Source organism: Embleya sp. NPDC005971 (assembly GCF_040629175.1).
Taxonomy (GTDB): Bacteria; Actinomycetota; Actinomycetes; order Streptomycetales; family Streptomycetaceae; genus Embleya.
In genome coordinates this window covers 57,672-115,342 of the sequence record NZ_JBEXUX010000025.1, presented here as the reverse complement: position 1 = coordinate 115,342, position 57,671 = coordinate 57,672, and the positions used below count along the sequence as shown (strand labels likewise).

Sequence of the window (57,671 nt, the reverse complement as noted above, 5' to 3'; positions counted from 1 at the left end):
GGTCGAACCACTCCTGGGGGCCGGCCAGGCGCGGGTCGCTCTTCCACTGCGGCCTGCCGACCAGGTCGGCGAGCGCCGCGAACATGTGCGGGCGGGCGCACTGGATCAGGAAGTAGCCGTCGAAGGCCCGGAACGAGTGGTTGATCAGCGGTGCCAGGCCGGGGTCCTTCAGGCCCATCGACCAGTAGCTGATGCCCGCGTCGTTCAGCGCGACCATGGCGTCGAACATGGAGATGTCCACGTACTGGCCGACGCCGGTCGCGTCCCGGTGGCGCAGCGCGGCGAGCACGCCGATCACCGCGAACAGGGCCGAGCCCGAGTCGCCCAGCGCGCCCAGCGGGGACACCACGGGCGCGGTGTTCGGGTCGCGCTTGAAGTCGTACAGACCGGCCATGCCCTCGGCGACCGGGGCGTACGCGGGCCAGGACGCGTACGGCGACTCGGTGGTGTTGCCGAAGCCGGAGACCGAGAGGTAGATCGCACGCGGGTTGACGGCGGCGATGTCCGCGAAGCCCAGGCCCAGCCGGCCGGCCGTACCCGGCTTGAAGTTCTCGCAGACGATGTCCGCCTTCTCGGCCAGGCGCAGCACGATCTCGCGGCCCTCGGGGTGCTTGAGGTCGACCGTGACGCTGCGCTTGCCGAGGTTGTTGCGCAGGAAGGTGACGCCGACGCGGCGGCCGAGCGGGTCGGTCATCATCGGCAGTGCGGCGCGCCCGGATTCACCGACCACGGGCGACTCGATCTTGATGACCTCCGCGCCCAGGCGGGCGAGCATCTGCGTCGCGTAGGGGAGCGCCTGCATCTGTTCGATGGCCAGGACCCGGATCCCGTCGAGCGGCTTTCCGAAGCGTTGCAGGTCGGCGCCTGCCACCTCTCCCACGCGCATGGTCACTCACTCCCTGTTGTGCGGTCGTACGTGTGCCGCGCGGTCGACCGGCCGGCCGAACCTGCTGCAGCCGTGATGCCCGGGACCCGGCGAAGCGCCTGCCGGGCGCCTCGTACGAGTGCCCAATAGTCGCGAGACAGGCACCTCGTCACCATAGCTGACGGACAGTCAGATGAGCATGGGTCGAGTCCCGTGCCGCTCGTCACGCGCCCGGATCCGGGGGTCGCGCGGCGTTTCCGGTGGAGGTGCGCGAGGGGCGGAGGCGCTATTGTTGGTTGAGCCATGCAGTTAATGCGTGGCGAGCGACAAGGGGGCGGTCATCGACACCGCGACGACACCGTGTGACGAGCCGACAGCCGGCCGCGCACCGGACGAACTCGGACGCGAACTCGCGCGTCTCATGCGGCTCACGGCCGCCGCCAAGGGGCGCAGTCGCGCAGAGAGCGGCCCCGTGCCGGACGGGGGAGACCGGCTGCTCCTGGCCTACCTCGTGATGGAAGGGCCGCGCCGCGTCACCGATCTGGCCGTGATGACCTTCCTGGACGTGTCCACGGTCAGCCGACAGATCGCCTCGCTGGTCCAGCGCGGCCTCGTCGAGCGCCGCCCCGACCCCAGCGACGGTCGCGGCACCCTGCTCGCGGCAACCGAGGCCGGGGCCCAGGCGTTCGAGATCTACCGCGCCCGCCGCCAGGCCGAACTGGACCGGGTCACCCGCGACTGGTCCGCCGACGAACGCGAAACGCTCGTCCACCTCCTCGGTCGCTTCAACGACGACCTCGAACGAGACCAGGCACCCACGCGCGACGCCGCGCCCGGTGCACCGGAAGGCCGTACCGCATGACCGACACGAAACCGCAGGCCGCACCCGACCAGGCGGCGAGCGAAAGCGGCCTGAGTCACCGCCAGATCATGACGATCCTGTACGGCTTGATGGCCGGCATGTTCCTGGCCGCGCTCGACCAGACGATCGTCTCGACCGCGATCCGCACCATCTCCGACGACCTGCACGGCCTCAGCCGGCAGGCGTGGGCCACCACCGCCTACCTGATCACCTCGACGATCGCCACGCCGCTGTACGGCAAGCTGTCCGACCTGTACGGCCGGCGCCCGTTCTACCTCGCCGCCATCACGATCTTCGTGGTCGGCTCCGCCGCGTGCACGTTCTCCACGTCGATGTACGAACTCGCCGGCTTCCGCGCCCTCCAGGGTCTGGGCGCGGGCGGTCTGCTGTCGCTCGCGTTCGCGATCATCGGCGACATCGTGCCGCCTCGCGAACGCGCCCGCTACCAGGGCTACTTCCTCGCCGTGTTCGGCACCTCCAGCGTGCTCGGCCCGCTCGTCGGCGGCTTCTTCGCCGGCCAGGGCGAGATCCTGGGCATCGCGGGTTGGCGCTGGGTGTTCCTGGTCAACGTGCCGGTCGGCGTGGTGGCCCTGCTCGTGGTCGGCAAGGTGCTGCACATCCCGCACACCCGCCGCCCGCACCGGATCGACTGGTTCGGCGCGGCCACCCTGACCCTGGGCGTCGTACCGCTGCTGATCGTCGCCGAACAGGGCCGCGAGTGGGGGTGGGGCTCGGGCGCCTCGATCGCCTGCTACCTGATCGGCTCGATCGGCGTGCTCACCTGGATCCTGGTCGAGCACCGGATGGGCGAGGACGCGCTGATCCCGATGCGCCTGTTCGCCGACCGCATCTTCAGCCTCGCGTCGCTGATCGGCCTGATCTTCGGGATGGCGATGTTCGGCGGGTTCCTGCTGATCCCGCAGTACTTCCAGATCGTCAAGGGCGCCGGCCCGACCGAGGCCGGCCTGCTGATGATCCCGGTCATGGTCGGCATGATGGGCTCCTCGATCCTGTCCGGCCAGATCACCTCCAAGACCGGCCGGTACAAGATCTTCCCGATCCTGGGCACCGGCATCGCCACGATCGCGATGGGCCTGTTCGCGTTCTTCGTCGACGCCGAGACCTCGCTCGTGACCACGAGCCTGTTCATGGTCCTGCTCGGCGTCGGCCTCGGCCAGTGCATGCAGACGCTGATCCTGGTCGTACAAAACGCGGTTCCGCCGAAGGACATGGGCGTGGCCACCTCCGCCGCGACCTTCTTCCGGCAGATGGGCGCCACCGCCGGCACCGCGGTGTTCCTGTCCGTGCTCTTCAGCAACGTCTCCGGGGAGATCGCCAAGGCGTTCACCCGGGACGTGCGCACCCCCGCGTTCCAGTCCGCGCTGGCCGATCCCGCCGTGCTCGCCGACCCCGCCAACGGGCCGGTGATCGATCTGGTCCGGAACCCGAACCCGGGCGGCGCGCAGGGCTCCGGCGTGCTCAGCGACTCCTCCTTCATCCAGCACCTGGACCCGCGCCTGGCCGCACCCTTCAAGGAGGGCTTCTCCGAGGCGATGCAGTTGGTCTTCCTGATCGCCGCGTGCGTGATGGCGGTGGCGTTCGTACTGGTCTTCTTCATCAAGGAGGTACCGCTGCGCACCATGTCCGGCCTCCAGGCCAAGGCCGCCGCCGAGGCGGCGGAACTGGCCGACGCACAGGCGGCCACCGCCGCCTCGGAGCAGGCCGAACCGTCGCAGCAGCCCGCCACCGCCGGCCCGGTATCCGCCGCGCCCCCATCGTCGGAACAGGACGCCCGACGTGCCGTCGGCCGCCGCCGGCCCGAACGAGACTGACCGCGCCCGACCCCGGTCGCACCGGCCGGACGGGGCCATCCGCCCCGTCCGGCCGGCCCGAACACCCGCACCACGAGCCGAGCGCCGCACACCGGATCAGACCCGGTGCGCCCCACGCCGCACGACCACCCGCCACGCCCACACCGCCGCGCCCAGGTTCACCGCGGCCAGCGCCACGAACGTCACCACGGCCGCGTGCGCCGACGCGGCGGCACCCGGACCGGTCGCGGACAAGAACGCGGTCCCGTACGTGGCCACCCCCAACACCGCGCCGACCTGCATCAGCGTGACCAACACCCCGCTCGCGTCGCCCGCGTGCTCGGCCCGCACCCGACCCAGCGCGCCCGCCATCAGCGGCCCGATCACCGCGCCCTGGCCCAGACCCATCGCGGCCAAGCCGCACGCCAGCGCCACGCCGCCGTCGCGGCCGCCGTGCACCGAGGCGGCCATGCCGACGTACGACACGGACACCAGCGCGAAGCCCAGGTACGCCACGTGCGTCCGGATCCGCTCCGGCAACCGCCCCCACCCCAGCCCGGAAATCGCGAACCCGATCGCACACGGCACATAGGTCAGCCCGGCCCGCAGCGGACTGTCGCCGAGACCGGACTGAAGGTGCAGCGCCAGGGTGAACAGGAACCCGCTGTAACTCGCGATCCCGATCAGCAGCGCGATCCCGCCGGACAACAACCCGGGCGAACGCAACACCGCCCCCGGCACCAACGGCGAACCACCACGTGCCGCCACCGCCCGCTCGACCAGCGCGAACGCACCCATCCCGAGGACCCCCGCCGCGAGCACCAGCCAACCCCACACCGGCCAACCCTGCTCGTGCCCCATCACCAGCGGCACCACCAACGCGAGCATCGCCGGCGCCAACACCAGCACGCCCGGCACGTCCAACCGACCCCAACCCGTGCGCGTCCCAGGATCCGGCCCGTCCCCGCCCAACGCCCGCCACCCGACCACCAGCAACAACACGCCCAGCGGCACATTGACCAGGAACACCGGCCGCCACCCGGTGCCCAGCAGATCCGCGCTCACCAGCACCCCGCCCAGGATCTGCCCGACGACCGCACCACCCGCGATCGCCGTCTGGTAGAGGCCCATCGCCGCGGTCCGCCGCCGCCCCTCGAACCGGCGCTGGATCAACGTCAACACCTGCGGCACCAACAACGCGGCACCGGCGCCCTGAAGACCCCGGAACACCACCAACTCACCCGTGGACCCGGCCAGTCCACACGCCAGCGAGGCCAGCGTGAACAACCCGAGCCCACCCAGGTACGTCCGGCCGTACCCGAAGATCGAGCCCAATCGCGAACCGGTGATCAACAACATCGCGTAGGCGATCGTGTACCCCGCGATGATCCACTGCAGCCCGGCCCCCGACGCATGCAGGTCCGAACGCATCACCGGCGCCGCGACGTTGACGATCGACGCGTCCAACACCGCCATGAACTGGCCGGCCACCAGCACCACCAGCAGCACCGTGCTCGCGGCCCCGCGCCGGGCCGCCCCCCGTTCCCGCTCCGTCTCCTCGCCCGCGCCCCCGAGAGCGGTGGTCACCCGCTCCACGTCCCCCTCGCGCCGGGCGTCGCTGCCCGACATCAGATCCGTATCGTTCATGGAGACGACTGTGATCGGCCCCGGGTACCCGGACCAGTAGCCTGGTTATCCGGGTATAACCAGGCACCTGGCAATCGCCTGCACCGGGACACAGGATGGACCGATGACCGGCAGCCCACGCACCGACGCCGTTCCCGAACAGCACGACCGCCACCGGGCCGACCTCGACCCGAGCGACACCCACCGAGCGGACCCGCCCGCCCTCAAGCGCGCCGTGCCGCAATACGTGGGCCCCACCCGCGCCGCCTCGCGGGCCGAACTCGGCGCGTTCCTGCGCAGCCGCCGGGAGCGCATCACCCCGGACCAGGTCGGCCTCCCGGTCGGCCGCCGCCGGCGCACCCCGGGCCTGCGCCGCGAAGAGGTCGCCCAACTCTCCGGCGTGGGCGTCACCTGGTACACCTGGCTCGAACAGGGCCGCCCGATCAACGTCAGCGCGCAGGTGATCGGCGGCATCGCCCGCACGCTGCGCCTGGACGGCGTCGAGCTGGAGCACGTCAAGCGGTTGGCCTGCGTACCGAGCACGGCGACGCTGCGCAGCGAGAACGCGGTGGACGTCGACACCCAAACCCTGCTCGACGACTTCGCCACGCTGCCCGCGGTCGTGATGAACGGCCGCTACGACGTGCTGGCCTACAACGACCTGTACGCCAAGGTCTTCCCGGCCCTGGTCGCCGCTCCCCGAGCCCGGCGCAACCTGATCTGGGAGCTGTTCACCCGACCCGCGTGCTGCAACCCGTTCCACGAGTGGCGCCAGGAGTGCCAGGGCCTGGTCGGCGTGCTGCGCGGCACCTACGCCCGCAACATCGGCGATCCGGTCTGGGTCGCGTTCATCGACGAACTGGTCGAGGCCAGCCCCGAGTTCGCCAAGGCATGGGCGGCCCACCCGATTTCGCTCACCCGCACCCGGGTCAAGTACTTCCGCCACCTGGACGTCGGCGTGCTGCACGTGCGCGCCATCCCGACCGATCTGACCGCCGCCCCCGGCCAGCGCCTCAGCGTCTACATACCGCAGAGCGAGGAGACCCGCGCCCGCCTGGCCCGGCTCACCGCACCGGACTTCGTCCCCGGCACGCCCCACGCGCACCCGGGACCGTGAGTGGGCGAACGCACCCGGAGAAACGCCGAAGGGCCAGCGGATCGTGACGATCCGCCGGCCCTTCGATACCTCTGGTGCGCGATACTGGGATTGAACCAGTGACCTCTTCCGTGTCAGGGAAGCGCTCTCCCGCTGAGCTAATCGCGCGGGCGCCGTGCGTGAACCGTGTGGTGCACGTACTGCGTGTTTCGGTGGTGCGACGTGCGCGATACTGGGATTGAACCAGTGACCTCTTCCGTGTCAGGGAAGCGCTCTCCCGCTGAGCTAATCGCGCGGGAAGTTCACCTTCGGCACGGAGCCTCGGGGTCTCTTGGAGGTGGAGACGGGATTTGAACCCGTGTAGACGGCTTTGCAGGCCGTTGCCTCGCCTCTCGGCCACTCCACCAAGTGAAGGAACCATAGTGGGTACCCACTACTTTCCTCTACTTCTTCCGAGCGGACGACGAGATTCGAACTCGCGACCCTCACCTTGGCAAGGTGATGCTCTACCAACTGAGCCACGTCCGCCTGTCGACCCGAGCTGCGTTTCCGCGTCCCGGCGACGTTGAGAACTTTAGCGGATCCGAGGGCCATCACAAAAACCGATTCCCCGCAGACCCCGCCGGGCGACCCGCGCAACCTGCGAAAACGACCGAGGCCGGCTCGAACCACCAGGGTTCGAACCGGCCTTCGGCGTGGTTCGCCGGGCCGCGCCGAGGGACCTCGGCACGCCCCTCGACCGGGGCTCGCCGCCGTCTCCGCGGGCCCGGACGGGTCTTCGGCTCAGCTTCGGCGCTCGCCCGAGGGGGCGGGTTCGGCGGCCGGGGCGGTCGGGGTGTGGGCCGGGTCCGGGGCGGCCTCGGCGTCGTCGGCGTCCTCGGCCTCCTTGGCGGGCGACGCCGGCTGGGCCGGGGCCTGGGCCGGGACCTGGGGGAGTTCGGCCTCCACTCGGGATTCGGCCGGAGTTCGGACTTCGTTCTCGACCGCGTCCTTGCCTTCGCCGGGCTCGGCGTGCCCGCTTTCCTCCTCGACCGCAGGCTCGGCGGCCGGCTCGGCAGGGGACGGGGTGGCGGCCTCGGCAGCGGGCTCGGCGGACTCCGCGACCTCGGCAGGCTTGGCCAGGGACACCGATTCGTGCGCTTCGGCCCGTACGGGCGCGGCATCCGCCGTGGCGACACCGGCGGTCGGCGCGGCGGTGGGCCGCGGCGGCGGAACCCTCCCGGGCTGCGGGGCCGGCGTCCCGTCGACCGGCAGCACGGTGGTCGCATCGGCAACCACCGGAGCCTCATGATCGGCCGGAGCCGGAGCCGGAGCCGGAGCCGGAGCCGGAGCCGGAGCGGCAGCCGGTGCCGGAGCCACAGCCCCGTCGGCACCCGCCGCGCCCGAGTCCACCGCGGTCGGCGCCTGCGGCACCGGCGGAGCCCCCGGCGTGCCCGGAGCCTGCGGCACCGGCGGCGCGAAGTACTGCGCGGTCGGGGCCTGCGCCGGATAGGCCGCCCACGGCGCGGGCGCGCCACCGGGGAAGCCGACCGGCATCCCGGGCATCCCCGGCATCCCGCCCGCAACCCCGGCGGGCACCAGCCCCGAGGCGAAGGCCAGCGCCTCGCGCTCGTGCTGGAACGCGGTGATCCTGCGGACCACCAGGATCGCCGCGACCGCCGCCAGGATCAGCACCAGGTCCGCGACCCCGGACAGCACGTCGATGGTCCGCAGCCGGTCGGCGTCGGACAGCACGATGTCCTCGTCGAGCGGGTAGGACAGCCGGCTCGCGAAGAACAACACACCCGAGGCCACCAGCAGCACCCACCAGGCCCACAACAGCGGCAACCGGCCGGGGGTACGCCCGCCGCGCTCGGCGGTGCGCGGATCGCTCGCGCGCCACACGTCGTGCAGGATCAGCTTGGGAAACCACAGGCTGACCACCGGCACCAGCCAGCCGCCGATCGCCCACCCGGTGGACAGATGTTGCTTCGAGGGGCCGAACAGGTCCACGTTGGCGCGCGCCCGGTACATCCAGACGATGAACAGCACGGCCGTCGCGATCATCGACAGGACCAGGAACACCGTCGCCGCCGCCACGAGCGAATCCGAGTCCTCGGCCTTGGTGCGCAGCGCGTCCGTCATGCCGAGCTCACCGGCGTCGGCGATCTGCCGCAGCACGTCCGCACGGTGGAAGAACGCCGCCGCGCACAGCGCCGCGAACACCGCGGACAGCGGCAGCAGGACGTACAACGTCACGGCGAGCCCACGCAGTGCCCGAAACGGCTGCGGCAGCCAACCCGGGTACGGCGAGGCCGGATACGCCCCGGGCATGCCGTACGGGGCCTGCGGGGCGAACTGCGCCGGTGCGTGCGGGGCGAACTGTCCCGGCGCGTGCGGATAGGCACCCGGGTACGCGCCGGTCGGCGCGGGCGCCGGTGCGGGTGCGGCGTACGGATCCGACGCCGCGGGAGTGGCGGGAGGCGCGGCGGGCCCGGCGACCACGGGGGTCGACCCGGTGCCGGCCTGCTGCGGTGCGGCGGCGGCCGGGACGGCGCCGCAGTACGAACAGCGGTCGGCCCGCGTAGACCAGGTGTCGCAGGCGGAACAGTGCACGGATGAACGTCCTTCGATCGCGTGGTGCTGTGGAGACTTCGGGGGCCGGGGCGAACCGACCGGGGGAGTGCGGTCACCGGACTCGGGGCTGCCGGATCCCTACCCACCGTGCCGCATCATGCCGTGCCGGACCGGCACACGGGAACGCGGAATCGGCTCGGGGCGGTTCCGGGCGCGTCGGGTGCGTGGGAACAGGCGAACGAAGCCGCCGATGCCGGGCCGCTCGGGACGTCGGGACGCCCTTCTACAATGGACGATCTGATCCGCGCGCCGATCCGCCACAGGTGCCGCGGTCGCGACCCCGGAACGAACCAGTGAGTCAGCCACCTCCTCTCGCCCATCTCGGCGGGCGCTTGGCCACCGGCCTGCGTGACGTCACCCGTGACCCGGCCGCCCTGGACTCGCACGGGTTCTGGGCCGTCGTCGCCGACTTCGAAGGCGACCTGTTGTGCGCACGCTTCGACCAGGTGCGCCCGGCCCCGCTGCCCGCCGCGCCGTGGACCGGACCGCCCACCCACGCCTGGACCGACTCGCTCGGCGCCGACGCCTACCGCGCCGGGGTGCGCCGGATCCGCGAACACATCGCCGCCGGCGACGTGTACCAGGTCAACCTGTGCCGCCTGCTCAGCGCACCGCTGCCCGAGGACGCCGACATCCTCGGCCTGGCCGGCCGCCTCGCCCACGGCAACCCCGCCCCGTACGCGGGGGTGATCCGGCTGCCCGCGCACGACGTCCACGTCGCGTGCGCGTCGCCCGAGCTCTACCTGCAGCGCGCCGGCGACCGGGTCTGGTCCGGCCCGATCAAGGGCACCGGTCGCACCGAGGCCGACCTGCTGCCCAAGGACCACGCCGAGAACGTGATGATCGTGGACCTGGTCCGCAACGACCTCGGTCGGGCGAGCGCGATCGGCTCGGTCACCGTGCCCGACCTGTGCGTGGTCGAGAAGCACCCCGGGCTGGTCCACCTGGTCTCCACCGTCGCCGGCACCCTGGCGCCGGGCGTGGGCTGGCCCGAACTGTTCGCCGCGACCTTCCCGCCCGGCTCGGTCAGCGGAGCGCCCAAGAGCAGCGCGCTGCGGATCATCGACGAACTCGAACCCGTCCCGCGCGGCCCGTACTGCGGTGCGATCGGCTGGGTCGACGCGGACCGCCGCGAGGGCTCGCTCGCGGTGGGCATACGCAGCTTCTTCATCCGCGACGGCAGGCTGTGCTTCGGCACCGGCGCGGGCATCACCTACGACTCCGACCCGCAGCGCGAGTGGGAGGAGACCGAACTCAAGGCCCACCGTCTGCTCGCGGTGGCGGGGCGGGACTATGCGTCGGGACCCGGACCCGAGCATGTCGGGCAGGACGCGCAGCACTCGGTTGTCCCGGAGATCCCGGACAACGCATCGCATGCCTCGGAGGGCGCATGAGCAGAATCTGGCTGAACGATCGCCTCGTCGACGACGAGCAAGCGGTGATTCGGGTGGACGACCACGGTCTGACCGTCGGCGACGGCGTCTTCGAGACGATGCGGGCGGCCGACGGGCGGGCTTTCGCCACGACCCGACACCTGGATCGGTTGGCCCGTTCCGCGCGTGGTCTCGGGCTTCCCGCCCCCGACCTCGACGCGATCCGCCACGCGTGCGCCGAGGTGCTGGCGGCCAACCCGCTGCCCGGCGTCGGCCGACTGCGAATCACCTACACGGGCGGTCGCTCGCCGCTGGGCTCCGAGCGCGGCAACGCCGCGCCGACGCTGGTGGTGGCCCTCGGCGCGGCCAAGCCCCGAAGCGAGAGCACGGCCGTGGTCACCGTCCCGTGGACCCGGAACCAGCACGCGCCGACCACCGGGCTCAAGACCACGAGCTACGCCGACAATGTGGTGATGCTCGGCTATGCCGCCGAACGCGGCGCGAGCGAGGCGCTGTTCGCGAACACGGCCGGCAACCTGTGCGAGGGCACCGGCTCGAACGTGTTCGCCGTACTCGACGGCCGGTTGCTCACCCCGCCGCTGTCGGCCGGCTGCCTGGCCGGGATCACCCGCGCGCTGGTGCTGGAATGGGTCGGCGCCGAGGAGGTCGACCTGCCCCTGGCCGCGCTCGCCGAAGCCGAGGAGCTGTTCCTGACCTCGTCGCTGCGTGACATCCAGGCCGTGCATCGGATCGACGGGCACACTCCGACCGCCCCCGGCCCGCTCACCCGCAAGGCCAAGGAGATCTTCGCGGCGCGCTCCGCCGAGGACATCGACCCGTGATCCCGACGTACCGGCGGTCCCGGCGCGCCGACGCCGCGGGGACCTCGTTCGCGGCGGCTTGATCACGCGTGGCCCGGGCCCGATTGGCCGGGGCCACGCGCGGGCAGCACTGCCGGTAACGGGGCATTGCGCCCGGGAAGGCGGGGGCCACCCGATGACCACCACTGTGCGACCGGCCGGACCGGGCCGGGACGGCGTGTACTCGATCTGCGCCAACGGCCGATCCGTCGGCGGCGTGCATCTGACTCCGCTGGGCCCGTGGGGTCCCGGCATCGGCTGGATCCTGCACATCCAGGTGTTGCCGTCGCGCCGCCGCCGCGGCCATGCCTGCGTGGCGATGCTCGCCGCCGAGGAGATCATGCGCGGCCTGCGCTGCACCCGGATGGCGGCGGCCGTCCCCGAGGGCAACCGGGCGGCGACCGGCCTCGTCCGGGCCCTGGGGTACACCTCCGACAGCAGCCGCCTCGCGGCCCCCGTGCGCACCACCGGCATGCCGCCCGGCGTACGCATGATGGACGCCGACGAACGCGACGCGTGGTGCGTGGGGGAGCTGCACCGGTACGCGGCGGATCTGCGTGCGGCGGGCTGGGCCGACGCCGCCGCGGAGAGCCGGGCCCGGGCCCGGCTGCCCGACCGCACCGCGCCCGCGCCGTACACGCTGGGCGAGGGGGCGGTGGTGTGGGTCGTCGACGGCGTGATCCTGGCGCTGACCGCGCCGACCCCGGCGGACGCGGCGACCCTGCTCCGCGCGGCCGGCCACGTGACGGCGGCGCAGGGCCTGCACGAGATGGCCATCGAACTCCTCGACGACACCCACGCGAAGGTCTGTACGGCGGCGGGATTCGCGCCGCGCACGCGTTATTGGGGGAAACCCATCCTGTGAGGGTCGGGTACATCCCTGATCCTGGGTGTACTCCACGGGGAGGAGATGCATCGGTCGGTGTCCTCCCCGAGTACTGATCCGACCGCCGATCGTGGCGTCCGGAGGCGGAGGAGACGACGATGGGGGTGGAGGAAGTACCAGGTCCGACAAGACCGACACCGATGCTTCGAACGTCCTGCAGGTTTCGAATGCTTCGTACGAGGAGGAGGCCGAGCGCATGTCCGGCGCAGATGTGGTGACCGGCGCCCTGTGCATGGCGCTGACGGGTCTCGGCCTGGTCATCGCGGTACAGAAGGCACGCCAACGACGTTTCCTGAACGCGACCCGGTGGACCGCCGCGGCGCTGTTCCCGATCGGGCTGTACCTGACCGGCCTGGCCACGCTGGGCCGCCGGGTGGGCAGTGCCGCCGCCGACTGGGCGACCGACCTGGCCTTCGGGATCAAGGCATGGGGCGGCGTGGCGATCCTCGCGTTCGCCGTGATGTTGCTGATGATCACCCGCATGATCGGCCGCAAGCACCCGGAGCCGACCGGTACGGCGACCTCGACCTCCGCGGATCTGTCCGCGCTGCTGGGCGGATCCGACGCGGGTGGCGAGCTGCCGCAGAGTCGGCAGCAACGGCAACCGAAGCAGCCGAAGCCGGCCCCGGCGCCCCGCTCCCGTCGCGCCGCGCGCGGTGCGGTGGACGACGAGTTCGCGGAGATCGAGGAACTGCTGCGCAAGCGCGGGATCTGAAGTCGGGGAATCCCGATTTGCGGATTACCGCCGGTTGCCGGTGGTTACCGAGAGGCGGCGTAAACACGCGCTGTGTACAACAGGGCACGCGGCGGGATGGTGAATGTGAACGCATTCCCATGCCGGAAAATGTGTTCGACTGTGCGCTTTCTTTGCGGCATGTGCGGATCGTGTACATATTCGGATCGACCGATCGCGCGGCGTGTTCGATTCACTCGTCCGGCGGTCGCGACGCGCACGGGGCGGGTGTGGCGCCCGGGGCCGAAAAGCACTCCGCCGCCCCCACCGTGTGGACGGTGGGTGCGGCGGAGTGCTGACGTACGTACCCGGCGCTGCGGACAGGGGCGTGCCCGCGGTTCCGGGAGCTCAGTTCTCGGCGAGAATCTGCGACAGTTCCCGGTCGAGATCGAAGAAGCGATGCTCGTTGCCGGGGGTGACGGCAGCGTTCGTACGCTTCAGGAACGACTCCAGCGCCCGCGCGGGCGCTTCGAGCAGGGCTTCACCCTCGGGCGAACTGAGGGCGATGCAGACGATGCTCTGTCCGTGGCTCCGGGAGGGCCACACACGAACGTCGCCGGTGCCGGAGGGCTGACGCAGCCCGTCGGCGAGAAGGTCGCGGGCGAAGACCCAGTCGACCGTCTCATCGGCACCCGTGTGGAAGGTCGCATGCACGGCGTACGGGTCCGACGAGTCGTATCGCAGCCCCGCAGGGACTGGCAATGAGGACTCGCTCGAGACGACGAGGCGCAGGTGCAGCTCACAGCTGACCGTGGTGTTCATAAGCGCCATGGCCTTTCGCTCAGTGTGCGCTCGGGGATTCGCACGTCGGCGTTCGCAACATCCCACCTGCGGACCTCTTGTAAACGTCTCTGCCCGATATACGGGCGTCTGGGTACTCCTTAAGAGCGATGCGGAGGTGTAACGTTCGCCCGCATGATTTCCGGAAGGGAACAGGCGTTCAGTTCATACCGTCATGCCCGGGCCGGGACCACACGGCACCGCCGGGCCCGCATGGAACCCTGTGCCCCCTTGTAGCGTTGTCAAGCAAGGCCGAGGCATGGTCGGCTCCGACCACAGGCCACACGGAGGTGCCCGGTGAACGACGGCCGGTACGACGAGAGAGGAAGACCAGGGATGGACACGGGGGCCGCGGACAACAGCGCGCACGCCACAAGAGAGCCCACCCTCGACCAGGGCGCCCCGAGCGGCCCGGCCGGCAAGCAGGCGAAACCATTCGGCTCCCGCGCACCCGCCTTCATCAAGCGCTCCAAGCCGTTGCACATGACCTGGCAGATCGGCGTCGCCGTGATCGGCTTCGCGATCATCGTCGGCGGCATCATCATGCTTCCGCTGCCCGGTCCCGGCTGGGCGGTCATCTTCCTCGGCCTGGCCGTCCTGGGCACCGAATTCGTCTGGGCCCAGCGCACCCTCCTGTGGACCAAGGACAAGGTCACCAAGGCCGCCAACCGCGCCCTCGACCCCAAGACCCGCCGGCGCAACATGATCATGCTCGCGATCGGCCTCATCCTGATCGGCGCCGCGGTGGCCCTGTACCTGTGGAAATACGGCCTGGCCCTCCCCTTCTGACCACCCCACCGCCCACACCCGGGGGTGCGCACAACCGCCCCCACACATGCGGTAATGTTCTCCCTGCGCCCGGGCGATTAGCTCAGCGGGAGAGCGCTTCGTTCACACCGAAGAGGTCACTGGTTCGATCCCAGTATCGCCCACCCAGGTCACAGCCCCGGATCATGAAAATGATCCGGGGCTTTGTCGTGCTGCCGGTGGCGAAGTGCCTGCTGCTCGATGCGGCGGGGCTGTCGGGGCTGTCGTGTGGAATGGCCCAGGGACGTTTCGCTCGGCAGCTTCGAAGGAGACAACATGGCCGTGTTCGACGACTTCGGTCGTCCGCTCGTTGCCGGCTTCATCGTCGAACCCACACCGGGACACGCGGAGCCCCACCACTACGACGTAGTGCTCGCCTCGGCGGGCGGAGGCAAGGGCGTGCCCCGGAATCGGGACTACACCCAGGCACTCGAAATACTGCTCCGCCGACTCGGCGGCCTGCACGGCCGGCTGCTCGATGCCGCGGTCGACAGCCGGAACACCGCGCTCCGGAAACTCCCCTTGGCGGAGCGCCGTGTGCTCTTGCCGGCCTGGCACGCCGTCGACCTGTACACCGTCAAGGACTTCAAGGAGCTGCGGCTTTCTCTGACGGGTTCGCAAAAGAACATCGGAGCGAAGCCGCGTTCGAAGGGGGGCAACGAGCGTCGACGTCTTCGACTTACCGTGAACGTCCCGGCTGCCGGAGACGCCGGGCGACTTGAGCAACTGCTCACTCGGCCGGAAACGGTCGAGATCCCGGACACCGACGAAGCAGGGATCGACGAAGTAGGGACCGATGCGGGAGCCGGGGCCGCCGGTGAGCCCGATCGTGCACCGTACCGATCGGGGATGCCCGATGCGCGCAACCGCAAGTCGGGTCGAGGGCAGGGGCGTTCAGCGGACAGTGCCGCGAATCGAGCCGTCGAGATGCGGGCGATGGCACTCGCCGAAGCCCACTACCGCGCCGAGGGCTGGGCCGTGAGCGTGGTCGCGAACACCAGCAGTTGGGACCTCACCTGTCGCAAGGACGGTGTCGAAAAGCACGTCGAGGTCAAGGGTCTGACCGGCACCCCCGAGGGCGTCCACCTGACCGCCAACGAGGTCCGGCACGCGCTCACCTATTCGAACCCCGCGCTCTTCGTCGTTCACGGGATCGTGGTGCATCGCTGCGGTGACGAGGTCACCGCCGACGGTGGTAGCGAACTGTGGTGGGATCCGTGGGTCATTGCTCTCGACCGAGCTACTGCGACTCAGTACCACTACGCCCTGGACGGCCCCACGTAGGCACGGTCGATCGGCCGGTTCGCTATGGCCGGGCACCGTGGCGTCGGCGGAGTCGGGGTGGCGGATTCCGGAGGATGCGGCGGGGTGGGCGACGCCGGCACTCACGACTGTGTGGCAACACGTCGCGCGGCAGGGGCGGTTGATGACGCGGCTGTTGCCGGAGCGCATCGGGGGCGGGGGCGGTTCCGTGCTGTTGCCGGCGACGTTGATCGAGGGAAGCTCATCGTGAACTCGGGCCCGGCGGCGGGGTGGGTTCGGTGGGCTTCGGGTTGGCTTCGAGCGCTCGGTCGGGCTGGGTTGGGCTTGAACGGTGGTGGGGTTGTTCGGTTTCGGAGGTCGGGCCGGCCGAGTGGGTCTCGGATGCCGGTCGGGTTGTCGAGTGGCTTCGAGTGTCGGGCGGGTCGGGGGATTTGTGGGTTGGGCGGGCTGTTTGGTTTGGGTGTTGCCACTCCTGGGGGTGCGCCGAAAGTGTGGTGTGTGAGTGGGGAAGTCGACACGGGGATGAGGTTACTTTTTGGCGGATCGGGGCTCTGAGATGGGTGTTTTTCGGGCTGTATCACGTCGGGCGCGTGGGGGTGGGGCTGACCCGATGTTCCGCCGGATGGGGGATCGCGCGATGATCTCCCGGTGACCGATACCTGTCTACCGATCCGCTGCGAGTGTGCGGGGGTACACCAGTGACCGGCGCCGGAACCGGCCTGTTGTTCTCTCCGTGGTTGTGGCTGGTGATGCCGCTGATCGTTTCCATCGACGCCGTGCTGCCGATCGTGCCCGGGGACGAACTCGTGATGGCCGCGGCGGCGGTGGCCGACGGTGACCTTCGGTACATCGTCCTGGTTTTGTTGACCGCCGGGATCGGCGCCTTCATCGGGGACCAGTGTGCCTACGCGGTGGGCCGCGCACGGCTGCGTCGCGGGGGCGACGCCGTGTTGGGGCCGCGTCGGCAGAAGGCGATGGATCTGGCCCGCGGCGCACTGGCCAAGGGCGGGATGTCCGCGCTGATCGCGGCCCGCTTCCTGCCCGGAGGTCGGACCGCGGTGAACATGCTCGCCGGCCGACTGGGCTACCCGCGCCCGCAGTTCCGCGCGGCGACGCTGGTCGGGGCGACCATCTCGGTGTCGTACGCGATGACGATCGGCACGCTGGCCGGGCACATCGTCGAGGACAGCCCGCTGCTGGTGGCGCTCGGCGGGATGGCGTTGGGCGCCTCGGTACCGCTGATCGTGGGAGTGCCGGCACGTGTCGTCCGCGAGGTGCGCCGTCGGCGTCACGCCGGCGAGGCGCCGGCGACCGTCGAGGTCTGAACAGGCGGCACAACGACGGTGGGGCGCGGGATCGATGCCGATCCCGCGCCCCACTCGCCTTCTCGAACCGCTAGCCGGCCCCACGCTCCGTCAGCATCGACCGCATCAGGTCGATCTCCGAGCTCTGGCCCACCACCATCGTGTTGGCCAGGTCCCGGACCTGCTGGACCTGCGCGCGCGCGACGCCCTCGCGGGCCATCGCCACACCGGCCTCGTGGTGGGTGATCATGAGCTGGAGGAACATCACCTCGGCGTCCTTGCCGTGCAACGTCGCCAGCTTGTCCAACTGCGCCTGCGTGGCCATGCCCGGCATGAGCTGGGTGTCCGCGCCCGCCGACGGCGTGCCGTGCCCGGAGTGGCCCGGCATCGAACCCGGCGTCATCCACTGCATCACCGGCCGGGTCGAGCCGAGGGTCAGGCCCCACAGCTGGAGCCAGGACGCCATCCGGCCGATCTGCTCCTGCTGGGTCAGCGCGATGTCGTACGCGAGCTTGCGGGTCGCGTCGTCCTGGGTCAGATCGCGGACCATCATCGCCATCTGCACGGCCTGGGCGTGGTGCGTGCGCATGTCGCGCGCGAACCCGGCGTCGACGGAATCGTCGGCCGGCGGATTCGGCACCGCGGCCGGCGCCGGGCCGAGCGCGCGGGTGGGCGCGGTCGCCGCGGCCGGCTCGGCCGAGTCGTCGGACGAACAGGCCGCCAGCGCCGGTACCGCGAGCAGCCCGGTCGCCACGATCAGCGCGACGCGTGCGCGGGGCCTCACGAGGTGGGCTTCCCGACGCCGCCCGTGCACGGCGAACCGGGCTCCGGGGTCTGCTTGCCTTCCTTGTACTCCTTGATGAACTGGTCCAGCCGCGGGTCGCTCGCGTTGTCGAGCTTGAGCTGGAGGCCCCACGCCGAGGCGACGACCGGCTTGTCCAGGCCGTCGTACGGGCTGAGCATCATGTACGTCTTGCCCTTGACCTTGGACTTCAGGACTTCCAACTGGTCCGCGGGCAGATTCGACTGGTAGGTGATCCACACCGTGCCGTGCTCCAGCGAGTGCACGCCGTTGCGGTTCGGCACCGGGGAGTCGTAGATCCCGCAGTTCTGCCAGACCGGGTCGTGCTCGCCGCCGACCGGCGGGCTCTGCTTGTAGGTGACTTCCTTGGGCTTGGAGATGTGCCCCTGGGACGCCGTGTACGCGCTCACCCCGACTATGTCGCTCTTGACGCTGGGGTCGGGCTTGACGTCGGCGATGACGTTGTTGGCGCCGCCCGGCTTGTCGCCCTCGTCGTCGGACGACATGACCACGGCGGTCAGCCCCGCCACCAGGGCGAGGACCGCGAGGCCCGAGGCGGCGAAGATGATCGCCGAGCGGCGCTTGGCGGCCTTGCGCTCCTGCTCGCGCTGAGCGGCCACCCGCTCACGCGTCGCCGCCATTCGGGCGGATTTCTGCGCCTTGCTCTGCTTCTTCGAGGTGTTGGGGGACTGTTGCCCCATGGCTCCGCCTTATTCCGATTCCGGGATTCGTCTGTGGGCCGTGCGAGGGTGTGCCGCGCGGATCACGTACGACTGACGCAGAGCACCGTCAGATCGGAGGCGTCCTCGGCGGGCCTGGGCGCGAGTGCGATGCCGACGGCGTCCGGTTCGGCCAACCACGGCGGGAGCATCGAGCTGGGCGCGGGGGCGACCACCGGCGGCAGCGGTGGAACGGTGGCGGGCACGCACGCGTGCGAGCGGTCACCGCATCGCCCCGACCCGTCGCCCTTGTCGTCCGGCCCGCTGCTGTCCCGGTCCTGGTGCGCGGTGTGATGAAAGGGACACACCGTCGGGATCGTCGCGGTCGAGGGCACCGACTCGGCGTGGATCGGAAAGGCGCTGCCGAGCAGCGCGGCGCACGCCAGTACAGCCCCGGCCAACAGCCGGATCACCGGCCGCAGCGGGACTGCCAGCGAGGCCATCCGTTGCGTCACGGGCCCTATTCTCACCCGAACGAGTGACCCTGTGGGAAGTCGGGGCAGGATCTTTCGTCGTCGTGAGGGCAACGTGATGGCGACCCGGCGGCGACACGGCCGTACGCGAGTCCGCCTCGACCCCCGAGCCGCACCCGCCGGGCCCGGGCCGGGTGCCGGCCGGGACCGGGGCAAACCGAGGCGAGGTTCCCGCCGGCGGCTCGATAGCATCGGTGTGCGAGCGATGCACCCAGCGCCGCCCAGCATCCACCAGCCACATGTCAGGAGACGAACGGTGTCCCAAGCCCGAGTGACCATCAGCCGCGACCCGGACCGGGACGAGCGGGTGGTGACCACGGGCACTACGGCTGCCGAGCTCTTCGAAGGCGACCGCTCGGTGGTCGCCGCGCGCGTGGCCGGCCGGCTCGTGGACCTGGCGTACGTCGTGCTCGACGGCGACGAGATCGAGCCGGTCGAGATCGGCTCCCCGGACGGCCTGAACATCCTGCGCCACTCCGCCGCGCACGTGCTGGCGCAGGCGGTCCAGGAGCTGTTCCCCGAGGCCAAGCTGGGCATCGGCCCGCCGATCAAGGACGGCTTCTACTACGACTTCGACGTCGAGACGCCGTTCCACCCCGACGATCTCAAGCGCATCGAGAAGAAGATGCAGGAGATCATCAAGCAGGGTCAGCGCTTCGCCCGCCGGGTCACCACCGACGAGGAGGCGTGCGCCGAGCTGGCCGACGAGCCGTACAAGCTGGAGCTGATCGGCCTCAAGGGCGCCGCCGCCGAGGCCGCCGAGGGCGCTTCCGCCGAGGTCGGCGCCGGTGAGCTGACCATCTACGACAACCTGAACGCGAAGACCGGCGAGCTGTGCTGGAAGGACCTCTGCCGAGGCCCGCACCTGCCCACCACCCGCAACATTCCCGCGTTCAAGCTGATGCGCTCGGCCGCCGCCTACTGGCGCGGCAGCGAGAAGAACAAGCAGCTCCAGCGCATCTACGGCACCGCGTGGCCGAGCAAGGACGAGCTCAAGGCGTACACGACCTTCCTGGAGGAGGCCGAGAAGCGCGACCACCGCAAGCTCGGCGCCGAGCTGGACCTGTTCTCCATCCCGGAGGAGATCGGCTCGGGCCTGGCCGTCTTCCACCCCAAGGGCGGCATCATCCGCCGCACCATGGAGGACTACTCGCGGCGTCGGCACGAGGAGGCCGGCTACGAGTTCGTCTACACGCCGCACGCCACCAAGGGCAAGCTCTTCGAGGTCTCCGGCCACCTGGACTGGTACGCCGACGGCATGTACCCGCCGATGGAGCTGGACGAGGGCCAGAGCTACTACCTCAAGCCGATGAACTGCCCGATGCACAACCTGATCTACCGGGCCCGGGGGCGCTCGTACCGGGAGTTCCCGCTGCGCCTGTTCGAGTTCGGCACGGTCTACCGCTACGAGAAGTCCGGCGTGGTGCACGGCCTCACCCGCGCCCGCGGCTTCACCCAGGACGACGCGCACATCTACTGCACGCGCGAGCAGATGTCGGGCGAGCTGGACTCGCTGCTGACCTTCGTGCTGAACCTGCTGCGCGACTACGGGCTCGACGACTTCTACCTGGAGCTGTCCACCAGGAACCCGGAGAAGTCGATCGGCACCGAGGAGAACTGGACCGAGGCCACCGAAACGCTGCGCCAGGCCGCGCAGAAGCAGGGCCTGGAGCTCGTCGACGACCCGGGCGGCGCCGCGTTCTACGGCCCGAAGATCTCGGTCCAGGCCAAGGACGCGATCGGGCGCACCTGGCAGATGTCGACCATCCAGGTCGACTTCAACCTGCCGGAGCGCTTCGACCTGGAGTACACCGCCTCCGACGGCTCCCGGCAGCAGCCGGTGATGATCCACCGTGCGCTGTTCGGCTCGATCGAGCGCTTCTTCGCGGTCCTGCTGGAGCACTACGCGGGCAAGATGCCGCCGTGGCTCGCGCCGGTCCAGGTGGTCGGCATCCCGATCACCGAGGAGCACGTCCCGTACCTGCGCGAGGTCGCGGCCAAGCTCAAGTCGCACGGGATCCGGGTCGAGATCGACGACTCGGCGGACCGCATGCAGAAGAAGATCCGCAACGCCAACAAGTTCAAGATCCCGTACATGCTGCTCGCGGGCGACGAGGACGTACAGGCCGGCGCGGTCAGCTTCCGCTACCGCAACGGCGAGCAGAACAACGGCGTCGCGGTCGACGACGCGGTGGCCGAGATCGTCAAGGCCGTCCAGGACCGCATCCAGATCTGACCGGCAATTCCTGCAGTGGGGGCGTACCGACGGGATCGGTACGCCCCCACTTCGCGCGAGGGGCCAGGTTGTCGTGGCTTCCCTTTAGGCTTGATCCCTCGGTATCGACGACGGCGTGAGGTGACGGACGTGGGCCAGGCCCTCGACCAGTTCGAGCAGTTCGAGGCGCTGACACCCGGAGCACACGCAGTGCCCGCAGCCGGACAATCCGTCACGGTACGAGGTCGTCGCTGGGTCGTCACGGACGTCGCCCGCTCCTCCGTCGCCTCCGACGAGGCGACCAATATCGCCGAAGCCGTCCCCCAGCACCTCGTCACCCTCGTCGCGATCGACGAGGACGCGGGCGACGAGGAATTGCGCGTCGTCTGGGAACTGGAATACGGCGCGGTCGCACACGACCGGCATCGGCTGCCGAACCCGACCGAGGGGTTCGACGACGCCGACCGCCTCGACGCTTTCCTCGACGCCGTGCGGTGGGGCGCGGTGGCATCCGCCGACCACACCGCGCTGCAAGCGCCGTTCCGTTCCGGGATCAAGATCGAGGACTATCAACTCGATCCGGTCGTGCGCGCTCTGCGCATGCCGCGGACCAACCTGCTCATCGCCGACGACGTCGGCCTCGGCAAGACCATCGAGGCCGGCCTGGTGATGCAGGAGCTGATACTGCGTCACCGTGCGCGGACCATGCTCATTGTGTGCCCGGCGAGCCTGACGCTCCAGTGGCGCGACGAGATGCGGGACAAGTTCGGGATGGACTTTCGCATCCTCGATCGTGCGCTGCTGACCCGTCTGCGGCGCGACCGCGGGTTGTACACGAATCCCTGGACGCACTACCCGCGGCTGATCGTAAGCATCGACTGGCTCAAGCGCGAGCGGCCCCGGCGGATGTTGCGCGAGATCCTGCCGGCCGTGCCGCGCTATCCGCGGACCTTCGATCTGCTCGTGGTCGACGAGGTGCACACCTGCGCACCGACCGGGACCGGCAGGTATGCGGTCGACTCCCAACGCACCGAAGCCATGCGTGAGTTGGTGCCACACGTCGAACACCGCCTGTTCCTGTCCGCGACCCCCCACAACGGCTACACGGAGTCGTTCACCGCGTTGCTGGAATTGCTCGACGAGAACCGCTTTATGCGCACGGTCGTCCCCAGCGAGGACGCGCTCCGTCGCGTGATGGTGCGTCGGATGAAGAGCGAATTGCCGAAGACGTGGAACGGCAAGAGCGTGTTCCCGGAACGCGTCCCGGCGACCCTTGAGGTCGCGTACGGGGAGGACACCCGGGAACTGCACGCCATGCTCACCGAGTACATCGCGAGCAGGCGTGCCGTCGGACGCGGGCCCGCCGGCGGAGCCGCCATCGACTTCGTGACGACGCTGCTGAAGAAACGGTTGCTGTCCTCGCCCCTTGCGTTCTCGAACACGGTCGCACAGCACCTGGCCACCATGACGGCCAAGTCGAGCGCTGATGAGCATGATCTGGTGGAACACGTGCGCACGGCGGGCCGGAAGGTCCTCGTGCCGCTGGTGGAACGGCTGGAGGAGACCGCCGAGGACGATGCGGCGTACGACGAGGCCGAAGAACAGGCCCTGGTCGCCGCGCAGCGGTTGAGCGTGCCGCTCACCGAGACCGAGCGGACCTTGTTGACCGAGCTGAACACGCGCGCGGCCAAGGTCAGGAATCGCCCCGACGCCAAGTTCGCCGCGTTCCGTGCCTGGCTCGATCCCATCGTGTGCCCTGACGGACCCGACGGCGCGTGGACCAACGAACGCGTCATCGTCTTCAGTGAATACCGCGACACCCAGCACTGGTTGTACGAGCGCCTGATCGGTGCCGGTGTGCCGCCCGACCGTATCCAGCGTCTGTACGGTGGCCAGGACCAGATGGAGCGCGAACACATCAAGACCGTCTTCCAGGAGTCTCCGGAACTCGACGGTCTTCGTATCCTCCTCGCCACCGACGCGGCCAGTGAGGGCATCAACCTGCAAGCGCACTGTCACCGGGTCCTGCACTGGGAAATCCCGTGGAACCCGAACCGCCTCGAACAACGCAACGGCCGCGTCGACCGCCATGGTCAGACCGCCGAGCAGGTCGACGTCCTGCACTTCGTCCCCGAAGGTTGGCGTGAGGCCGGTCGGGACATCGACCCGGACTCGGACTTCGAGGCGGGAACGATCGAGGACGAGATGCACTTCCTCGCGGTCGCGGTACGCAAGGTCGAACGCATTCGCCAGGACCTCGGCAGCGCGGGTGAGGTGATCGCGTCGCAGGTGCAGCAGAAGATGCTCGGCCGGCGTACCGACTGGACCACGGCCGACCGGGAGATGCACACGCGGGCGGAGCGAGCCGCGTTCAAGTTCGATCGTGATCTGACGCGCGACCTGCAACGCATCGCCGACGATGTCGCGGGCACGCGAACTCGCCTCGGGCTCACGCCCGAGGCGATCGAGCGGGTGGTTCGCACCGGACTGCGACTCGCCCATCGCAAGGACCTCGAACCAGCCCCCGGCCCGGCCGATTTGCGCGCGAAGTGCTTCCGGCTGCCGCAACTGCCCGGGGTGTGGGCACAGGCCCGCAACGAGAGACTGCGCCACCCGTTGACCAACCGGGAACGCGTGGTCACCTTCGACCAGGACGCCGCAGCGGGACGCACCGACATCGTGCTGCTGCACCTGGGACACCGACTCGTCCAGATGTGCCTGCGGCTGCTGCGCGCCGAGTTGTGGTCCACCGGGGGTGCGGCCAAGCTGCATCGCGTCACGGCGCGGATTGTGCCCGGTGACATTCTGCGGACTCCCGCCGTGATCGTGCACGGTCGGGTCGTCGTCACCGGCAACGGCGGAACTCGTTTGCACGAGGAGGTCGCGGCGGCCGGTGGCACGATCGAGGGTGGTCGCTTTGTCGCGGCCCGGCAGGAAGCCGTGCAGCAGTGGCTGGCCGCAGCGGGTGAAGAACGCCCCGACGAGGAGGTGTTGGACCAACTCGTCGAGGTATGGCCCGCGATCGAGGAACCGCTTTCCCGAGCGTGGCACGCCTATGGCAGCCATCGAGTGCGCTCGATGGAAGCCCTCCTCGCCAAGAGGTGCGAGGAAGAGGTCGCCGGCATCACCGAGGTGATCGGCGAACTGGAGCGCTCGATTCGAGCGACCCTCGACGACCGGACGCAGTGGGAGCAGGCATCGCTGTTCGAACCGGAACGTCAGCAGATGAGCCGCAACCGCGACGCGTTGGTGGACCGGCTCGACGCGATCCCGCAACTGCTCGAACGCGAGATCGCCGCGTTGAGCGCGCGATACGCCGATCCCGTACCGCGACGCTTCCCGGCCTCCGTGACCTTCCTGGTCCCGTCCGCACTCGCCCGAGGTGACCACTGATGCCGCCCGCCACACGACGTTCTCGGACCGGTGCCGGCACGCAGACGCCGGTCGAGCAACACGCCGAATGGCTCAATCTGCTGCGCCCCGACGGTCCGTTCATCACGGTGCCGGTATTGACCGAGGTTTTCGGTCAGGGACCCGACCAGGTGCCCACCGAGCGACGCGCGCGGTTGCGACAGGCATGGGCGGAGGTCACCGCCGACCCGGACACGCTCAACGCGTCGTGGCAGACGCACGTATTGACCGAGGTGCTGGGCTATCGGGGCGGGCTCCTGGCCGAAGGAGCCGCGCTGCCGACGCTGCTCGGTGGTGGGACACCTTATGCGGCGGGTGGCGACGTGTTGCGGCCGGACGCCGCCGTCATGGGGCGTGGCAGCGCGGGTGATCGCGAGCCGCGCCTGCTGGTGTATCGGCGCCCGTGGCTGGAGAACCTGCGCAAGGGGCGGGGTAAGCGGTCGAGTGCGGTCGAACAGGCCGCGGAGACGTGCCGGCGGCACCGTATTCCCGTCGCGTTGCTGAGCAACGGGCGGGACTGGGTCCTGGTTCACGCGCGCGAGAGTGAACCCACCACGGTCGCCGTGTTCGACGCGGATCTATGGCTGGAGGAACTGCCGCTGCTGCGGGGGTTCGCGACGCTGCTGACCGCCACCCGGGTAGCGGCTCCGCCGACCGATGCCGAAGGACGGCACTCGGCGAGCCTGGCCGCGTTGTTCGCGCGCAGCGCCGAGGCCCAGGCCGAGGTGACCAACACCTTGGGTCGGCAGGTTCGGGACGCCGTCGAGGTGTTCGTGCTGGAGATCTCCCGGCTCGATCGGGAGAGCGATGGCGAGGTTCTGGCCGGTGTCGATCCTCGGGAGGTCTACCGGGCGGCACTGACCGTGATGATGCGGCTCGTCTTCCTGCTCTACGCGGAGGAACGACGGTTGCTTCCGGTGGACGACGCGCTCTACCGCAACAACTACGCCGTGACGACGTTGTTCGATCAACTCGGCGAGCAGCAGGAGCGGTACGGCGAAGAGATCGGCGACCGGCGCAGCGCCGCGTGGTCGCGCCAACTCGCCCTGTTCGGCGCGGTGCACGGTGGCTCACGGCATCCGGACCTGCGTATCCCGGCCTACGGTGGCTCGTTGTTCGATCCGAAGCGGTATCGCTGGCTGGCGAAGGCCGCGGTGACGGATCGCGTCGTGTTCAAGATCCTGGACGCGTTGCTGATGCTGCGCCGCGGCACGAAGGGCGCCGAGCGGCTGTCGTACAAGGGCCTCGATGTCGAGCAGATCGGACATGTCTACGAGGGCCTGCTCGAATACTCGTGCAAGCGGGTCGGTGAGCCGTATCTCGGGATCGTCTTCGGAAAGCACACCGCGGAGATCGCGCTCGCGGACCTGGAGCGGTGGGCGGCCGAGGGCACGCTCGACGCGGAGTTGAAGTTCCGGACGGACGCGACGGCCAAGCAGGTCGAGAAGGCCCGCGCCAAGCGGCCGGACCTTTCGCAGTCCGCGTATCTGGACGCGGCGTGTGGCGGGGATCAGGACTTGGTGGCACGGGTGTTGCCCTGGTTCGGGCTGCTGCGGCACGACCTTCGGGGCGAGCCGGCGGTCTACGCGGCGGGCTCGGTGATCCTTGCCCGGGTGGGGGACCGGCGTTCGAGTGGCACGCACTACACGCCTCGGGTCTTGGCGGAGGAGGTTGTTCAGCACACGCTCGCGCCGCTGTGTTACGCGCCTGGCCCCGCCGAAGGCGCGGAGTCCGGTGTGTGGCGAGCGAAGACGGCCGACGAGTTGTTGCGGTTGAACATCGTGGACCCGGCAATGGGGTCGGGGGCATTCCTGGTCGCGGCGGCTCGGTATGTCGCGGCGCGGGTGGTCGAAGCGTGGATTCGGGACGGGATCCCGGAGGATGTCGCGTCGTATGCCGGAACCGAGGACCGGGACGAGTTGGATCTCGCGGCGCTGCGGATGGTGGCGGACCGGTGTATTCACGGTGTGGACCGGGACGAGATGGCCGTCGAGTTGGCCAAGCTGTCGTTGTGGATCGTGACATTGGCCAAGAACCGGCCGTTCACGTTTGTGGATCACGCGCTGCGGAGTGGTGATTCGTTGGTGGGGGTGCTGACGGCGGAGCAGGTGAAGGCGTTTCACCTGAAGCCCGAGGAAGGGCGGCAGATCAACACCGAGATCGCCCGGACGTTGGAGCTGACCGACGAATTGCTCTCACGAGCTGCGCAGTTGCGGCGCGAGATCGAGGAGATGCCGGACCTGGACATCCGCGACTTCCGCTTGAAGGCGGACAAGTTGGCCAGGGCCGATGAGATGACGGATCAACTTCGGTTGGCGGCGGACGCGGTGGTGGGCGCGGCGCTGTCGAGTGAGGTGTTGAGCGAGGACGAAATCGAGGCGCGGACCGGTGAGGTCAATCGAGGCGGAACCCGGGCGGCGTTCCGTGCTGCTTCGAAGGGGGCGAAGGAGGACGCGTACGACGATCGACTGATGGCGATTGCGCCGCTGATCGAGCGGGCGATGGACGGGGACCGGGACGCACACGTCGAGGCTCGGGCGATCGTGGATGGCTGGTTGCGCGGGGACAAGCGCGCGGAGCCGATTCGGCCGCTGCATTGGCCGTTGGAGTTCCCGGAGTTGCTGGGCGTGGGTGGGCGGTCGTTCGATGCGGTGGTGGGGAATCCGCCGTTTGTGGGTGGGCAGCGGCTTACCGGAAGCGTTGGAACGGACTATCGAGAGTACCTGGTAAATCGCGTTGGCGGGGGAGTACGAGGCAGTGCAGATTTGTGTGCATATTTCCTCTTGCGCAACCTTGAGTTGGCGCGCGGGCGGCGAATGGGAATCATCGCGACGAACACCATTGCGCAGGGTGATACCCGTGAAGTGGGATTGGACCAGGCGACAGGAGTTGGGTGGTCGGTATATCGTGCCGTCAAGTCTCGGAACTGGCCAGGAACCGCTGCCGTTCAAGTGTCGCTGCTCTGGCTTGGTCAACCTGGTGGCAATGAAGATTTGGTGCTTGAGGATGTGCCGGTGCGGGGCATCACATCGGGGCTGGATGCACAGTCGCGAGTCTCAGGGAGACCACATCGGTTGGCAAATAATGCTAGAGAGGCGTTTCAAGGGTCAATCATCCTGGGCAAGGGATTTGTGCTCGAACCAGCCGAAGCTGAATTTCTGATCTCGCAAGATTCTCGAAACAAGGAAGTTCTCTTTCCATATCTCAACGGCGAAGATCTGAACTCTCGGTCAGACTGCTCGGCAAGTCGATGGGTCATCAACTTTCACGACTGGCCAGAGGAGCGAGCACGGGAATATCCTGCTGTATTCGAAATTGTAGAAAAGAAGGTAAAGCCGATTCGGCTTCAAGTCACTCACAGCGCTAAGGCGCGCCAGCGTTGGTGGGAGTATGAACGCCCGCGCCCTGAGCTTTATGAAGCCATTGAGGGCGCGGATCTGGTGTTGGTAATCGCTCAAACCAGCAGTACACAGATTCCCGTTCTCGTGCCGAATCGGCAAGTCTTCGATCAAAAACTTGTCGTGTTCCCATCGCGATCGACTGCGGCTTTGCGAACCTCGGATTTTCAATATCTGTGGACTGTTCGGAATGGCTCGACGATGAAGAAGGATACAGTATTCACTCCATCTGATTGTTGTGAAACTCTGCCACTACCGACGGGTGATTATGAGATAATGGAGAAGCTGGCTGAGAAACTGTTTGAGTTCAGAAAATCTATTATGGATGAACGGTCGATTGGATTGACTCGCCTATACAACTTGCTGCATGGTGAAAGTATCGTAAGCGATGATATTTCTCGCCTCCGTGAGATCCATGCAGAGATTAACTCTGCTGTTGCAGCAGCGTATGGATGGTCTGATCTCGACATGGAGCATGCACGGCGCGAATTTGAACGAGGTCCACGCTGGTCTGTCGCGCCCACTACTCAACGCGAAGCGCTGGACCGGCTTCTTGAACTAAATCATCTGCGTTTCCGTGAGGAAGTTGCCAATGGCCTCCATTCTGGATCGGTGAAAAAGAAGCGCAAGCCGACGAAGAAGGCAAGCGTGCAAGTCTCCGTTGCAGAGGCGCCCGGCGAAGACTTGCTCTTTTGATTTCTACTCGTTGGTACAGGCGACTCCACCCAGCACGCATCGGATGACTTTGCCTGTGGCGCCCTGCGCGTCAACGCGAAGGCCGGTCGTCATCAACCGCACCATCGTCAATCCCCGCCCCTCTTCAGCGAGTTCGTCGGTAGCCTGTGGAGCTGGCACGCGCGGATCGCAGTCGTATACCGCGATCTCGACACTCGCGCCGGACAGACGACGCATCATCACCGTGCAGCGTTGGTCGCACGCATGCTGGATGACGTTCGTGACCAGCTCCGTCACGACCAACTGGGCGAGGTCGACCAGTGGCGAGAGGTTCCACAGGTCCAGCTGCGCACCGATGATCCGGCGGATCGGTGCGAGGGAAGCCGGCTCTGCGGTCAAGGGCAGAGTGCAGAGCTGTGGGTCGGACGTGATCGCATTCACTGGGGCTCCGGGGTCACGCTCGTCACTTTTCGGAGCCGAGCAGATACTTTCGGCTCCCTTGGCTAGATCGTGCACCTGGGAACCAAGCGAGCGCAACTTCCCTCAGAAGAGAATTCTCTCCATCGCGAATCCTGAGACATCGCTCTACGTGAGCGGTATGATCCGCAACGCGATGGAGGAGGGGCGATGTCAGATGGCAGGCCGACAGTGCGTCAGCGCAGGCTCGGATTGGAACTTCGGCAGTTGCGGCACGGGCTTGGCTGGACGCTGAGCCGGGCCGCCGAGCGGCTTGACATGCGACTGTCGTCATTGAGCAAGATCGAAACCGGTCGACAGCGCGTGCGGACGCGGGAGTTGCCTGCCTTCTTCGATGCGTACGGCCTGGTCGATCCCGCGCGACGTGAAGCGATCACGCATCTCGCCCGGGAAGCCCTGAAACGCAACTGGTGGCAAGGATTCGAAGGAGTTGTCTCTGATCCGTACGCGGACTATCTGTCCTTGGAGGGGAGCGCCAGCGAGATCGCCGTCTTCAATCCGCTCGTGGTGCCCGGCCTGCTCCAGACTCAGACCTACGCCCGTGAGTTGACCGAAGCAAGCCGAGTGTGGAGCACCCTTGACGAGGTCGACCGATTCGTGGAGCTTCGGATGAAGCGCCAAGAGTTGTTGACTGGCGAGCATCCACCCCGCTATTGGGTGATCCTGAGTGAGCTGAGTCTTCGTCAGGAAGTCGGTGGTAAAGCCGTCTTGCGCGATCAGGTGGCGCACCTGATCGACACGGCAGTGCGGTTGCCTCATGTGACGGTGCAAGTGGTCCCGTACGACGCGGGAGCGCATTCCGGTTCGGACGGCGGATTCGCGCTGATGCGCTTCGCCGTTGGCTCCGAAGTTGTATGTCTTGAGTCCATGCGTGCATCGCTGTATCTGGAGGAGCCCGGTGACATCGCGATCTATGCTGCGACACTGGATCACCTCAAGTCCTCGGCGCTGTCGGTCAGGGACTCGATGGCTTTCATGAAGACCTTGTGCGAGGACCTGGAGCGATGACCGAATCGAACACCCCGACGACCGTCCGCTGGACGAAGAGCAGCTACAGCGACGGCGGTAGCACATGCGTCGAACTGGCCTCGTCGCAAGCCCTCCTGGCCGTTCGCGACTCCAAGGTGCCCGCCAGCCCCACGCTCGCCTTCCCGGTCGCCGCCGGCACCGCGTTCCTGGCCGCGCTCGCCGTCTGACGCTGCCTCAGTCGGCGATCCGGACCACCGTGAACTCCCGGACGTGCACGATGTGCGTCCGGTTCGCGCGTCGTTCGAGGTCGCCGACGACCGCCACTTCGTTGCCCTCGTGGTGGGCCACGGCTGCCTCCGCGTAGTCCGCCTCGCCCAGGTGCACGCGGAAGCGCCGTGATCTGACCGCCTCCTCGCCCGCCACCAGGCCGGCGATCGTGATCTCACCCGGCCCGGACGTCTGTTCACGGTTCAGTCGCACGATGATCCCGCGTACCAGTGCGTTGCGTTGACCGTATCGCTGACGCAGTGCCGCGGCGCCTTCTTTGAGGGCGTACTGCATGTGCCGGTCGAAGCTCAGCGGCTCGGTCGGCTGGCTGACCGGTAGATCCGGGGACCACGCGAACGTCAGTCCGAACGTGTTGTGCTCCTCGCCGCCGATCCTGGCCAGCGCTTCGCAGAAGTTCGCCGACACGCCGCCGGCCGCGTAGTCCTCCAAAAGCACGTCTGTCGTGTCACGCCGCAAGATCTCGCGGGCGGCCGTGGCGGCGGTGAGCGCCCCCGTGTACAGGAACGTCGTGACCGCACGCGCATAGGGCTGTCTCGCGGTGCGTGAAGTCTCGTCTTCGAACGGCAGTATCGACTGAGGCTCGACATCGGGGATCGGTGTTTGGACCGCGAGGATGTAGCTGCCCGCCTGTGTCTGCCCCAGCCGGACGCCGCTCACGAAGTCCCGGGCACGGGCCGGTCGCTGGCCGTTCTGAATCGGCGCGGGAGGCTTGCCCTCACACTGCGCGTCCGCCGTCGTGGCTGCCGACAACATCATGTCTTTGAGTCCCGACAACGCCGGGACCACATCCACGAGTGGCGCCGTGCCCGACGGCGTTCGTGGCCACAGTCGTAAGAACTGCTGGTCGGATGAAGGCATTTCGAGATCACTCAGGACCTGAGTGGGCGCACGAGACTCCACCCGGGCCACCGCTTCCAGTAGATCGAGCATGCGCTTTTCGTAGTCGCGCAGGCTCCGATCGGCGGCGACCAAGACCTGGAACGGCGGTTCGGGATCGTCGGGTGGGCTGTACTCCCACACCCTGCTGCGACCGAAGTGCTCGGCCGCCTGCCAGCCGTGTGCGTGCAGATAGCGCACGACCTGATGCGGGGTCACTCGGGCCGCGCGATCGAGATCCGCTTCCGAGACGGTCATTGCTGCGGCACCAGCCTCTCCCTGTACGCGGAGCCGAACAGTGAGTGCAACGAGTCGACGTCCAACAGGTTCGCATGGGGAACGGACACGGTGGTCGTGCTGTCCGGGTGCTTGTCCTCCATGGGCTCATCGTCGTGAAAGCACTGCCAGTAGGCCGCATGTCGCAGTTGGCAGTAGTCGTGGGTTACTTCCGCCCAACTCTTGGCACTGTGCGGCACAACGACGAGGAACAGGAAGCGCGGAGTCGCGTAGTCGCGCCCGGCCAGTTTGTTGTAGTTGTGTATGCGGAGCGGATACCGCCACTCGTCCCCGCTCCGGTCGGGCGCGGCCCAGCACTTGACCTGGATGTCGATCGACGGAAAGCGGACGCCTTCGACGCGACCGGGACGAGACAGCGTCCAGTCCACGCCGAAGCGATCCCGATGCGAGCTCTTCGCGGGTTCGAGGTTGGCCGCAGTCGCGAGTGTGGCCACGAACTGCTCGCCGAACGCGCCCTTGTGACCGCGGTCGCCGAACTCGATCGGATCCCAACCGTCACCGCCATGCGGCGAAAACTGTCTCGGTACCCCGCCGTTGCCGGTGCTCAACGTCGTCCCAGCGTCATGCCCTGTCCGCCCCCACCCGCCGACTACGCACACATCGACCGCCTCCCGGCTGCCCGGCGCAAACCCTACTTGCCGTTTGGGTTCCGGGGGAAGTACGCAGAGTTATCCACAGACCGCTGAGTCAGCCATCGGAACGTCCGTTCGTCTGGGTACTGTGACCGCGTGAACGAGCCGAACCTTCCCGAGTCCACGCCCGGCGTGCTGGCCGAGGTCACCCCAGCCGCGGTTCGGCGCGAACTCGAAACCATGGTGGTGCGCGACCTGCTCGGCCCGGTCGGCGGCGATGACGAAACACTGGAGGACAACCCCTCCGATCGATATCTCATCGGCCGTCTTGCTCCCGGCGGCGAGGCGTTGCAGCCCGATCTGTTGGACTCGCTTGCCGAGTCCGAGGCAGCCTCCTCCTCGCCCGAGGACGACGGCGACCGCGAGCCCGAGGCGCCGAACATCGCGAGCCTGCAACCGTCCGCGGTCGGGCTGACGGTGTGCGTCGACGGATCGATCGATCGGCTCGTCGTGGACGCCTCCTGGGCGAACTATCAACGTGAGGCCGCCGAAAACACGGCCCGGCCGCACACCGTGCAACGGCGGCACCCCGCGGGTGGCAGCGTGACCATCAAGCTGGCCGAAGGGCGTATCGATGCCCTTGCCCCGGATGCCGAGCACGACGGCGTCAAGGTGCGAGGTCGGATCCGCAGGTTCGACGACGACTGGCTCGTGTCGCTCTTTCTGGTCAACGAGCAGCCGGAGACCTCCGGTTCGCGCAACTGGATCTATCAGGTCGAGTTGATCGCGCGGGGGGCCGCAGGCACGGCACCGTTCAAGCCACGGCCCTCCTTGGGCTCGGGCGGTGGTGACCCCGCCGACCGGCGCGAACAGGCGGCGCTCGCCATGGCTTACCGATTCCTGCCGGAGTTCGTCGTCGGTCACGGCACCGGTGTGCACTCCGAGTCCGCCGTCGACAATCCCATGCGGGCGGTCGAGGTCCGCACCGTGGCGGCCCCCGCGTATGAGGTGCCCGCCACCGATGTTCCCGGTCCGCACCACAAGGACGACGCCGATCTGCCCGAACTGGCCGATCTCGTCCTCGACATGCAGCGCCTTGCCACCCTCGAATCGGAGCCACTCCAGGCGGCCCTGATGCCGTTGGTGAGTGGCTATCGATCCTGGATCGAGCGGGCCCGACAGCGCATCGGTGCTCCTGACGGCCACTTGGACGACTACGTCACCGAAGCCGAGGACAACCTCTGGCGAGCCGAGGTCGCGGCAGGCCGCATCGAGGCCGGAATCGCCGTCCTGCAACTGCCCGATGCGCTGGCGGCCTTCCGGTTCGCCAATCATGCGATGCATCGGCAGCGGGTGCACACGATCGCCGCCGCAGAGCGGCGTCGGGATCCGGCGATCGACCTGCCCGCCGCCGTTGCACAGGCCGACATGCCGAAGAATCGCAGTTGGCGCCCCTTCCAGCTTGCGTTTCTGCTGCTCAATCTTCCCTCGCTCACCGATCCCGGCCACCAGGAACGCGCCGAGAGCGACACGGCGACCGGCCAAGGCGCCTTGGCGGATCTGCTGTGGTTCCCTACCGGCGGTGGCAAGACGGAGGCGTATCTGGGCCTGACCGCGTTCACACTCGCGATCCGGCGTCGGCGGCCCGACCTGGGCGGGTTGGATGCCGCGAACGGTGTCGCCGTCCTGATGCGATACACCCTGCGGTTGCTGACGATCCAGCAGTTCCAGCGGGCGGCGGCGCTGATCTGTGCGTGTGAGGATCTGCGTCGCGCCGATCCGGCGACCTGGGGGACGGCGCCGTTCCGGCTCGGTTTGTGGGTAGGCGCCCAAGTCACCCCGAACCGCACCGATCAGGCTCACGATTGGCTCACGAGCCTCAAGCGAGCCAAGGGAAAGCCCGGTCGAGCCCCCGGTTCACCTCATCAGCTCACGAGTTGCCCGTGGTGCGGGACCAAGATCGAACCCGGCCGGGACATCGCCGTCGACCGCGTTCGCCGACGTACCGTCATCACCTGTTCGGATCCGTTGGACTGCCCGTTCGGTGACCCGAGCCTGCCGATCGAGGAAATCGGTCTGCCGGTGGTCGTCGTGGACGAGGAGATCTACCGACTCCTGCCGAGCCTGGTGATCGCGACGGTGGACAAGTTCGCCCAACTCCCCTGGAAAGGTGAGACGCAGGCGCTGTTCGGCCATGTCAAACAGCGCTGCACCCGGCACGGATACGTCACGCCGGACCTGCTCGCCGCCGACGACTGGGAACGCGGCAGCCATCCCGCAATGGGTGACCACCCTGCCGCAACGCTGGTTGCCGCGAAACAGGTTCGCCCGCCGGATCTGATCATTCAGGACGAGCTGCATCTGATCTCGGGGCCGCTCGGCTCGATGACCGGATTGTACGAGTCGGCTGTGGACAAGCTGGCGACCTGGGAGATCGGCAGCGGCAAGTCGGTGCGGCCCAAAGTGATCGCCTCCACCGCGACCGTGCGCCGTGCGGACCGACAGATCCAGTCCCTCTTCAACCGGCGCACGGACGTCTTCCCGCCGCCGGGGCTCGAGGCCCGGGACAACTTCTTCGCGCGCCAACGCAGCGTCGATGACCAACCCGGCCGTCGGTACGTGGGCATCTGCGCTCAGGGGGTACGGACGAGATCAACCTTGATTCGCATGTATGTGGCGGTACTGGGCGCGGCTCAAGCGCTGCATGAGAAGTACGGGCGCAACGAGGTCACCGATCCTTACATGACGCTCGTGGGTTACTTCAACAGCCTGCGTGACCTCGGCGGTATGCGTCGGCTCGTCGAGGACGACGTGACCACCCGCCTCCAGCGAGGCGAGATCGTGACACAGCACGGATTCGCCAAGCGCTATTCGCCGGAACTGCGCGAACTCACGTCCAGATTGACCGCCGACGACATTCCCGACGTCCTCGAACACCTGGAGCAGCCCTTCGGGGCGAAGGGCGAACGCAAGCCGGGCCGGCGCAAGCCGGTCGACGTGCTCGTGGCAACGAACATGATCGCGGTGGGCGTCGACGTCTCGCGGCTCGGGGTCATGGTGGTCACCAACCAGCCCAAATCCACCGCCGAGTACATCCAGGCCACGTCACGCGTCGGGCGGCAGGCCCCGGGGCTGGTGTTCACCGTCCTCAACTGGGCCCGCCCGCGTGACCTGTCGCATTACGAAAGTTTCGAGTCCTTCCACTCGGCGCTTTACCGCCACGTGGAAGCGCTGTCCGTCACTCCGTTCGCCGATCGTGCCGTCGACCGTGGCCTGACCGGTGTGCTTGCCGCGTTGGTACGGGACCTGGAACCGAAATACAACGCGAACACCGGAGCCCAGCACTTCGACACACGCGGCAAGCTGGCCGATCATGTGTTGATGTATCTGCGTCGTCGAGCTGCGGACGTGGCCGTATCGCAGCAAGTCGGGCGTACGGTGTCCGACCATCTGCAAGGCCGTCTCGATCATTGGGGGCGCATGCAGCGGCAGACCGGCTCGGTGCTCGGCTATCGCCGGCCCTACCGCGTCAACACCACCGTCACCGGACTGTTGTACGAACCCGATGGTGGCCCTTGGCGCTTGACCACGTGCCCGACCTCCTTGCGCGAGGTCGAACCGGGGGTTCGCCTGATACTCCAAGCCGAACCCGAACCGGGCGGATCACAAGACCCACCGTTCAAGCCGCGACCCACTCAGTCCGAGGACCCGTCATGACCCTGCCCGCGGCGCAGTCCCTGCGTGTCGGCAACCTGAGGCCGAGTCAGCTCCTGCACACCTACGGCATCGGCTCCGTGGCGGACCTGCCCAACCTGTCGGTGATGGTGTTGGGCCTGGATCAGTGGAATCTGGAGAACACCGCGATCCTCACCGAGGAACGCCTGTTGGCCGCCACCCGTCGAGCGCTCGGAGGCCAGGTGGCGACCCTTCGGACGCCCCCCTACGTGCCGGAGACGAGCGATGTGTATGCCGCGTGGTCGCGCATCGGCGTGCCGGTGGGATTGTTTCCGCGTTGGCTGCGCTGCTCGGATTCGCGCTGCAACGTACTGGCACCGGTGGAGACGCGGTTGTTCGAGCTGCTGCCGAACAGCTACGCGCCGGACAAGGTTCGCTACGTGCACAAGTGTCGAGGCAGCGGTCAGTCGCGACCCACCGCAGTGCCGGCTCGTTTCCTGATCGCCTGCGCCGCCGGGCATCTCGACGATTTCCCCTGGATGTATTTCGTCCACCAGGGCGAGCCGCACGGAGACGATCACACGCTGACGCTGAGCGAACGGGGAACGACCGGCGAGGCCGCGAACATCTTCGTGACCTGCTCGACGTGCGATGCCCAGCGGAGCATGGCGCAGGCCATCGGAGTCCGGAGTGAGGCGAATCTGCCGGCATGTCGAGGGCGCCATCCACACCTGGGTACTTTCGGGTCGTGCGACCGCCAGGTACGAACGATGGCGCTCGGCGCCACCAACGGGTGGTTCGCGGCCACACTACGAGTGTTCAGCCTGCCGCAGGCGGAGGAACCGCTCGACCAGGAGGTTCGCGACCACTGGTCGTTGGTCGGCCCGCTCGCCCCGTTGCCGGAGCAGGCGGCCAAGATGGTCCTGCCCACCCAAAGTTGCTGGCCCAAGCTGGAACCGTACGGCGCCGAGGCGGTATGGCAGGCGATCACGCGGGAGACTTCGCGACGTGATCGGCTGACTGTGGGCAACGGCGCGGACGATGATGTGGACGAACTCGATCTCGCGACTCCGGAATGGCGGGCGTTCACGCGTCGTCGCGCAATCGAGTTGCCCGACTTCACCACGAAATTGGAATTGCCACCATCGAGCACGGCCGACTGGCTCGATCAGGTGGTGCTGGTCCAACGACTGCGTGAAGTGGCCGCTCTGACCGGCTTCACCAGAATCGATCCACCCGAATGGGGACCCCAGGATCTCGACCACCGTCTGGCACCTCTCTCGTGTGAGGCTCCGACCTGGGTGCCGTGCGCCGAATTGCGCGGGGAAGGCATCTTCCTGAAATTCTCCGAGGAACGCATCGCGCAGTGGGAACAGCGTGCGGATGTGCGGCAACGCGAGGAGCAACTTCGGGTCGCGCATCTGCGCTGGGCGCAAGGGCGCGGCGTGGATCCCGAGTGGCCGGGTGTGCGCTACGTCCTGTTGCACACGCTCGCGCACATGTTGATCCGGGAGTTCGCGCTGGAGTGTGGGTACGGAGCCTCGGGGATGAGTGAGCGCGTCTATGCCCGTTCGGGTGGCGAACCGATGGCCGGCATCCTGTTGTACACGGCGGCCCCGGACAGCGAGGGAACTCTCGGCGGCCTGGTCAGCCTCGGCCGACAGGATCGCCTCGGTGGCCTGCTGAGCCAGGCCATCGAGGCGGCGCGCCTGTGCAGCTCCGATCCGCTGTGCGCGGAGCACGATCCCCGGATCGGTGGGCGACTGCACGGAGCGGCCTGCCACGCGTGTCTGTTCGCGGCCGAGACTTCGTGTGAAAACGGCAATCACCACTTGGATCGTCGATTGTTGGTCGACACGCTCGCGGGCGGTTCCGGCGCCTTCTTCGGCACATGAGTGCGGTCGGTGCTCGGACGTTGCCCAGTGTGCTGGCGCGGCTGGTGCGTCGATTGCCACCGGCATACCGCCATGAGTGGGGCGCCGTCCTGAGTACCTTGTCCGGGCCGACGCCGGATGCCGAGGTGCGCTTGTTGACCGCGCGCTCGGGGTCGGGGCTCGCGATGGAAACGACGCTCCTGATCACGACGTGGCGACGCGAAGCCCCGGAACTGCCCGGGTCTGCCATTGCCCTGGCATTGGAGTCGGCTGCGGCGCAGTACGAGGCCATGCGCGCCGAGCACGACGTGCAGGTCGTCGTGACCGGTCCATCGAGCCCCGCTGTGCCGGTGCGATTGACCGCCAGCGTGGCACTGGACGTGATAGCACGGGCTCGTTCGTCGCTGCTGGTGGTCAGCTTCGCGGCATACGGCGTACGGGCGATCGTCGAGGAATTGGGCCGGGCGGTCGATCGGGGAGTGGACGTCGATCTTGTTCTGGAAACCTCCACGGACGCGTCGCGTGCCTTCGGCGATCTCGAACATCGCGTCCGCATGTGGCATTGGCCCAAAGGGCGCCGCACAGGGGACGCGGCGTTGCACGCGAAGCTGATCGCCGCCGACAGTGAGTTCATGCTGGTGGGCAGTGCCAATCTCACCGATCGGGCTTTGGCGGACAACATCGAGGTCGGCCTGGTGCTGCGAGACCGGGTGGTGGTGGGCCGGGTCGTCGATCATTTTCGCTCGTTGATGCGACCGAGCCGAGGGCCCTTGGAGCGGGTCCGCCCGTCCGAGTGAACGCGATGACTCGGTCTTGGCGATGGCCCATGTCGTGGAACAGGCGTCGCTGGAGATCGACAGGCGTTGCGAATACCGGTGGCGTGGTGTTCGACGATCTGTGTGAACGGTTCGGCAATGATGTCGGGCATCGGTACGATTCGGGCGCACCACACGCAGTCGGCCTCGCAGTGGGCCAAGTCAAGCAGAGCGGCACCGGCAGACTTGCGCCATTTGTGTGCGCAGCCCGAGGCGGGCGCGTCGGCCCGATGATGGGTGGCCTGGTCGGCGGCATATGCTTCCTGGCATGACGAGCGAGCCCGAGATGCAGGACGGGGTTGGGGGGCCGGATGCCTTCGGCAGGCTGTGGACTCCCCATCGGATGGCGTACATCAAGGGCGAGAACAAGCCGTCGGGGCCGACGCCCGACGACGGGTGCCCGTTCTGCCGGATTCCCTCGCTGAGCGATGTCGAGGGGCTCGTCGTCGCGCGGGGTGAGCAGGTCTACGCGGTGCTGAATCTGTACCCGTACAACGGTGGTCACCTGATGGTGGTGCCCTACCGGCACGTCGCGGACTACACCGACCTGGACGACGCGGAGACGATCGAGCTCGCCCGGTTCACCAAGCTCGCGATGGTCACCCTGCGCAAGGTTTCGGGCGCGCAGGGATTCAACATCGGGATGAACCAGGGGCACGTCGCCGGGGCGGGGATCGCCGCGCACCTGCACCAGCATCTGGTGCCGCGCTGGGGCGGCGACACCAACTTCATGCCCGTGGTCGGTCACACCAAGGTGCTGCCGCAACTGCTCGCGGAGACCCGCGAGATGTTGGCCTCCGCGTGGCCGGTCGACTGACCGGGTCGGCCGGCGTTCGAGGCGCGCGTACGCGCCGCGAGCGAGGCGGGCGCGCTCGGAGCCGGTGGGTGGAGTCGGTGCGATGGCAGGATCCAAGCGGCAGTTGTCAAGGAGAAGAGCTTTGAGCGCACGACCGGTTCTCGTGTACGACGGCGACTGCGGGTTCTGCACCCGGTCGGTGGAGTTCGCGCAGAAACACATCCCGTTCGACGCCGACGTGGTGGCCTGGCAGTTCGCCGAACTCGAGGAACTCGGCGTCGAGCAGCACCGCGCCGAGCACGAGGTGTTGTGGGTGACTCCCGTCGGCACCGTGTACGGCGGACACCACGCGGTGGCCAAGCTGCTGATGAACGCCGGCGGCCCGTGGGCCCTGGCCGGTGCCGCGCTGCGGGTGCAGCCGGTCAGCATCGCCGCACACGGCGTGTACCGCCTGGTCGCGGACAACCGTGACCGGATGCCCGGCGGGACACCGGCGTGCGCGATGCCGGCGCACCTGCGGCCGGACACCGTCAACGCTGCGGGGTGACCCGCCGGGCGGCCCTCGCGGTGGCCGCGTGCTCGCTCGCCGCGTATCTCCTCCTGGGCACCTTCGGTTCCTCGGACATGTGGTGGCTGGGCGATCTGAAGGTGTATCGCCAGGGCGGCGTGGACGTGCTCGCCGGGCACGGTGACCTGTACACGATCCGGCCCGGGCGGCTGCCGTTCACCTACACGCCGTGGGCCGGGCTGACCTTCACGCCGTTGGCCTGGCTGCCGTGGGGTGTGGTCGAGGTGGTCGGGGTGGCGGGCAATCTGGCCTTGCTCGGTACGGCGACCTGGCTCGCCTGGGGGATCCTCGGGCTGCGCGGCGAGGCCCGGGTGCGGGCGACCGCGCTGAGCGCCGCCGCGCTGTTGTGGACCGAGCCGGTCCAGGAGAACCTGCGCTTCGGGCAGATCAACCTGCTGCTGCTGGTCCTGGTGCTGGCCGACTTCGCCCGCCCGCGCGGCGCCCGCCTCACCGGGGTCGGGGTCGGCCTGGCGGCCGGGCTCAAACTCACCCCGGCGATCTTCATCCCCTATCTGCTGCTCACCGGACGCGTGCGCGAGGGGTTGACCGCGCTGGGCGTGTTCGTCGGCACGGTGGTGGCGGCGTTCGCGGTGCTGCCGAGCGAATGCGCGGACTACTGGGGCGGGTTGTTCCTGGACGACACCCGGATAGGGCTGGCCCAGTTCCCCGGCAATCAGTCCGTGCACGGCGCGGTGACCCGGCAGTTCGGCGCGCAGTCGCCGCCCGGGTGGTTGTGGCCGCTGCTCGCGGTCCTGGTCGCGGCGCCGGCCCTGACGCTCGCCGTCGTGGCGGCGCGGCGCGGGGCGGCGTTGGCCGGGATGGGTTTCTGCGCGCTGACCGCGCTGTTGGTGTCGCCGATCTCCTGGACGCACCACTGGGTGTGGGCGCTGCCGTTGGTGATCGTGCTCGCGGATCGGGTCCGGCGCATTCGGTCGCCGGTCGCGTGGGTCACCCTGGTGGCGGTGTTCGCGGTCGCCGCGGCCTATCCGATGGAGCGTGCCCGGGTGTCCGGGGTGTTGCCGAGCGGGATCGTGTGGACGGTGCCGTTCGGCGACGGCGGCGAGTTGGACCTGCACGGTTGGCAACTGGTCGTGGGCAACGCGTATGTGCTGGTCGCGGTGCTCGGGTTGATCACGGCGGCGTGGGCGCTGTACGCCGATCGCCGACATTTCACCCGTTCGACCGGTTTGGCCCCGACCGCCGAGCCCGATCCGGATCCCGCTTCGTAGACTCGTCGTACTTTCAGGTGATCCGTCCCATCCGCCCCGGCGGACCCGCGCGGATCGTACGACGAGGTGGGCGCGATGCGGGTGACGGGGCGAGGAGCGGGCGGGGGTCCGACGACGGTTCGAACGATGATCCGATCATGCCTAGACTGAGCCGAACGGGGATCGGCCCGGCCGCGCGAAAGGCGGCGAGGGGCACGGGGGCGGAGACGGCGCGGATGAGTGACAAGGCCCGACCCCCCGGCATCGGCCGCAGTGCCCGCCGAACCCCCCACGAGCCGACCGGCGGCCCCGCACGGCGGACCCGCTCACTCGGCAGGTTCCGCCCGATCGGCATCGCCGTGGTCGGCCTGCTCATCACGCTCGGCATCATCGCCACCGTGGGCGGCGCGGCGCCCCCACCACGCACCACACGACCGCTGCTCCTCGGCGGCGTCATATCCGGCCCCGAGGGCCCCCTCGCACTGCCCACCGACGCGCCCGCGACCCCGCCCACCGACGCCGAGCGGGCCTGGCTCGCCGAGGGCACCGTGCCGGGCACGACCCCGCGCCACCGGGCGATGGCCGAGCGCGCGCTGCTGGACATGCGCGTGCTGACCCAGGCCGACGGGTCGGTGGCGGCGGCCTGGTTCGGGATCTGGAAGTACGTCTGGCCGCGCGACGCGGCCTGGGTCGCGGCGGCGTTCACCGCCACCGGACACCACCGGGAGGCCCTCGCGGTGCTGCGCCGACTGGCCGCGTTGCAACGCCCCGACGGCACCTGGGAGGCGCGCTACCGGCTGGACGGCGGGCCGGTCGGCGACGGTCGGGCGGCCCAGTTGGACGGCAACGGATGGGTGCCGTGGGCGATCTGGTTCTGGTACGTCCACCAGGACGCCAAGGCCCCGGAGACCGCGGCGGCCCTGCGGGAACTGTGGCCGACGGTGCGCGCGGCCGGTGACGCGGCGGCCGGCCGGCTGCGCCCGAACGGGTTGCCGCCTCGGGGCTCGGACTACTGGGAAACCCGCACCGACCAGGTCACCCTGGGCACCGCCGCACCCCTGTCGGCCGGCCTGCGCGCCGCCGCCGACCTGGCCCGCCGCACCGGGGACGAGCCCGCCGCGGGGCGCTGGGCGGGCGCCTCGGCCCGCCTCGACCGCGGCATCCGGGAGGCGTTCGGGCCGCACGACTACCCGCGCACGGCCTCGGCCAAGGGCGGCGCGGACACCGCGGTGACCTGGCTGGGCCCGCCGTTCGCTCGCGCGGACGCCGGTGTCGCGAGCGCGGTGCGCCGATCCGCGGAGCTGCTCACCCTGCCCAACGGAGGCATCCTGCCGGGCGAACACTGGGCCGGCGACCCCACCGCGGCCTGGACCCCGGAAACCGCCTCCTTCGCACTGTTCAGCGCGGCGAGCGGCGACCGGGCCGGCGCGGAGCACCGGCTCGACTGGCTCGCCGACCACCGGACGGCGTTCGGCTCGCTGCCCGAGAAGGTCGACAAGAACGGCAAGCCGGCCTCGGTGGCCCCGCTGGCCTGGACCTCGGCGACCGTCCTGCTCGCCCTGACGGCCCTGGACGGCCCCCTCCCGATTCCCTGACGCCACGCGGCGGGGGATCGGGGTACCCGGGCCGGGGCGCGTCACGGACGTCGACCCCGGACCGGTGTCACCCGACGCGCCTTCGGGTCAGGCGTCCGCGTCGCTGGTGACCTTCGCGGCGAGTTGCGGGGGCATCGGGTCGTGGCGGCAGTAGGTGCGGGCGAACTGGCCGGTGCCGTGGCTGATCGAGCGCAGGTCGATCGCGTAGCGGCTGATCTCGATCTCCGGGACCTCGGCGCGGATCAGGGTGCGGCCCGAGCCGATCGGCTCGGTACCCACCACCCGGCCGCGGCGCGAGCTCAGGTCGCTCAGCACACCGCCGACGTACTCGTCGGAGACGGTGACCCGTACCTCCGAGACCGGTTCCAGCAGGTGGATCCGGGTGCTCGCGGCGGCTTCGCGCAGCGCCAGCGAGCCCGCCATCTGGAAGGCCATGTCGGACGAGTCGACCGAGTGGGCCTTGCCGTCGGTCAGCGTCACACGCAGGTCGACCATCGGATAGCCGGCCGCGACGCCCTTCTCCATCTGGGCCCGGACGCCCTTCTCCACCGACGGGATGAAGTTGCGCGGCACCGAACCGCCGAACACCTTGTCGACGAACTCGAACCCGGATCCGCCCGGCAGCGGTTCGACGTCGATCTCGCAGATCGCGAACTGGCCGTGCCCGCCGGACTGTTTCACGTGTCGGCCGCGCCCGCTGGCCTTCTCCGCGAACGTCTCGCGCAGCGACACCTTGTGCGCCACCGCGTCCACCGCGACGCCGTAGCGATTGCGCAGCCGGTCCAGGAGCACTTCGACATGTGCCTCGCCCATGCACCACAACACCAACTGGTGGGTGTCGATGTTGTGTTCCAGGCGCAGCGTCGGATCCTCGGCGACCAGCCGGGCCAGCGACTGGGAAAGTTTGTCCTCGTCCGCCTTGCTGTGCGCGCGGATGGCCACCGGCAGCAGCGGGTCGGGCATCATCCACGGCTCCATCAGCAGCGGATCGTCCTTGTCCGAGATGGTGTCGCCGGTCTCGGCCCGGGTCAGCTTGGCGACCGCGACGATGTCGCCGGCGATGCCGCGGTTGAGCGAGCGCTGGTGTTTGCCCAGCGGGATCGACATCGCGCCGATGCGCTCGTCCAGGTCGTGGTCCTCGTGTCCGCGATCGGCCATCCCGTGCCCGGAGACGTGCACCGTCATGTCCGGGCGCAGCGTGCCGGAGAAGACCCGCACCAGCGAGATCCGGCCCACGTACGGGTCGGACGTCGTCTTGACCACCTCGGCCGCGAGCGGCCCCTCGGGGTCGCAGGTCAGCGGGTCGCGGGGCTTCCCGTCGGGGGTGGTGACCGGCAACACCTCGTGCTCGGGCGGCGCCGGACAGGCCCGGACGATGCCCTCCAGGAGTTCGATGGTGCCCAGCCCGTCGGGCGCGACCGCGAGCACCGGGTAGAACGAACCTCGGGCGACCGCGGTCTCCAGGTCGGCGATCAGCGTGTCGACGTCGATCGGCTCGCCGGAGAGGTAGCGGTCCATCAGGGACTCGTCCTCGCTCTCCGCGATGATGCCCTCGATCAGCCGATTGCGGGCGTCCTCGATCAGCGGCAGGTGCTCGGGGTCGGGGTCCAGCGTCCGACGAGTGCCCGAGGAGTAGTCGTAGACCCGCTGGGTGAGCAGGCCCATCAGACCCGCGACGCTCTCGTCCTCGCCGTGCAGCGGCAGGTAGAGCGGCAACACGGTGTCCGAGTCGGGGTCGCCGAACACCCGCTGGCAGATCAGCACCATCTCGTCGAAGTCGGCGCGCGCCTGGTCGAGCTTGGTGATCACGATCGCGCGGGGCATGCCGACCGAGGCGCACTCGTCCCAGAGCATCCGGGTCGAGCCGTCCACGCCGTCCGCGGCCGAGACCACGAACAGCGCGGCGTCCGCGGCGCGCAGGCCCGCCCGCAGGTCGCCGACGAAGTCCGCGTAGCCGGGGGTGTCGAGCAGGTTGATCTTCACGCCGTCGAATTCGACGGGGGACAGGGACAGCGCCACCGAGCGGTGCTGGCGGTGTTCGATGTCCTCGAAGTCGGACACGGTCGTCCCGTCCTCGACGCGACCGGCCCGGGGAATCGTCCCGGTCGCCACGAGCAGGGACTCCACCAATGTCGTCTTGCCCGCCCCCGTGTGGCCCACCAGCACCACGTTGCGCACCGAGTCCGGGCTCGCCGGCGCGGTTACCCTGCCGACGGTTCCGGCGTTTGCTCCGGATTTATCCGCCATGTGCCACCTCCTGGTTGTCCATCCGATGTGGTCGTCGTCGACGTCCCCGGGACGCGCAGGTGCAAGTCGGTCGTCGGTACGCCAACGTCCGCAAATCGATTCCTGAACGGCAGCATTGCCCCGACGTCCGACCGAGTACAAGTGTCCTCGCCGTACGTGATGTTCTCCAACGCGGCACGCCCGGGCGACGGGGGGCTCGGGAGGCACGACCGCGTCAGTACGATGGGCGCACCAGGCGGGTCGAGTCCACCGGATCCCCCGCCGCCCCGGCAATCCTTCGGGAAGGCGATGCTCAACAAATACGCTCGTGCCTTCTTCACGCGTGTGCTCACCCCGTTCGCGAGCTTTCTGCTGCGTCACAACGTGAGTCCGGACACGGTGACGCTGATCGGCACCCTCGGGGTGGTCGTCGCGGCGCTGGTGTTCTTCCCGATCGGCTGGTTCCTCACCGGCACGCTCGTCATCACCGCGTTCATCTTCTCCGACCTGGTCGACGGCAACATGGCGCGCCAGTTGGGCCGCTCGACCAAATGGGGGGCCTTCCTCGACTCCACGCTGGACCGGGTCGCGGACGCCGCGATCTTCGGCGCGCTGGCGATCTGGTTCGCCGGCGACGGCGACAACCTGCGCATGTGCATCCTGGCGATCTTCTGCCTCGGGTCCGGCCAGGTCGTGTCGTACTCCAAGGCCAGGGCCGAGAGCCTGGGTCTGGCCTGCGACGTCTCCGGACTGATCGAGCGGGCCGAGCGACTGGTCATCTCGCTGGTGGCCACCGGTCTCGACGGAATGGGTGTGCCGTACATCCAGGAGGCCGCACTGTGGTTCATCGCGGTGGGCAGCCTGATCACGGTCTTCCAGCGGATGATCGCGATCCATCGCTCGGCATCCGCGATCGACAACGCGGTGTCCGGAGGTGACAAGCCGTGACCGACGTCGGGCAGCGGCTGGCCGACACCGGGTACGCCCTGGGCTGGTCGGTGGTCAAGCGGCTGCCCGAGCCGGTCGCCACGGCCGCCTTCCGCCGGATCGCCGACCTGGTCTGGCGACGACGCGGCGGCGGCGTGCTCCAGTTGGAGGCCAATCTGCGTCGGGTCGTGGGGCCCGATGCCACGCCCGAGCAACTTCGCGCGCTCTCCCGCGAGGGCATGCGCTCCTACCTGCGCTACTACCAGGAGGCGTTCCGGCTGCCGGTGTGGGACCGCGAGACGGTGCTGGCCCGGATGGAGTGCGACCTGACGCTGTTGGACAAGTGCAGCGCCCGCGGCAAGGGGGTGATCTTCGCGCTGCCGCATATGGGCAACTGGGACCACGCCGGCGCCTGGATCACGCTCAAGGGCTATCCGTTCACCACGGTCGCCGAACGACTGAAGCCGGAATCCCTGTACCGGCGCTTCCTGGACTATCGCGAGTCGCTGGGCATGGAGGTGCTGCCGCTCACCGGCGGCGACGGCAACACGTTCGGCACGCTGGCGCGGCGGCTGCGCGCGGGTCGGTTGTTGTGCCTGCTCTCCGACCGCGACCTGACCACCGCCGGCGTGCCGGTGACCTTCTTCGGCGAGCAGACCCGGATGGCCGCGGGGCCGGCCGCGCTGGCCCTGCAGACCGGCGCGGCGCTGATTCCGGTCACCCTCCCGTGGGACGGCAAGGTCATCCGGGGCACGCTGCACCCCGAGGTCGTGGTGCCCGCCGAGGGCACCCGCCGGGAGAAGATCGCGGTGATGACCCAGCAGGTCGCGGACGCCTACGCCCGGGGGATCGCGCGCGACCCGCAGGACTGGCACATGCTTCAGCCGCTGTGGCTCGACGACCTGGACCGACGCCGGCTCGCCCGGATCGGGGAGGCCAAGTGAGAATCGGCGTCGTGTGCCCCTACTCGTGGGACGTGCCGGGCGGTGTGCAGTACCACGTGCGGGATCTCGCGGCGAACCTGATCGCGCGTGGGCACGAGGTGTCGGTGCTGGCGCCGGCGGACGACGACACCCCGCTGCCGGACTACGTGGTGCCGGCCGGGCGAGCGGTACCGGTGCGCTACAACGGCTCGGTGGCCCGGCTCAACTTCGGCTTCCTGTCCGCCGCGCGGGTGCGGCGGTGGATCCACGACGGGCACTTCGACGTGCTGCACATCCACGAACCGGCCACGCCCAGCCTGTCGTTGCTCGCCTGCTGGGCGGCCTCCGGCCCGGTGGTGGCCACCTTCCACACCTCCAACCCCCGCTCGCGGGCGATGATCGCGGCCTACCCGATCCTGCAACCCGCGTTGGAGAAGATCAGCGCCCGGATCGCGGTCAGCGAGTACGCGCGCCGCACCCTGGTCGAACACCTCGGCGGCGACGCGGTGGTCATCCCCAACGGCGTGGATGTCGGCTTCTTCGCCGACGCACCCGTGGAGCCCACGTGGCAGGGCACACCCGAGGCGCCGACCATCGGCTTCATCGGGCGGATCGACGAATCGCGCAAGGGACTGCCCACGCTGATCGAGGCGTTCCCGCGGATCGTCGAGGCGTTCCCGGGCGTACGGCTGCTGGTGGCCGGGCGAGGGGACGCCGAACAGGCGGTGGAGGACCTGCCGGAGGCGTTGCGCGGACAGGTCACCTTCCTGGGCATGGTCAGCGACCTGGACAAGGCGCGGTTGTTGCGCAGCGTGGACGTCTACGTGGCGCCCAACACCGGTGGCGAGAGCTTCGGGATCATCCTGGTCGAGGCGATGTCGGCGTCGGCGCCGGTGCTGGCCAGTGACCTGGACGCGTTTCGTCAGGTGCTGGACGGGGGGCGGGCGGGGGAGTTGTTCGCGGTGGAGGACGCCTCGGCGCTTGCCGCTGCCGCGGTGGGGTTGCTTCGGGATCCCGAGCGGCGGGAGATGTTGCGGGAGGTCGGGCGCAAGCATGTGCAGCGGTACGACTGGGGGACGGTCGGGACGGACATCCTGGGCGTGTACGAGACGGTCACGGCGGGGGCGCCGGCGGCGTAGCGGGGGTGGCCTCTAGCGCCGGCCGGGCTGGGTTGGCCTCAAACGCCGGCCGGGCTGGATTGGTCGGGTTGGGTTGGCCTCAAACGCCGGCCGGGCTGGATTGGTCGCGTCCAGGGTGGTCTCGGGCGTCGGGCGGGCTGGGTTGGTTGGGCTGGACGGTGGTCTCGGGCGTCGGGCGGCTGGTGGGGTCGGGCGTTGGTCGGGTGGTTTGGGCGGGTCGGGTTGGGCTCGAAGGTTGGCTGGGGTGGGGGGTATTAGGGTCGCCGGGTGATGACTGTCATCTGGGTCCTGCTCGCGGTGCTTGCGGTTGGTGTGTATTTGAGTTGGACCGCCGGGCGGCTGGATCGGCTGCATGCGCGGGTGGATTCGAGTCGGGCCGCGTTGGACGCGCAGTTGTTGCGGCGGTCGGCGGTCGCGCAGGAGATCGCCACCTCCGGATTGCTCGATCCGGCCTCCTCGCTCGTGTTGGCCGGTGCCGCGCACGAGGCGCGGAACGCGGCCGAGGACGAGCGCGAGGTGGCGGAGAGCGACCTGACCCGCGCGTTGCGGTTCCTGTTCGAGGACCCCGCCCAGGCGGAGGACCTGCGGGCCCGACCCGGCGGCGCGGAACTGGTCACCGAACTGCAGACCGCGGTACGGCGCGTGCCGATGGCCCGGCGCTTTCACAACGACGCGGTCCGCGGCGCCCGCGCGGTGCGCCGACACCGGTTGGTGCGCTATCTGCGGTTGGCGGGCCATGCCCCGTACCCGGTCACCTTCGAGATGGACGACGAGGAGCCGCGCACTTTGCAGCCCGGTGGGTCCTGACGGGAGCCACGCAAAGGCCACCGTGGACAGATTGGCCCGGGTAATTCGCCGGGGTGGCATGACATTAGGATCCACCTCACCCGTACGATGGAGCCAACCGTCGTCGTTCGCACCCGTGTGAGGTCATCCGTGTCCACCACCCCCGCAAGCCCCCAGACCGGCACCGACCTGGTCAAGCGCGGCATGGCCGAGCAGCTCAAGGGCGGCGTGATCATGGACGTCGTCAACGCCGAGCAGGCCAAGATCGCCGAGGACGCGGGCGCGGTCGCCGTCATGGCGCTCGAGCGCGTGCCCGCCGACATCCGCAAGGACGGCGGCGTCGCGCGCATGTCCGACCCGGACATGATCGACGGCATCATCGGCGCCGTGTCCATCCCGGTGATGGCCAAGGCCCGGATCGGCCACTTCGCCGAGGCCCAGGTGCTGCAGTCGCTCGGCGTGGACTACATCGACGAGTCCGAGGTGCTGACCCCGGCCGACGAGTCGAACCACATCAACAAGTGGAAGTTCACCACCCCCTTCGTGTGTGGCGCGACCAACCTCGGCGAGGCGCTGCGCCGGATCACCGAGGGCGCGGCGATGATCCGCTCCAAGGGTGAGGCCGGCACCGGCAACGTGGTCGAGGCCACCCGCCACATGCGCACCATCCTCAAGGACATCAAGCAGCTCTCGGTGCTGGACGAGGACGAGCTGTTCGTCGCCGCGAAGAACCTCCAGGCGCCGTACGCGCTGGTCAAGGAGGTCGCCGAGGCCGGCAAGCTGCCCGTCGTGCTGTTCACCGCGGGCGGCATCGCCACCCCGGCCGACGCGTCGATGATGATGCAGCTCGGCGCCGAGGGTGTGTTCGTCGGCTCGGGCATCTTCAAGTCCGGCGACCCGGCCAAGCGGGCCAAGGCGATCGTGGACGCGACCCTGCACTTCGACGACCCGGACGTGATCGCCAAGGTCTCGCGCGGCCTGGGCGAGGCGATGGTCGGCATCAACATCGACACCCTCCCGGCCGAGCAGCGCTACGCCGGCCGCGGCTGGTAGTCCCCGCCCCGTCGAGGACTTCGAAGCACTCGAACACTCGAAAAGCTGTGAGCCGGGCCCGGACGCGATCGCGTTCGGGCCCGGCTCGGTACCTACGACCGGACGAGGTTGACGTGTCCACCACCCCCATCATCGGTGTCCTCGCCCTCCAGGGCGACGTTCGCGAGCACGCCATCGCGCTGGCCGAACTCGACGCGATCGCACGCCCGGTGCGCAAGGTCGAGGAGTTCGCCGAACTCGACGCGCTGGTCATACCCGGCGGCGAGTCGACCACGATGTCCAAGCTCGCGGTGTCCTTCGGGCTGTTCCCGGCGCTGCGCGAGCGGGTCGCGGGCGGCATGCCGGTCTACGGCTCGTGCGCGGGCATGATCATGCTCGCCGACAAGATCCTGGACGGCCGCGAGGACCAGGAGACGGTCGGCGGGATCGACATGATCGTGCGGCGCAACGCGTTCGGCCGACAGAACGACTCGTTCGAGGCGGACGTCCCGTTCGAGGGACTGACCGGCGGCGACCCCATGCACGGCGTGTTCATCCGCGCCCCGTGGGTCGAGTCGGTCGGCGCGGAGGTCGAGGTGCTCGCCCGACTGACCGCCGAGCCGTACGCGGACCGCATCGTCGCGGTGCGCCAGGGAAACCTGCTCGCGACGTCCTTCCACCCCGAGCTCACCCCCGATCGGCGGGTGCACGCGTACTTCGTGGACATGGTCCGTGCCACGCTCTGAGCTCGCGCGCCGGTAGGATCTTCCAGCCTGTACAGGCCCGTGCAGTGCACCCGCGACCCGAAGGAGTAGAGGCGGATGTCCGGCCACTCGAAGTGGGCGACCACCAAGCACAAAAAGGCCGTCATCGACGCCAGGCGCGGAAAGCTCTTCGCCAAGCTGATCAAGAACGTCGAGGTGGCGGCGCGCACCGGCGGCGGTGACATCGCCGGCAACCCGACGCTCTATGACGCCATTCAGAAGGCCAAGAAGTCCTCGGTCCCGAACGACAACATCGACCGCGCGGTCAAGCGCGGCTCCGGTGCGGAGGCCGGCGGCGCCGACTACCAGTCGATCACGTACGAGGGGTACGGACCGAACGGTGTCGCGGTGCTGATCGAGTGCCTCACCGACAACCGCAACCGCGCGGCGTCGGACGTGCGGGTCGCGATGACGCGCAACGGCGGCTCGATGGCCGACCCCGGCTCGGTGTCGTACATGTTCACCCGCAAGGGTGTCGTGATCGTGCCGAAGAACGACCTGAGCGAGGACGACGTGCTGGGCGCGGTGCTCGACGCCGGTGCCGAGGAGGTCAACGACCTCGGCGAGACCTACGAGGTGGTCAGCGAGGCGACCGACATGGTCGGCGTGCGGACCGCGCTCGTGGACGCCGGGATCGACTACGACTCGGCCGACGCCAACTTCATCCCCAGCGTCTCGGTCGAGCTGGACGAAGAGGGCGCGCGCAAGATCTTCCGGCTGATCGAGGCGCTGGAGGACAGCGACGACGTCCAGGACGTCTGGGCGAACTTCGACGTCTCGGACGAGATCATGGAAAGCATCAACGGCGAATAGCGCGCTCGTCGAGGGGGCCGGCGGCAACTGCCGCCGGCCCCTCGCGCGTTACCGGTCCCCTCGGGGGCGCTACGGGTTGGTGTTTATCACGTACAGCAGGAAGCTCACGTACCACCCGGCGAACGCCGCTCCGGCGACCAGCACCGAGATCACCAGCCCGCGCGGCCACTTGGCCATCAGCCGGGCCAGCGGCAGCGCGATGGTGAAGGCGGGCAACATGAAGCGCGGCTTGGAGTGGAAGAACCAGCCGTTGCTCGTGGTCAGCGCCAGGAACATCACCACGCCGCCGTAGATGTGCACCGGCAGCGGGATTCGGCGGTCCCGAAAGGACCAGATCATCAGTGCCACGGACAGGATGATCACGAACGTGCAGACCACGTAGATCGGTCGGCCCAGGTGGGTGAGGTACTTGGCCATCCACTGGACGGTGCTTATGCCCCCGTCGAAGCGCAGGTTGAACGCCTTGTCCTGGATCCAGACCCAGCCGTCGGGCCGCCCGGCCAGCCAGCCCACCCAGGCGATGAAGCCCACGCAGGCCAGCGGCGAGATCAGGGTGGCGAGCACCGGGCGGCGGGACTGCGGCGCCAGCAGGCCGACCCGGGTGCCGTCCTCGCGCCGCTCCAGCACGATCGCCAGGGCGGCCACGCCCAGCGCCGCGACCAGGCCGAACGCGGTGTTCCGGGTCAGGCCGGCGAACAGGCACAACACGCAGGCCAGGGTCCACCGGCGGCGCACCACGGCCAGCAGGCCCCAGGACGCGAAGGCCACGAACAGCGCCTCGGAGTAGACCATGGTGAGCACCATCGAGCCCGGCGCGACGCCCCACAGGAGCGCGAACAGGGTGGCCACCCGGTGGTTGCCGGTGAGTTCGCGCCCGAGCGCGTACAGCCCCCAGGCCGCGACCGCGCCGGACGAGACGGTGACGACCATGCCGGCGTTGAGCGCGGACAGGCCGGTGAGGTCGCCGACGAGGCGGACCGCCCAGGGGTAGCCGGGGAAGAACTCGACGTTGGTCCAGTACGGCTTGCCGGCCGGCGAGACCGGGATCTTGTCGACGTAGCCGAAGTCCGCGATGTCGCGGAACCAGACGCCGTCCCACGAGCCGACCATGGACCAGAACGGCTTGCCGGCCGCCAACGCCATCACGCCGAGCACCACGAGGTTGATCGCGCGCGCGATCAGATAGCCGAACACCGCCGTGCGGGCGGGGCGGAACGAGGCACGCGCGCGGCGGGCGAAGTCGCCGGCACCGGCGCGCAGGCGGTCGGCGAGGCCGTCGGCGAGGACGCTGTCGGAGCGCCCCGGCATCCTGATCGCACCCTTCTCGGCGGCCGGCGGGGTCTCGGCGACCGGCATGGACGGCGACGGCATGAAAACCTTCCGGGCGGCGAGCGGGGGCAGTCTCCAACCGACCCTAGCGTCGCCTGTGCGGGCTCCCGTGCGGCGACCGGGCCGCTTGGGGAACGATCGTCACAGGGCTGTCATCGGGGCGTTATCGACCGGGACAAGCGTACGTGTCGCTCGAACGGGTGATCACGGAGTGGCGGTACCGAGGGCATCGGCGCGGCTGCACTAGGGTTTGTCGGGCGAACAGATGTTCGTATCGGGCGGGTTCGGCTCGATCGCAGGGGCGGGAGCGGAGTGTCGGCAACACGCCGGCCCGCCGCCGCCCGGGCGATGCGATGCCAGGCGGGACGAGAGGGGCGCGGCATGCGGGTCTTGGGGGTCGACCCCGGTCTGACCCGATGCGGCGTCGGTGTCGTCGACGGCGCGGTCGGCAAACCACTGCGGATGATCGAGGCGGGCGTGGTGCGCACGCCCGCCGAGGCGTCGATCGACGCGCGGCTGTTGGGCATCGAGCAGGGCATCGAGGAGTGGCTGGACCGGCACCGACCGGACTGCGTCGCGGTCGAGCGGGTCTTCAGCCAGCACAACGTGAGCACCGTGATGGGCACCGCGCAGGCGTCCGCCGTGGCGATCGTGTGTGCCGCGCGGCGCGGTCTGCCGGTGACGCTGCACACGCCGAGCGAGGTCAAGGCCGCGGTGACCGGCAGCGGGCGCGCCGACAAGGCCCAGATCGGTGCGATGGTGACCCGTATCCTGCGTCTGGACGGCCCGCCGAAACCGGCGGACGCCGCCGACGCGGTCGCGCTGGCGATCTGTCACATCTGGCGCGGCGGCGCCTCCGACCGGCTCGCCGCGGCGGTGGCCGCGGCCCGCACCCCCACCGCACGGCTGCCGCGCGGCACCCGCCGATGACCGGACCCGGCCCGAGCGACCTTCGGGCCGCCGGCCCCCGTACCACTAGCCAAGCAGGAGCACTCGGGTGATCGCGTTCGTCTCCGGAACGGTGGCCGGCCTCGGCCCGGACACCGCCGTCGTCGAGGTCGGCGGGGTCGGCCTGGCCGTGCAGTGCACGCCCACCACGCTGGCCACGCTGCGCGTCGGCGTGGCGGCCCGGCTGGCCACGTCGCTGGTGGTGCGGGAGGACTCGCTCACCCTGTTCGGCTTCGCCGACGACGACGAGAAGCGCACATTCGAGGTGTTGCAGACCGCCAACGGGGTGGGGCCGAAGCTGGCCCTGGCGATGCTCGGGGTCTACAGCCCGGACGCGCTGCGGGCCGCGGTCGCGGGCAAGGACGCCAAGGCGCTCACCGCCGTGCCCGGGATCGGCCCCAAGGGCGCGCAGAAGTTGCTCCTGGACCTGAAGGACAAGCTCGGCGCACCCACCGGCACGGGCGCCGCGCTCGGCGTCGGCGCCCCCGTGAGCGCGGGTTGGCGGGATCAGTTGCACGCCGCGCTGGTCGGCCTGGGCTATGCGACGCGCGAGGCGGACGACGCGGTCGTCTCGGTGACCGCCGAGGCGGAGGCGTCGGCCACGCCCGACATCGGCGCGTTGCTCAAGGCGGCCCTGCGCGGCCTGAACCGCCGATGAGCCGCCGGGGGCGACCCCCGGGCCCGGTCCGGCGCGACGACACCGTGTCGCCCGGGTCGGGCAGGATGAACGCAGGCCGCACGAACACGACCATGGGCGGAACACGATGACGCAGGACGGCGAACGCCTGGTGACCGCCGAGGCGGACGGCGAGGACCAGGCCGTCGAGGCCGCGCTGCGGCCGAAGAACCTGGACGAGTTCATCGGCCAGGAGCGGGTGCGCGAGCAGTTGTCCCTGGTGCTGACCGCGGCCCTCGGCCGCGGCGGCACCGCCGATCACGTGCTCCTGTCCGGCCCGCCCGGACTCGGCAAGACCACGCTGTCGATGATCATCGCGGCCGAGATGGGGGTGCCGATCCGGATCACCTCCGGCCCGGCGATCCAGCACGCCGGCGATCTGGCCGCGATCCTGTCCTCGTTGTCCGAGGGCGAGGTGCTCTTCCTCGACGAGATCCACCGGATGTCGCGGCCCGCCGAGGAGATGCTCTACATGGCGATGGAGGACTTCCGGGTCGACATCATCGTCGGCAAGGGCCCCGGCGCCACCGCGATCCCGCTCGACCTGCCGCCGTTCACCCTGGTGGGCGCCACCACCCGGGCGGGGTTGTTGCCACCGCCGCTGCGCGACCGGTTCGGCTTCACCGGCCACATGGACTTCTACGCGCCCGCCGAACTCGAACGGGTGCTGAACCGCTCGGCAAGATTGCTCGACGTCGAACTGTCCGCCGAGGGCGGCGCCGAGATCGCCGGCCGCTCGCGCGGCACGCCGCGGATCGCCAACCGGCTGCTGCGCCGGGTCCGCGACTACGCCCAGGTCCGGGCGAACGGCAAGGTCGATCGGGACATCGCCGCGCGTGCGCTGGACGTCTACGAGGTGGACGCGCTGGGCCTGGATCGGCTGGACCGGGCCGTGTTGCAGGCGCTGACCACCCTGTTCGGCGGAGGTCCGGTGGGCCTGTCCACCCTGGCCGTGGCGGTCGGCGAGGAGACCGAGACGGTCGAGGAGGTCGCCGAACCGTTCCTGGTCCGCAGCGGTTTCCTGGCCCGCACCCCGCGCGGTCGGGTGGCCACCGCGAAGGCCTGGCTGCATCTGGGGCTCAACCCGCCGCAGGGCGCGCTGCCCGGGCAGCACGGTGCACAACAGAGCGTGTTGTTCGACAACGGCGCCGTGACCGGTAAGGATGCAACCGAGTAAGGCCGGTGCGCGTCGGGAACGCACGCGGTCGGTAGTCGTTGTTCCTGTAGTAAGTACCCGTCTAGACTCCGCCGAGGCCGCCGCACCGTGGCCGGCCGAGTGTCACCGTCCGGGCCGCCGAGCGGCCTTGGGAAGGAATCGTTTCAAGCCGTGGACCCGCTTACCCTCCTCCTGCCAGTAATCATCGTCGTGGTGTTCTACTTCCTGATCATCAAGCCCGGGAAGGCACGCCAGCGACAGGCCATGGAAACGCAGAACTCGCTGGTCCCGGGCGCCGAGGTCCGCACCATCGCGGGGCTGTACGCGACGGTCACCGAGGTGGAGGACGATTCCGTCATCCTTGAGGTCGCGCCCGACGTGCACTGCCGCTTCGTCAAGAGCGCCATCGCCGCCGTCCTGTCCTCGGGTGAGGACGACGAGGCCGACGACGAGCACGAAGACGACGCCGAGGCCGAGGCCGGCGACGACGTCGTAAAGCTCGACAAGAAGCCCGAAGCCGCTGCGGACGCCGAGGCCGAGGACACCAAGACCGTGGATGCCGGCAAGGCCGAGGGCGCGAGCAAGGCGCCCGAGGCAGCCGACCGGTTGCGCAAGGACGACAAGCAGGACTAGTTCGGCTCGTGGTGAATGCGGTGGTCCCCGGACCGCCGCAGCGCAATACAGTCAGGTGACCGGGGGTGACACCCCGGATACGACAGCGTCCGGCATCCTGCCGGACGCCGTGCCGTGCCGACGGACCGTGGCGCAAGCCCGCCCGCGGCGGCATCGAGAGGGAGATTGGGCGAAGGTGGCAGCACCGAAATCGAGTTCCCGAGGGCACCCGGGACGGGTCCTGGCCTTCATCGGGGTCGTGATCGTCGCGCTCTACGCGATCATGTTCTCGACCGGGGACAAGACCCCACGTCTGGGCATCGACCTCGCGGGCGGCACCAGTGTCACGCTCACCGCCAAGGCCGACCAGGGCCGCAACGGTGCGGTCAACAAGTCGAACATGCAGACCGCGGTGGAGATCATCCGCCAGCGCGTCAACGCGTTCGGTGTGTCCGAGGCGGAGGTGCAGACCGAGGGCGACCGCAACATCGTCATCAGCATCCCCAAGGGCAAGAACGAGAAGGAGACGGCGGAGCAGGTCGGCCAGACCGCGAAGCTGTTCTTCCGCCCCGTTCTGGAGGCCACGCCGATCACCCCCCAGGGTGGTACCAAGCTGCCGCTGACCCCGCCGTCGACGCCGCCCGCGAGCACCCCGCCGACCGGCGCTCCGTCGGCCGGCGCGCCGTCCGCGAGCACGCCGCCCGCGACCCAGTCGGGCAAGCCGCAGGGTCGGGTCATCCCGAACCTGAAGGACGCGTCCGGCGCTCCGACGCCGCCGCCGTCGTCGCCGCCCGCGAGCACGCCGCCCGCGACGCCTCCGGCGAGCACCCCGCCGGCCGGAGCCGACGCGAACGGCATCACGCCGGAGCTGCGCGCGAAGTACAACAACCTGGACTGCACCCTCCCGGAGAACCGCGGCCTCGGCCCGGTGCCGGCCCCGGAGGACAAGCCGACCGTGGCGTGCAGTCGCGATCAGGGCGACGGCGAGGAGAAGTACATCCTCGGACCGGTGCTGATCCCCGGCACCGACGTGGCCTCCTCGAAGGCACAGCTCCCGCAGAACGGCAGTGTCGGCGGCTGGGAAGTCGAGCTGAAGTTCACCGACGCGGGCACCAACAAGTTCACCAAGATCACCGGTGACCTGGCGGCGGGCAAGTACCCGACCAACCGCTTCGCGATCGACCTGGACGGTGTGGTCGTCTCCGCACCGTCGGTGAAGTCGGAGATCCCCGGCGGCAGCGCCGTGATCTCGGGCAACTTCACCCGCAGCTCGGCCAAGGACCTGGAGAACGTGCTCAAGTACGGCGCGCTCCCGCTGTCCTTCACCAAGAGCGACGTGACCACGGTGTCCGCGTCGCTGGGTGGTGACCAGCTCAAGGGCGGTCTGATCGCGGGTGCGATCGGCATCGTCCTGGTCATCCTGTACTCGCTGTTCTACTACCGGGGCCTCGGCCTGGTGAGCATCGCGAGTCTGGCGGTCTCGGCGGCCCTCACCTACGCCATCATGTGTCTGCTGGGCCGAAGTATCGGCTTCGCACTCAACCTGCCGGCGGTGTGTGGCGCGATTGCCGCGATCGGTATCACGGTGGACTCGTTCATCGTGTACTTCGAGCGGATCCGGGACGAGATCCGCGAGGGTCGCACGTTGCGACCCGCCGTGGAGAAGGCGTGGCCCCGGGCCCGGCGCACCATCCTGGTGTCCGACGCGGTGTCGTTCCTGGCCGCCGCGGTGCTCTACGTCGTCTCGGTCGGCAA

46 protein-coding genes and 5 tRNA genes (2 of these 51 cut by a window edge) are annotated in these 57,671 nt (G+C 69.2%); 35 read left to right on the top strand and 16 right to left on the bottom strand.

The features are described from left to right. Window positions 1-886: the 5' portion of a CaiB/BaiF CoA-transferase family protein gene (locus ABZ374_RS22835; protein WP_360313855.1), read on the bottom strand. 371 nt of this gene lie to the left of the window's left edge; the window shows 886 of its 1,257 coding nt (coding positions 1-886); it begins with the start codon at window positions 884-886; its stop codon lies off the left edge, out of view. Between the two features lie 295 nt (window positions 887-1,181). On the opposite strand from ABZ374_RS22835, the gene ABZ374_RS22830 reads away from it, so the two are divergent. Beyond that, window positions 1,182-1,727, top strand: coding sequence for a MarR family transcriptional regulator (locus tag ABZ374_RS22830; RefSeq protein ID WP_360313853.1), 546 nt, complete (start codon window positions 1,182-1,184; stop codon window positions 1,725-1,727). Beyond that, window positions 1,724-3,559 carry an MDR family MFS transporter gene (locus ABZ374_RS22825; protein WP_360313851.1) on the top strand — a complete coding sequence of 612 codons (1,836 nt, stop codon included), beginning with the start codon at window positions 1,724-1,726 and terminating at the stop codon, window positions 3,557-3,559. Before ABZ374_RS22830 ends, ABZ374_RS22825 begins: the two co-directional genes overlap by 4 nt. Before the next feature lie 96 nt (window positions 3,560-3,655). On the opposite strand, the gene ABZ374_RS22820 is transcribed toward ABZ374_RS22825, so the two are convergent. Continuing rightward, window positions 3,656-5,185 (bottom strand): MFS transporter, encoded by a 1,530-nt coding sequence (locus tag ABZ374_RS22820; RefSeq protein ID WP_360313849.1) that lies wholly within the window; start codon window positions 5,183-5,185, stop codon window positions 3,656-3,658. Window positions 5,186-5,288: 103 nt separating this feature from the next. Between ABZ374_RS22820 and ABZ374_RS22815 the strand changes: the two genes are divergently transcribed. Continuing rightward, the gene (locus tag ABZ374_RS22815) at window positions 5,289-6,281 is read left to right on the top strand and encodes a helix-turn-helix transcriptional regulator (RefSeq protein WP_360313847.1); all 993 of its coding nucleotides are present in this window, start codon (window positions 5,289-5,291) and stop codon (window positions 6,279-6,281) included. Window positions 6,282-6,353: 72 nt separating this feature from the next. Here ABZ374_RS22815 and ABZ374_RS22810 read toward each other — a convergent pair. The 5 genes from ABZ374_RS22810 to ABZ374_RS22790 form a co-directional block, all read right to left on the bottom strand. Then, window positions 6,354-6,428: transfer RNA gene (locus tag ABZ374_RS22810), tRNA-Val, on the bottom strand. A 55-nt stretch (window positions 6,429-6,483) separates the two neighbouring features. After that, a tRNA-Val gene (locus ABZ374_RS22805) sits at window positions 6,484-6,555 on the bottom strand. 37 nt (window positions 6,556-6,592) lie between these two features. Next, window positions 6,593-6,666: transfer RNA gene (locus ABZ374_RS22800), tRNA-Cys, on the bottom strand. A 49-nt stretch (window positions 6,667-6,715) separates the two neighbouring features. Beyond that, window positions 6,716-6,788: transfer RNA gene (locus tag ABZ374_RS22795), tRNA-Gly, on the bottom strand. A gap of 255 nt (window positions 6,789-7,043) precedes the next feature. Continuing rightward, window positions 7,044-8,855 (bottom strand): DUF4328 domain-containing protein, encoded by a 1,812-nt coding sequence (locus ABZ374_RS22790; protein WP_360313845.1) that lies wholly within the window; start codon window positions 8,853-8,855, stop codon window positions 7,044-7,046. Between the two features lie 314 nt (window positions 8,856-9,169). Here ABZ374_RS22790 and ABZ374_RS22785 point away from each other — a divergent pair, with 314 nt between their 5' ends. The 4 genes from ABZ374_RS22785 (at window position 9,170) to ABZ374_RS22770 (ending at window position 12,710) form a co-directional block, all read left to right on the top strand. After that, window positions 9,170-10,270: a chorismate-binding protein gene (locus ABZ374_RS22785; RefSeq protein ID WP_360313843.1), complete on the top strand. Its 1,101-nt coding sequence runs from the start codon at window positions 9,170-9,172 to the stop codon at window positions 10,268-10,270. Then, entirely contained in the window at window positions 10,267-11,091 is an 825-nt protein-coding gene (locus ABZ374_RS22780; protein WP_360313841.1) for an aminodeoxychorismate lyase, read from the top strand. Before ABZ374_RS22785 ends, ABZ374_RS22780 begins: the two co-directional genes overlap by 4 nt. A 154-nt stretch (window positions 11,092-11,245) precedes the next feature. Next, complete coding sequence (locus ABZ374_RS22775; protein WP_360313839.1) at window positions 11,246-11,974, top strand: GNAT family N-acetyltransferase; 729 nt, start codon at window positions 11,246-11,248, stop codon at window positions 11,972-11,974. Between the two features lie 217 nt (window positions 11,975-12,191). Then, complete coding sequence (locus ABZ374_RS22770; RefSeq protein ID WP_360313837.1) at window positions 12,192-12,710, top strand: hypothetical protein; 519 nt, start codon at window positions 12,192-12,194, stop codon at window positions 12,708-12,710. 366 nt (window positions 12,711-13,076) lie between these two features. Here ABZ374_RS22770 and ABZ374_RS22765 read toward each other — a convergent pair whose 3' ends face one another. Beyond that, on the bottom strand, window positions 13,077-13,490 hold the full coding sequence (locus ABZ374_RS22765; protein ID WP_161356292.1) for an SsgA family sporulation/cell division regulator: 414 nt from the start codon (window positions 13,488-13,490) through the stop codon (window positions 13,077-13,079). 354 nt (window positions 13,491-13,844) lie between these two features. Between ABZ374_RS22765 and ABZ374_RS22760 the strand changes: the two genes are divergently transcribed. From ABZ374_RS22760 to ABZ374_RS22745, 4 genes are all read left to right on the top strand, one after another. Beyond that, the gene (locus ABZ374_RS22760; RefSeq protein ID WP_360313835.1) at window positions 13,845-14,297 is read left to right on the top strand and encodes a TIGR02611 family protein; all 453 of its coding nucleotides are present in this window, start codon (window positions 13,845-13,847) and stop codon (window positions 14,295-14,297) included. Window positions 14,298-14,368: 71 nt separating this feature from the next. Continuing rightward, a tRNA-Val gene (locus ABZ374_RS22755) sits at window positions 14,369-14,440 on the top strand. Window positions 14,441-14,591: 151 nt separating this feature from the next. Continuing rightward, the gene (locus ABZ374_RS22750) at window positions 14,592-15,599 is read left to right on the top strand and encodes a DUF3883 domain-containing protein (RefSeq protein WP_360313833.1); all 1,008 of its coding nucleotides are present in this window, start codon (window positions 14,592-14,594) and stop codon (window positions 15,597-15,599) included. Window positions 15,600-16,276: 677 nt separating this feature from the next. After that, window positions 16,277-16,903 carry a DedA family protein gene (locus tag ABZ374_RS22745; RefSeq protein ID WP_360313831.1) on the top strand — a complete coding sequence of 209 codons (627 nt, stop codon included), beginning with the start codon at window positions 16,277-16,279 and terminating at the stop codon, window positions 16,901-16,903. A 70-nt stretch (window positions 16,904-16,973) separates the two neighbouring features. On the opposite strand, the gene ABZ374_RS22740 is transcribed toward ABZ374_RS22745, so the two are convergent. The 3 genes from ABZ374_RS22740 to ABZ374_RS22730 form a co-directional block, all read right to left on the bottom strand. After that, window positions 16,974-17,666: a DUF305 domain-containing protein gene (locus ABZ374_RS22740; RefSeq protein ID WP_360313829.1), complete on the bottom strand. Its 693-nt coding sequence runs from the start codon at window positions 17,664-17,666 to the stop codon at window positions 16,974-16,976. Continuing rightward, window positions 17,663-18,385, bottom strand: coding sequence for a DUF3105 domain-containing protein (locus tag ABZ374_RS22735; protein WP_360313827.1), 723 nt, complete (start codon window positions 18,383-18,385; stop codon window positions 17,663-17,665). The genes ABZ374_RS22740 and ABZ374_RS22735 overlap by 4 nt, the downstream gene beginning before the upstream one ends. A 62-nt stretch (window positions 18,386-18,447) precedes the next feature. After that, on the bottom strand, window positions 18,448-18,858 hold the full coding sequence (locus ABZ374_RS22730) for a hypothetical protein (protein ID WP_360313825.1): 411 nt from the start codon (window positions 18,856-18,858) through the stop codon (window positions 18,448-18,450). A gap of 274 nt (window positions 18,859-19,132) precedes the next feature. Between ABZ374_RS22730 and thrS the strand changes: the two genes are divergently transcribed. The 3 genes from thrS to ABZ374_RS22715 all read left to right on the top strand — a co-directional run bounded on the left by thrS (window position 19,133) and on the right by ABZ374_RS22715 (window position 28,596). After that, window positions 19,133-21,112, top strand: a complete 1,980-nt coding sequence (gene thrS / locus ABZ374_RS22725; RefSeq protein WP_360313823.1) for a threonine--tRNA ligase — start codon at window positions 19,133-19,135, stop codon at window positions 21,110-21,112. Window positions 21,113-21,241: 129 nt separating this feature from the next. Further along, on the top strand, window positions 21,242-24,484 hold the full coding sequence (gene drmD / locus ABZ374_RS22720; protein WP_360313821.1) for a DISARM system SNF2-like helicase DrmD: 3,243 nt from the start codon (window positions 21,242-21,244) through the stop codon (window positions 24,482-24,484). Beyond that, a complete protein-coding gene (locus ABZ374_RS22715) occupies window positions 24,484-28,596 on the top strand; it encodes a DNA methyltransferase (protein ID WP_360313819.1) in 4,113 nt (1,370 codons plus the stop codon). The genes drmD and ABZ374_RS22715 overlap by 1 nt, the downstream gene beginning before the upstream one ends. A gap of 3 nt (window positions 28,597-28,599) precedes the next feature. On the opposite strand, the gene ABZ374_RS22710 is transcribed toward ABZ374_RS22715, so the two are convergent. Further along, window positions 28,600-29,016, bottom strand: a complete 417-nt coding sequence (locus ABZ374_RS22710; RefSeq protein WP_360313817.1) for an ATP-binding protein — start codon at window positions 29,014-29,016, stop codon at window positions 28,600-28,602. Window positions 29,017-29,202: 186 nt separating this feature from the next. Here ABZ374_RS22710 and ABZ374_RS22705 point away from each other — a divergent pair, with 186 nt between their 5' ends. Together ABZ374_RS22705 and ABZ374_RS22700 are read left to right on the top strand one after the other, a co-directional pair. Further along, complete coding sequence (locus ABZ374_RS22705; RefSeq protein WP_360313815.1) at window positions 29,203-30,060, top strand: helix-turn-helix transcriptional regulator; 858 nt, start codon at window positions 29,203-29,205, stop codon at window positions 30,058-30,060. Continuing rightward, window positions 30,057-30,248, top strand: coding sequence for a DUF397 domain-containing protein (locus tag ABZ374_RS22700; RefSeq protein WP_360313813.1), 192 nt, complete (start codon window positions 30,057-30,059; stop codon window positions 30,246-30,248). Before ABZ374_RS22705 ends, ABZ374_RS22700 begins: the two co-directional genes overlap by 4 nt. A 7-nt stretch (window positions 30,249-30,255) precedes the next feature. Here the strand turns inward: ABZ374_RS22700 and ABZ374_RS22695 are convergent, their stop codons facing one another. Together ABZ374_RS22695 and ABZ374_RS22690 are read right to left on the bottom strand one after the other, a co-directional pair. After that, window positions 30,256-31,386 (bottom strand): hypothetical protein, encoded by a 1,131-nt coding sequence (locus ABZ374_RS22695; RefSeq protein WP_360313811.1) that lies wholly within the window; start codon window positions 31,384-31,386, stop codon window positions 30,256-30,258. Between the two features lie 53 nt (window positions 31,387-31,439). Beyond that, entirely contained in the window at window positions 31,440-32,030 is a 591-nt protein-coding gene (locus tag ABZ374_RS22690; protein WP_360313809.1) for a DUF4365 domain-containing protein, read from the bottom strand. A 180-nt stretch (window positions 32,031-32,210) separates the two neighbouring features. Between ABZ374_RS22690 and drmA the strand changes: the two genes are divergently transcribed. The 7 genes from drmA (at window position 32,211) to ABZ374_RS22655 (ending at window position 42,585) form a co-directional block, all read left to right on the top strand. Next, a complete protein-coding gene (gene drmA, locus ABZ374_RS22685) occupies window positions 32,211-35,771 on the top strand; it encodes a DISARM system helicase DrmA (RefSeq protein ID WP_360313807.1) in 3,561 nt (1,186 codons plus the stop codon). Continuing rightward, window positions 35,768-37,624, top strand: coding sequence for a DUF1998 domain-containing protein (locus ABZ374_RS22680; protein ID WP_360313805.1), 1,857 nt, complete (start codon window positions 35,768-35,770; stop codon window positions 37,622-37,624). The genes drmA and ABZ374_RS22680 overlap by 4 nt, the downstream gene beginning before the upstream one ends. Before the next feature lie 29 nt (window positions 37,625-37,653). Beyond that, window positions 37,654-38,400 carry a DISARM system phospholipase D-like protein DrmC gene (drmC, locus tag ABZ374_RS22675; RefSeq protein WP_360313803.1) on the top strand — a complete coding sequence of 249 codons (747 nt, stop codon included), beginning with the start codon at window positions 37,654-37,656 and terminating at the stop codon, window positions 38,398-38,400. A gap of 274 nt (window positions 38,401-38,674) precedes the next feature. Continuing rightward, on the top strand, window positions 38,675-39,235 hold the full coding sequence (locus ABZ374_RS22670; RefSeq protein WP_360313801.1) for an HIT domain-containing protein: 561 nt from the start codon (window positions 38,675-38,677) through the stop codon (window positions 39,233-39,235). Window positions 39,236-39,356: 121 nt separating this feature from the next. After that, window positions 39,357-39,761 carry a DUF393 domain-containing protein gene (locus ABZ374_RS22665; RefSeq protein WP_126643328.1) on the top strand — a complete coding sequence of 135 codons (405 nt, stop codon included), beginning with the start codon at window positions 39,357-39,359 and terminating at the stop codon, window positions 39,759-39,761. After that, a complete protein-coding gene (locus ABZ374_RS22660; RefSeq protein WP_360313799.1) occupies window positions 39,758-41,011 on the top strand; it encodes a glycosyltransferase 87 family protein in 1,254 nt (417 codons plus the stop codon). The genes ABZ374_RS22665 and ABZ374_RS22660 overlap by 4 nt, the downstream gene beginning before the upstream one ends. Window positions 41,012-41,226: 215 nt before the next feature. Then, window positions 41,227-42,585: a hypothetical protein gene (locus ABZ374_RS22655; RefSeq protein WP_360313797.1), complete on the top strand. Its 1,359-nt coding sequence runs from the start codon at window positions 41,227-41,229 to the stop codon at window positions 42,583-42,585. A gap of 87 nt (window positions 42,586-42,672) precedes the next feature. Here the strand turns inward: ABZ374_RS22655 and ABZ374_RS22650 are convergent, their stop codons facing one another. Then, complete coding sequence (locus tag ABZ374_RS22650) at window positions 42,673-44,832, bottom strand: elongation factor G-like protein EF-G2 (RefSeq protein ID WP_360313795.1); 2,160 nt, start codon at window positions 44,830-44,832, stop codon at window positions 42,673-42,675. A 288-nt stretch (window positions 44,833-45,120) separates the two neighbouring features. Between ABZ374_RS22650 and pgsA the strand changes: the two genes are divergently transcribed. The 7 genes from pgsA to ABZ374_RS22615 all read left to right on the top strand — a co-directional run bounded on the left by pgsA (window position 45,121) and on the right by ABZ374_RS22615 (window position 51,195). Further along, window positions 45,121-45,759, top strand: coding sequence for a phosphatidylinositol phosphate synthase (gene pgsA, locus ABZ374_RS22645; RefSeq protein ID WP_360313793.1), 639 nt, complete (start codon window positions 45,121-45,123; stop codon window positions 45,757-45,759). Then, on the top strand, window positions 45,756-46,682 hold the full coding sequence (locus ABZ374_RS22640) for a phosphatidylinositol mannoside acyltransferase (protein WP_360313791.1): 927 nt from the start codon (window positions 45,756-45,758) through the stop codon (window positions 46,680-46,682). Before pgsA ends, ABZ374_RS22640 begins: the two co-directional genes overlap by 4 nt. Continuing rightward, window positions 46,679-47,800, top strand: coding sequence for a glycosyltransferase family 4 protein (locus ABZ374_RS22635; protein WP_360313789.1), 1,122 nt, complete (start codon window positions 46,679-46,681; stop codon window positions 47,798-47,800). The genes ABZ374_RS22640 and ABZ374_RS22635 overlap by 4 nt, the downstream gene beginning before the upstream one ends. A 270-nt stretch (window positions 47,801-48,070) precedes the next feature. After that, the gene (locus ABZ374_RS22630; protein ID WP_360313787.1) at window positions 48,071-48,607 is read left to right on the top strand and encodes a hypothetical protein; all 537 of its coding nucleotides are present in this window, start codon (window positions 48,071-48,073) and stop codon (window positions 48,605-48,607) included. A gap of 87 nt (window positions 48,608-48,694) precedes the next feature. Then, window positions 48,695-49,639 carry a pyridoxal 5'-phosphate synthase lyase subunit PdxS gene (gene pdxS, locus ABZ374_RS22625; RefSeq protein WP_360313785.1) on the top strand — a complete coding sequence of 315 codons (945 nt, stop codon included), beginning with the start codon at window positions 48,695-48,697 and terminating at the stop codon, window positions 49,637-49,639. A gap of 113 nt (window positions 49,640-49,752) precedes the next feature. After that, window positions 49,753-50,364 (top strand): pyridoxal 5'-phosphate synthase glutaminase subunit PdxT, encoded by a 612-nt coding sequence (pdxT, locus tag ABZ374_RS22620; protein WP_360313783.1) that lies wholly within the window; start codon window positions 49,753-49,755, stop codon window positions 50,362-50,364. Between the two features lie 75 nt (window positions 50,365-50,439). After that, entirely contained in the window at window positions 50,440-51,195 is a 756-nt protein-coding gene (locus ABZ374_RS22615) for a YebC/PmpR family DNA-binding transcriptional regulator (protein ID WP_360313781.1), read from the top strand. 69 nt (window positions 51,196-51,264) lie between these two features. Here ABZ374_RS22615 and ABZ374_RS22610 read toward each other — a convergent pair whose 3' ends face one another. Further along, entirely contained in the window at window positions 51,265-52,566 is a 1,302-nt protein-coding gene (locus ABZ374_RS22610) for a mannosyltransferase family protein (protein WP_360313779.1), read from the bottom strand. Between the two features lie 339 nt (window positions 52,567-52,905). On the opposite strand from ABZ374_RS22610, the gene ruvC reads away from it, so the two are divergent. The 5 genes from ruvC to secD all read left to right on the top strand — a co-directional run. Further along, window positions 52,906-53,454, top strand: a complete 549-nt coding sequence (gene ruvC, locus ABZ374_RS22605; RefSeq protein ID WP_360313777.1) for a crossover junction endodeoxyribonuclease RuvC — start codon at window positions 52,906-52,908, stop codon at window positions 53,452-53,454. Window positions 53,455-53,521: 67 nt separating this feature from the next. Beyond that, window positions 53,522-54,130: a Holliday junction branch migration protein RuvA gene (ruvA, locus tag ABZ374_RS22600; RefSeq protein WP_360313775.1), complete on the top strand. Its 609-nt coding sequence runs from the start codon at window positions 53,522-53,524 to the stop codon at window positions 54,128-54,130. Window positions 54,131-54,236: 106 nt separating this feature from the next. Beyond that, window positions 54,237-55,325, top strand: coding sequence for a Holliday junction branch migration DNA helicase RuvB (ruvB, locus tag ABZ374_RS22595; RefSeq protein WP_360313773.1), 1,089 nt, complete (start codon window positions 54,237-54,239; stop codon window positions 55,323-55,325). A gap of 150 nt (window positions 55,326-55,475) precedes the next feature. Further along, complete coding sequence (gene yajC / locus ABZ374_RS22590; RefSeq protein ID WP_360313771.1) at window positions 55,476-55,937, top strand: preprotein translocase subunit YajC; 462 nt, start codon at window positions 55,476-55,478, stop codon at window positions 55,935-55,937. Window positions 55,938-56,112: 175 nt separating this feature from the next. Continuing rightward, a protein-coding gene (gene secD / locus ABZ374_RS22585; protein WP_360313769.1) for a protein translocase subunit SecD crosses the window boundary here: on the top strand, window positions 56,113-57,671 show its 5' portion. 223 nt of this gene lie beyond the right edge of the window; 1,559 of the gene's 1,782 nt are visible here — the first part of the coding sequence; it begins with the start codon at window positions 56,113-56,115; its stop codon lies beyond the right edge, outside the window.

Coding starts and splice junctions, on each gene's coding strand:
- ABZ374_RS22825 (WP_360313851.1), top strand. CDS start 1,724: ATGACCGACACGAAACCGCAGGCCGCACCCGACCAGGCGGCGAGCGAA.
- ABZ374_RS22820 (WP_360313849.1), bottom strand. CDS start 5,185: ATGAACGATACGGATCTGATGTCGGGCAGCGACGCCCGGCGCGAGGGG.
- ABZ374_RS22815 (WP_360313847.1), top strand. CDS start 5,289: ATGACCGGCAGCCCACGCACCGACGCCGTTCCCGAACAGCACGACCGC.
- ABZ374_RS22780 (WP_360313841.1), top strand. CDS start 10,267: ATGAGCAGAATCTGGCTGAACGATCGCCTCGTCGACGACGAGCAAGCG.
- ABZ374_RS22775 (WP_360313839.1), top strand. CDS start 11,246: ATGACCACCACTGTGCGACCGGCCGGACCGGGCCGGGACGGCGTGTAC.
- ABZ374_RS22770 (WP_360313837.1), top strand. CDS start 12,192: ATGTCCGGCGCAGATGTGGTGACCGGCGCCCTGTGCATGGCGCTGACG.
- ABZ374_RS22765 (WP_161356292.1), bottom strand. CDS start 13,490: ATGAACACCACGGTCAGCTGTGAGCTGCACCTGCGCCTCGTCGTCTCG.
- ABZ374_RS22760 (WP_360313835.1), top strand. CDS start 13,845: ATGGACACGGGGGCCGCGGACAACAGCGCGCACGCCACAAGAGAGCCC.
- ABZ374_RS22750 (WP_360313833.1), top strand. CDS start 14,592: ATGGCCGTGTTCGACGACTTCGGTCGTCCGCTCGTTGCCGGCTTCATC.
- ABZ374_RS22735 (WP_360313827.1), bottom strand. CDS start 18,385: ATGGGGCAACAGTCCCCCAACACCTCGAAGAAGCAGAGCAAGGCGCAG.
- ABZ374_RS22715 (WP_360313819.1), top strand. CDS start 24,484: ATGCCGCCCGCCACACGACGTTCTCGGACCGGTGCCGGCACGCAGACG.
- ABZ374_RS22705 (WP_360313815.1), top strand. CDS start 29,203: ATGTCAGATGGCAGGCCGACAGTGCGTCAGCGCAGGCTCGGATTGGAA.
- ABZ374_RS22700 (WP_360313813.1), top strand. CDS start 30,057: ATGACCGAATCGAACACCCCGACGACCGTCCGCTGGACGAAGAGCAGC.
- ABZ374_RS22680 (WP_360313805.1), top strand. CDS start 35,768: ATGACCCTGCCCGCGGCGCAGTCCCTGCGTGTCGGCAACCTGAGGCCG.
- ABZ374_RS22670 (WP_360313801.1), top strand. CDS start 38,675: ATGCTTCCTGGCATGACGAGCGAGCCCGAGATGCAGGACGGGGTTGGG.
- ABZ374_RS22655 (WP_360313797.1), top strand. CDS start 41,227: ATGAGTGACAAGGCCCGACCCCCCGGCATCGGCCGCAGTGCCCGCCGA.
- ABZ374_RS22650 (WP_360313795.1), bottom strand. CDS start 44,832: ATGGCGGATAAATCCGGAGCAAACGCCGGAACCGTCGGCAGGGTAACC.
- pgsA (WP_360313793.1), top strand. CDS start 45,121: ATGCTCAACAAATACGCTCGTGCCTTCTTCACGCGTGTGCTCACCCCG.
- ABZ374_RS22630 (WP_360313787.1), top strand. CDS start 48,071: ATGACTGTCATCTGGGTCCTGCTCGCGGTGCTTGCGGTTGGTGTGTAT.
- pdxS (WP_360313785.1), top strand. CDS start 48,695: ATGGAGCCAACCGTCGTCGTTCGCACCCGTGTGAGGTCATCCGTGTCC.
- ABZ374_RS22615 (WP_360313781.1), top strand. CDS start 50,440: ATGTCCGGCCACTCGAAGTGGGCGACCACCAAGCACAAAAAGGCCGTC.
- ABZ374_RS22610 (WP_360313779.1), bottom strand. CDS start 52,566: ATGCCGTCGCCGTCCATGCCGGTCGCCGAGACCCCGCCGGCCGCCGAG.
- ruvC (WP_360313777.1), top strand. CDS start 52,906: ATGCGGGTCTTGGGGGTCGACCCCGGTCTGACCCGATGCGGCGTCGGT.
- ruvB (WP_360313773.1), top strand. CDS start 54,237: ATGACGCAGGACGGCGAACGCCTGGTGACCGCCGAGGCGGACGGCGAG.